The sequence below is a fragment of the Caballeronia concitans genome (assembly GCF_001544615.1).
Lineage (GTDB): Bacteria > Pseudomonadota > Gammaproteobacteria > Burkholderiales > Burkholderiaceae > Caballeronia > Caballeronia concitans.
In genome coordinates this window covers 563,047-608,427 of the sequence record NZ_FCNV02000003.1, presented here as the reverse complement: position 1 = coordinate 608,427, position 45,381 = coordinate 563,047, and the positions used below count along the sequence as shown (strand labels likewise).

Below are 45,381 nucleotides of genomic sequence, written 5' to 3'. Positions count from 1 at the left end.
CATCAACTTACACCACGGCCACCCCTCCTAAGCATTTTCCCGCCAGCAGCTTTTTGCACACTTCTCGGTACATTACCAGAATATAAGGCACGAGAAAAGGTTTGACGTTCTGAAGAGGCTATTCTCGTCATTTGGTTTCTATTCATAGCAGCGCGTAGTTCTTGTATCATTCTTTTGCTATGGTTTTGCTCGGGCGGCGTTTAGGCGCATACCCGAAAAGACGACGTTATCTCGCGACCTAATTGCGGTGCGAGTTTTGATTTATGACGGCCTAGGGGAAAGAGTCTTCGATCATGTGATGCGGCATATGTTATTCCATTTGAAACACAACAATTTGAACTCGAGCTCCGTGGGTCTGTTGGTGACGCTACGCGTGATGCACGCGAACAGAAAGAGCCTGCGCAGTGAACGATTTATGGGGAGGCTAGTGCTACTCGTCATCTTTTTAATTGTTGCGCGCTTGCTCTATGAGCCTGTTTGGGCGAGAACACGGATGCCGAAGATAGCCATCGTCCGTGATGCAGTTAAGATAACTACCCCGACGGGGCGTTTGCAAACCATCAAGCTCAGTAATGATGCCCAGCAGGGCGATATTAAGTTTGAGGATATGAATTTCGACGGGAGAACTGATATAAAGATACTCAGGGAGCGAGGCGCCAATCAGGAGTTCTATAGCATATATCTTTATTCCAAAAGCGGTGATTACTATGAATTCAACAAGGAGATGAGCGACCTTCCCTGTGTTGAGGCTGACGGGCGAACAAAAGAAGTAATCGGCGCATGTTTTCATCAAAGCGCATGTGGAAATTGGGAGGAGCATTACTCAGTAGACGCCAAAAACAAAATTCATCTTGTTGAAAGAGCACGGACCTATTGCAGCCCGACAGGCGAGTCGTACGAATACGTCGACCGCTGCAGAAAAGGTAGAAGAACATCTTCCAAGCTTAAAGAAATCAAAGAGGATGCTAAGTAACGCTCTCGGCATAAATGCCTGCGAAAGTTTCATATAGCGGTGAGGAACGCAACGATCAATGCGCTCTTCGTTTGTGGTCCGCTAACCGAAACATGGCGGCGCAGCCGCGAGCGGCCTGCCGTTTCGATGATATGAGCCGAAGACTCGCCTGCTTGGGTGGCAACTTCATGCAATGCGGGCCTTACTACCGAAAACGGTCAGCGCCTAGCGATGCTTCGCCCACCTGCCCATGTGGCTGCCACTGACTACGCTTTCGCCGAAGGTTAACTTCGCCTGTGCGTGCCGGCCGATCCGTCGAATATGGCGGGAGTTATACCGTTCTCGGTGTCGCATGTTTTGCTGCCGGCAGCATCCGCGCGAACGATACGGCCATCGTCGCGAGTTCCTGCGCTGCGGGCGTGAGCGGCACGCCCGCGCGCCGCAGCAGGCACACGGGCGCGCCCGCCGCGCGCTCGGCGACGGGCGCCACGACGATGTGATCGCGAAAGAACGCGTGATCCGCGAGGCTCGCCGGTTCCAGTGCGAGATAGTCGCTCGCGGCGATGCAATGCAGCGTATCGAAGACGGCTTCAGTCGTCGCGGCGATGCGCGGCGGCGGCAAGCCCGCCTGCTCGAACATCGCGGCCAGCCGGTTGCTTCGCTGAGTTTTATGCCGCGTGCTCACCCATTCGGCGTCACGCAGCTCGGCGAGCGTGCGCGCGCCGGCGAGCGGATGACCGCGCCGCGCCATCACGGCGACGTCGGCATCGAAAAGACGCGTGGTCTCCATGTCGTGCAAGTCCGCGTCCGTGGCGATGCTCGCAAGCGCGAAATCGAGACTGCCTTCCCGCACCCACGACGTCAGCACGCGCGACGTGGCGCTCGTCAGATGCACGTCGATGCGCGGACAGCGCTCCCGAAAGCTCGCGAGCAGCGCGGGAAAGAGGCGCATCGTGGCTTCGGCGGCGAGTCCAAGCGATACGCTCCCGACCAGTTCGCCGCGCAATTGCCGCATTTCCGCTTCCGTCTTCTCGCATTCGCCGATGATCAGATCGGCCCGCACGCGCAGCCTTTCGCCGATCGGCGTGAGCCGCACGCCGCGCACATCGCGTTCGAAAAGCGGCCCGCCGACGTTGGTCTCCAGCTTGCGCAACTGCTGCGTCACGCCGCTCTGCGCGATGGAAAGCCGCCGCGCCGCCGCGCGCAGACTGCCCGCCTCTGCGACCGCGATGAACATGCGTAGCTGCGTGAGAGTCAGTTCCACGATGCCTTCCGAGTGATCGCAAAAGCTGATCATGATAAGCAAACCGGCACTTTTTAGGCGCATTTCGAGGCTTTAGTATCGGCGTGCCGACATTCTCTCGATACCGTCATGCGCCCATCTACCTCGTCTCTCATCGCCTGCGTGCTTGCCGGCCTGCTCGCGTCCACCACCGTCATCGCGAAGGAAGCGAACGCGTTGCGGCTCGGCATCGATCCCGGTTATCCGCCGATGGACGTCAAGACGCCGGACGGTCACGTCGCGGGCTTCGACGTCGATCTCGGCGATGAAATCTGCCGCCGCATCGCGATGCATTGCGAATGGGTCGAACTCGAATTCTCCGGAATGATCCCCGCGCTGCAGGCGCGCAAGATCGACGGGATCATGTCGTCGATGGCGATCACCGACAAGCGCATGAAGCAGATCGCGTTCTCGACGAAGCTCTTCCAGTTCCGCTCGCGCCTGATCGCGAAGAGCGGCGCGCCGCTGACCGCGAGCGCGGACGGCTTGCGCGGCAAGCGCGTCGGCGTGCAAAGCGGCAGTCAGTTCGAAACCTACGCGCTCAAGAACTGGCAGCCTGGCGGCGTGGAAGTCGTCGCGTATCAAAGCCAGGAGGGCGTGTTCAACGATCTGATCGCGGGACGCATCGACGCCGCGCTGCTCGGCTCCGTCGAAGCGGAACACGGCTTTCTGAAGACGCCGCGCGGCGCGGGCTTCGCGTTCGTCGGCGCGCCGCTTTCGATGGGCGATCACGGCGTCGGCATGGGCATGCGGCTCGACGATACGGCGCTGAAAGCGAAGGTCGATAAAGCCGTCGCCGACATGCGCGCCGATGGCACGTATCAAAAGATCGCGCGCAAGTATTTCGATTTCGACGTCTACGGGGACTGACATGCACGTTCAACGCACGCCGCTCGTATCCACGACGCTCGGCACCACGCGCGATCTCGTCAGCTTTCATTTCGGCGCGGGACGTGCCGGGCAAAAAATATATATTCAGGCATCCTTACATGCCGACGAAACGCCCGCGATGCTCACCGCGTGGCGCCTGAAACAACGCCTGATCGAACTCGATGCAGCCGGGCGTATGCGCGGCGAAGTGGTGCTGGTGCCGGTCGCGAATCCGATCGGCTTGTCGCAGCATGTACTGGGGCAGTTCATCGGCCGGTTCGAGGCGAACAGCGGCCAGAACTTCAACCGTCAGTTTCCGATGCCGGCGGCGAAGGCGCTCGTGGAGCGCGTGGGCTCGCGCTGGTGTCGCGATGACGCCGCGTATAACACGCGCCTTTTGCGCGCCGCGGTGTGCGAGATGCTCGGCGAAACGACGCCGCGCAACGAGTTCGAATCGCTGCGGCTCGCGTTGCTGAAACATGCATCCGATGCCGATGTCGTGCTCGATCTGCACTGCTCGCTCGAAGCGACGATGCATCTCTACACGAGCCCGGCGAGCTGGCCGGCCATCGAGCCGCTCGCGCGCTATCTCGGCGCGAACGGCGTGCTGCTCGCGACCGATTCGGGCGGTCAGTCGTTCGATGAAATTCACGCGCTGCTCTGGAACGAGGTCCGCGCGCTGCTTCCCGACGACGTGCCGCTCGGTGCGCCGAATATCGCGGCGACGCTGGAGCATCGCGGGCAGCGAGATGTGGATTACGAACACGCCGATGGCGACGCGGAGGCGATCGTGTCGTTTCTCATCGCACGTGGCGTGATAGAAGGCGAGGCGCCCGAGATGCCGGCGCTCGATCGATCCGCGACGCCGCTTGCGGGCAGCGAGCAGCTGATCGCGCCGGTGAGCGGTATCGTGATTTATCGCGCGGAGGTGGGCGCTGTGCTGAAGGCGGGCGATGCCGTGTTCGATATCGTCGATCCGCTGACGGACGCGGTCACGACCATCGCCACGAAGAACGACGGCGTGTTCTACATGCGACGCGCGACGCGCTTCGTTTATGCGGGCGCACCGATGGGGCGCGTGACCGGCGCGAAGGCGTTCAGGACCGGCGTGCTGATCGGAGCATGAGAAAGCGGGGCTCGTCTGCACCGTGAAGAGCGAGCCCCGCCATTGACTTACCGCGCGTCGGTGACCGTCTGATTCATCGTCTGCCCGGCGACCAACGTATTGACGAGCTTGATGTCATGCACGTTGTACGCGTAGATCGGTCCCGGCGATGTCGCCGTCGCCGGTCCCGCCGCAACGGGCGTGCCGAAGTCGCAATTGGTGATCGTGACGCCGCTGATCGCCGGAATCGCGGGCGTCGGCGCGGGGCCGTTGTAGTCGAACGCGACCGGACCTTGCGCGACGATCGCCTGAAAGCACGATCCCGTCGCGCCGTTCAGGCTCACGTTGCTCGCCTTCACGTTCGATATGTTCACGTTCTGCACGAGCGCGGGCCGCGTGCGGATGGCGTCCTTCGAAGGCTGATAGTCGCAGTCGAACGTGATGATGCCGCCCTGCGCCGCCGACGGATTCGCCGCCGCCGCCGTGACGACGCCGAGCGGCACCGTCGCGTTGATCGGACTGCCCGCGAGCAGGCTGCTGCCATAGCCGGAAGGCGTGAGGCTCACACCGTTCGGCAGCGTCACGTTATCGACATAAAAGTCCTTCACGAAGCCGCCGCGATTCATGTTGGTCTTCACGCGAATGGCGATATTCAGCGAGTTCGTCGCCCAGAACTGATTCAGCATCTGAAGGTTGCGCGCGTAGATCTTCTGCACGCCGCCGCCCATTTCGCTGCCGAGCGTGATGCCGCCGTGACCGCTGTTCATGGTGCAATTCTGGATGACGTGGTTCTGCGCGGGACCGTATTGCGTATCGAGATCCTTGCCCGATTTGATCGCGATGCAATCGTCGCCCGTGTTGAACGTCACGTTCTCGCAGAGGACCATGTCGCAGGCATCGGGATCGAAGCCGTCGTTGTTTGGACCGATGCTGTCCACCGTCACGTTGCGGATCACGACGTTCCTGCAATCCGTCGGATGATGCTGCCAGAACGGCGTGTTGATCGTGCGATACCCCTGCATCAGAACATTAGTACACCCGATGAATTCCACCATGCAGGGCCGCAGATAATGGCCGAGGCCGAAGATGCGCTTCTCGATGGCCACGCCCGCTTCCGAGAGCGCCGGAAGGTAGTTCTGGTCCTGCTGCCACGGCGTCGCGGGGTCGGTGAGCTTCGCGTAGAGCGCGTCCGATATGCCGGGCGCGGCCGATTTCAGATCGACATTCTTCGGATTCGCGTACGCCTGCGACGGCGTCGACGACCCCGCGTATCCGTACGCGCCGCTCGTGCCTTTGTACGTCCACCAGCACGTCGCGGTGTTGCCGCTGCCGGCGAACGGCGTCATCGCCTGGCCGTTGAGCACGGAAGTATCGCCTTCGCCGGTGATCGCGATGTTCGTCTGGTTGCGCGCGTAGACCGGCGGGCCATAGTTCAGACAATCGTTTGCCTGCCAGCGGCTGTAATAGAGCTTGCCGTTCGCGCCGCAATCCACCGGACCGTCCTTCGCGAAGTCGGCCGGGTTTTGGCTGAAGAAGATCTCGCAGTTCGCGCTCAGGTGAAAGTCGACGTTCGACTGTAGGACGATCGGTCCCGCGCAATACCAGTTGCCCGTCGGCACGACGACGCGTCCGCCGCCCGCCGCGCTGCACGCCGCGATGGCCGCGAGGAACGCGGGGCGCGAATCGAAGGAGCCGGGCGCGTGCGTCTTGTCCGCGCCGGTGCTGAGCGGCGACTTGGCCGGATCGGTGTACGGATTCGTCGCGGCGACCACCGCGCAGGGCTGCGCGCCGTAGTCGGTGACAAGGAACTGGCGGCTCGGCACCATCGAGGACGAAACGCTCTGCAATGCATTGACGATCTGCGTCGCCGAGCCGGTCGGTCCCCAGATGGGATCGGTGGCGGCGGTCGGTGTCGCGGGGTTCGAATCGTCGTGGCCGCCGCAACCGGCGAGCATGCCGAGGCTGCCGAGCCCGCCGATGAGCGGTGCGCCCGCGGAAACGCCGGCGAACTTGAGGATGCTGCGGCGTCGCGGCGAGGTGACGGTCTGACTGCGATCCTTCATGCGTGTCTCCATTCCGGTCTGGCCGGATATGTTGTGGGAATCTTGAGCGACGTCGTACGACTGTTTTCGCGTCGGTCGCCTTGTTTAGGCGACGAAACGGGAAACCGTTTACCTCGATGAACGATACCGGGCCTCTAGATCAAGCGTCAAGGCTTGGCTTGTCGGCGAATGGTCGGTACTTTCCCGTAGGCTTTCTGGTACGACGTCAGCCGTCTTTACTCATTCGCGAAGGAAAACGTGTAACGCACCGCCGCCCTAGAATGAAGCTTCCGTGCCCTCAGGAAGGAGCCGTCATGCTGGATTTCGATCGCCACGCCGAAACGCCGACGCTGAACATCGCTTACGCCGACACCGGTCCCGCCGATGGCCCCGCCGTCCTTCTCCTGCACGGCTGGCCCGACGCCGCCCGCGCGTGGACGGCAGTCGCGGCGCGGCTGAACGACGCCGGCTTTCGCACCGTCGTGCCGGAGCTGCGCGGCGCAGGCGGCACGCGTTTTCTGCGCGATGACACCGTGCGAGACGGTTCGGGCGTGGCGCTCGCGCGCGATGCCGTCGATCTCGCCGATGCGCTGGGGATCGCGCAATTCGACGTGGTCGGCCACGACTGGGGCGCGCGCGCCGCATACACCATCGCCGCGCTGTTCCCGGAGCGCGTGCGCCGCATGGCCGCGATCGCGCTGGCGTTCCAGCCGCGCGGCGAGTTCGCGCTGCCGCCGGATTTCGCGCAGGCGCGGCGCTTCTGGTACCAGTGGTTCATGTCGCTCGATGCCGGCCCGGCCGCCGTCGCCGCCGACCCTAAAGGCTTCGCGCGCATCCAGTGGGACACGTGGTCGCCGCCGGGCTGGTTCGACGAGGCCGAGTTCGACGCCACCGCGCGCGCCTTCGAGAACCCCGACTGGGTGCCGGTCACGCTGAACGCGTATCGGCGCCGCTGGCGCAGCGATCAACCGTCCGATCCGGCGCTTTCGCCGCTTCACGAACGTCTTCGCGGCATCGAGCGAATCGGCGTTCCCGCGCTGATGATCCAGGGCGGCGCGGATAGCTGCGACGACCCCGCGATGTCCGAAGGACAGGACGCGTGCTTCACGGCGGGCTACCGGCGCGTGGTGATCGACGGCGCGGGGCATTTTCCGCCGCGCGAGGCGCCCGATGCGGTCGCGGAGGCGCTCATCGCCCATCTGCGCTGAAGGCCGCGAAAGCACGACCGGGCGAGCTACTTGCAAGGACACTGCCGCACACTTCCCGCGCGTTTGGCGACACATACTGTATAGGTGTACAGTACTGTTCGCTGCGGCAGGCGCGCGCCACCGAACACTCGTGCGTGCCGCCCACGGCTGTCGACAGACGCGCGAGAGCCGTCCATCACATTGAACCGGTTGAAAAATTGGCATCGAACAACGCAATCCGCATTCGCGGCGCTCGGCAACATAACCTCAAGAATCTCGATCTCGACCTGCACACCGGCCAGATGACGGTCGTGACCGGCCCGTCCGGCTCCGGCAAGTCGAGCCTCGTCTTCGATACGCTCTACGCCGAAGGCCAGCGCCGCTACGTCGAAACGTTCAGCGCCTACGCGCGCCAGTTTCTCGACCGCATGGACCGCCCGCAGGTGGATCGCGTGGACGGCGTGCCGCCCGCCATCGCCATCGACCAGACGAACCCGGTGCGCAGCTCGCGCTCGACCGTCGGCACGATGACCGAACTCAACGATCACCTGAAGCTGTTCTACGCGCGCGCTGCCGAACTGTTCGACAGGAAGACCGCGCATCGCGTACGGCACGACACGCCCGAAACCATTTACGCCGAGCTGCTCGAACGCACGCGCGCCGACGATCCGCGTCTCGCGATCACGTTTCCCGTCGAATTGCCCGACGCCACCAGCGACGACGAAGTCGCGCAATGGCTGTCCGCGAGCGGCTACACGCGCGTGCAGGCGAAGCGCCACGTTCAGACGGATGCGGGCGCGCGGCAAGTGCTCGATGTCGTCGCGGACCGTTTCCGCTTGCAGAACACGGAGCGGTCGCGTGCGCTGGAAGCCATCGAAGGCGCATTACTGCGCGGCACCGGGCGCGTGAACGTCTACGTGCTGAAGGAAGACGGCGAGCCGGACATCTGGCGCTTCTCGACCGGCCTGCACAGCCCCGAAAGCGACCTGCGCTACGCCGATCCGCAACCCGCGCTGTTCTCGTTCAACTCGGCGTATGGCGCGTGCGAAACGTGCCGCGGCTTCGGTCGCGTGATCGGCGTGGACTACGGTCTCGTCATTCCGGACGAAAAGAAAACGCTGCGCGAAGGCGCGGTCAAGACGCTGCAAACGCCCGCGTGGAAAGAGAATCAGGACGACCTCGTGCGATACGGCGCGAAGGCGGGCATCCGGCTCGGCGTGCCCTGGAACGAACTCACGCAGAAAGAACGCGACTGGGTCATCAAGGGATCGCCCGACTGGAGCGGCAAGTGGAATAGCCAGTGGTACGGCGTGCAGCGCTTCTTCGACTATCTCGAGTCGAAGGCGTACAAGATGCATATCCGCGTGCTGCTTTCGAAATACCGCAGCTATACGACGTGTCCCGCGTGCGCGGGCGCGCGCCTCAAGACCGAATCGCTGCTGTGGCGTCTCGGCACGAAGGAACAGGCCGATGCCGTGCTCGCGCCCGCCGACCGCTTCATGCCGAACGGCGTCGACTGGACGCGCGATCAGCTCGAAGCGCTGCCGGGCCTGACCGTGCACGATCTGATGCTGATGCCGATCGACCGCATCCGCCGCTTCTTCGATTCGCTGACGCTGCCTTCCACCTTGCTCGACGAAGCGCTCAAGCTGCTGCACGCCGAAGTGCGCACGCGCCTCAAGTATCTCTGCGACGTGGGCCTCGGTTATCTGACGCTCGATCGCCAGAGCCGCACGCTCTCGGGCGGCGAAGTGCAGCGCATCAACCTGACGACGGCGCTCGGCACGTCGCTCGTGAACACGCTGTTCGTGCTCGACGAACCGAGCATCGGGCTGCATCCGCGCGACCTGAACCGCATTGTCGAAGCGATGCATCGTCTGCGCGATGCGGGCAATACGCTCGTCGTCGTGGAGCACGATCCATCGGTGATGCTGGCGGCGGATCGTCTCATCGACATGGGACCGGGGCCGGGCGAACGCGGCGGGCAGATCGTCTATGACGGCACGCCTGGCGACATCCAATCGAGCGACACGCTCACCGGCGCGTACCTCGGCGGCAGGCGGCACGTCGCGCATTCGGCGAACTGGACGCGCCGCGTCGTCGATGCGAACACGCCGCGTCTCGTGCTCGAAGGCGCAAGCGATCACAACCTGCAGGACGTGACGGTCGATATTCCGTTGCAGCGTCTCGTCTGCGTGACGGGCGTTTCAGGTTCAGGCAAATCGACGCTCATTCAGGATGTGCTCGCGCCCGCGCTGATGCGTCACTTCGGCAAGGCGACCGAAGCGCCCGGCGCGTTTCGTGCGTTGAAGGGCGCGGAGCAACTCGGCGACGTGGTGTTCGTCGATCAATCGCCGATCGGCCGCACGGCACGCTCGAATCCGGCGAGCTATGTCGGCGCGTTCGATGAAATCCGCAAGCTCTTCGCGAAGGCGCCGCTCGCCGCGCAACGCGGTTATGGCGCGAGCATGTTCAGCTTCAATTCGGGCGACGGACGGTGCCCGACATGCGGCGGCTCGGGCTTCGAGCACGTCGAAATGCAGTTCCTGAGCGACGTGTACTTGCGCTGTCCCGATTGCGACGGACGGCGTTATCGCGCGGAAATTCTCGAAGTGAAGATCGAGCGCGATGGCCGCGAACTGAGCATCGCGGACGTGCTCGAACTGACGGTCAGCGAAGCGGTGTCGCTATTTGATTCGGATGCCGAAGTATTGCGCGTGCTGCAGCCTATCGTCGATGTGGGCCTCGAATATGTGAAGCTCGGCCAGCCCGTGCCGACGCTTTCGGGCGGCGAAGCGCAGCGTTTGAAGCTCGCGGGCTTCCTGGCGGAGACGGCATCGCCGAATCAGAAGGACCGGCTTTTCATGTTCGACGAGCCGACCACGGGTCTGCATTTCGACGACATCGCCAAGTTGATGCAGGCGTTGCGCCGTCTGCTGGAGCGCGGCCATTCGCTGATCGTGATCGAGCACAATCTCGATGTGATTCGCGCGGCGGACTGGATCATCGATCTCGGTCCCGAAGGCGGCGATGGCGGCGGGCAAGTGGTGTGCGTCGGCACGCCCGACGATGTGGCCGCGTGCGATCACTCGCATACGGGCCGCGCGCTCGTCGATTACGAAGAAGCCATGCAGCCCGGCGCGGCGGAAAAGCGCGCGGGCGTGCCGTTGCAGCTTGCGGCGGAAGTGGCGAGCGCACGGCGCGCGCTGCAGGGCGAGGACGTCGTGCGGATCGTGAATGCGCGGGAGCACAACCTGAAGTCGCTCGACGTCGATATTCCGCACAACAAGTTCAACGTCGTGACGGGCGTCTCGGGCTCGGGCAAGTCCACGCTCGCGTTCGATATCCTCTTCCACGAAGGCCAGCGCCGCTATCTGGAATCGCTGAACGCGTATGCGCGATCCATCGTGCAGCCGGCGGGCCGGCCCGAAGTCGATGCCGTCTACGGCATTCCGCCGACCGTCGCGATCGAGCAGCGTCTTTCGCGCGGCGGACGCAAGAGCACGGTCGCGACGACATCGGAAGTCTGGCACTTCCTGCGCCTGCTTTACGTGAAGCTCGGCATTCAGCATTGCATCCACGACGGCACGCCGGTGCAGGCGCAAAGCTCCGAGTCCATCGCCGCGCAAATACTGCGCGATTTCAAGGGGCAGCATGTCGGCTTGCTGGCGCCGCTCGTCGTGAATCGCAAGGGCGTTTATACGGATCTCGCGAAGTGGGCGAAGGCGCGCGGCAACACGCATCTGCGCGTGGACGGCGAGTTTCATTCCGTCGATCCGTGGCCGAAGCTCGACCGCTTCCGCGAACATACGATCGAACTGCCGGTGGCGGACCTCGTCGTATCGGCGGATAACGAAGCGGAACTGCGCCGCGTGCTCGACGACACGCTCGAAATCGGCAAAGGCGTGATGCATCTGTGCGCGCCGCTCGATGAACTGCACGGCGCGCTGTCGAACGGCAAGCGGCGCGGCCGCGAAGAGACCATCGTGTTCTCGACGAAGCGCGCGTGTCCGACATGCGGCACGAGCTATCCGGAACTCGATCCGCGCATGTTCTCGTACAACAGCAAGCATGGCTGGTGCAACACGTGCGTCGGCACCGGCGTGAAGCTCACGCGCGAGCAGCGCGCCGCTTTCGACGATACCGTCTTCGCGCAGGACGATCGCGGCCGCGAGCAGAGCATCGGTTCGGTGGATCAGGAACCGGACGATATCGTCGATCAGCCGTGTCCCGAATGCGAAGGCACGCGTCTCAACGATGTCGCGCGCGCCGTCACGTTCGGCAACTATCCGATCACCGAAGTCGGCCGCTGGACCGTGACCGATACGCGCGAGTGGATCGCGTCGCTGAAACTCACGGGACGCGACGCGGACATTGCGCGCGACGTCATCAGCGAAATCGAAGGGCGCTTGCAGTTCCTCGAAGAAGTCGGGCTCGGTTATCTGAGCCTGGATCGCGCCGCGCCGACGCTCTCGGGCGGCGAAGCGCAGCGCATTCGTCTCGCGGCGCAACTCGGCAGCAACCTGCAAGGCGTGTGCTATGTGCTCGATGAACCGACCATCGGCCTGCATCCGCGCGACAACCTGATCCTGCTGTCCGCGCTCAAGAAGCTCAACGACAAGGGCAATACGCTCGTCGTCGTCGAGCATGACGAGGACACGATTCGCCGCGCGGATCACATCATCGATATCGGGCCGGGCGCGGGCAAGCGCGGCGGCACGGTGGTCGCGCAGGGCAGCGTGACGGATCTCGCGGCGCACAAGGCGTCGCTGACTGGGCGGATGCTCGCGAATCCGATCGTGCATCCGCTGCAACCGCGCCGCGAAGTGCGCGCCGCGACGGGCAAGCGCCCCGCCGTGCCCGAGCAATGGCTCACGGTCGAAAACGCGACGCTGCACAACCTGCGCAACGTGACGGCGAGCATGCCGCTCAACCGGCTCGTCGCGATCACGGGCGTGTCGGGCTCGGGCAAATCGACGCTCGCCCGCGACGTGCTCATGACGAATCTGCTCGATGCCGTCGGCCGCTCGGTGCTCTCGTCGCCGGCGGTCCGACGCGCGCGCAAGACGGCGCAGGCGGCGGAAGGCAAGCCCGCGGCGAAGTCGCGTGCGAGCGTGCTCGCGCGCGAAGCGCCGCGCCCGAAGTTCGATGTCGTCCACGCGTGGCAAGGCTGTTCGGGCGTCACCGGCTTCGAGGCCATCGACCGCGTGCTGGAAGTCGATCAGACGCCGATCGGCAAGACGCCGCGTTCGTGCCCGGCGACGTACATCGGCATGTGGGACACCATCCGCAAGCTGTTCGCGGACACGCTCGAAGCCCGCGCGCGCGGCTACACGCCGTCGCGTTTCTCGTTCAATACGGGCGATGGCCGCTGTCCCGCGTGCGAAGGCCAGGGCGTGCGCACCATCGCGATGAACTTCCTGCCGGACGTGAAGGTGCCGTGCGACGTGTGCCACGGCCAGCGCTTCAATCCCGAAACGCTCGCGGTGACGTGGCGCGGCAAGAACATCGGCGAAGTGCTGACGATGGAGATCGACGAAGCCGTCGAGTTCTTCTCGTCGATGCCAAGCATCGCGCATCCGTTGCAGTTGATGAAGGACGTGGGGCTCGGTTATCTGACGCTCGGCCAGCCGTCGCCGACGCTCTCGGGCGGCGAGGCGCAGCGCATCAAGCTGGTGACGGAGCTGTCGAAAGTGCGCGACGACATCACGCGGCGCGGCCAGAAGCCGCCGCATACGCTGTATGTGCTCGACGAGCCGACGGTCGGCCTGCACATGGCGGACGTGGCGAAGCTGATTCGCGTGCTGCATCGGCTGGTGGATGGTGGGCATAGCGTGATCGTCATCGAGCACGATCTGGACGTGATCGCTGAAGCGGACTGGGTGCTCGACCTCGGGCCGGAAGGCGGCGTGAACGGCGGGACGATCGTGGCGGCGGCGGACCCTGAAACGCTCGCGAGCCATCCGCGCAGCCACACGGGAACGGCGCTGCGGCCGGTGCTCGGCCGCACGCAGCGCGCGGAAGACGCGGCATGAAAGATCTCGATGCGCTCATCGCGTCGATGCGGCCCGAACTGCAGCCGGGCGTCTACGTGTTCGCGTCGCTGCCGCACGATGCGCCGCTGACCGGCGCGGGCATCGTCGCGACGTTCCGGGAGCGCGAGGGCTTGACCGTCGTGATGGAAGAGGAAGCGGCGAAGGCGGCGGGCATCGCGCCGCTGTTTCGTGCGGCGTGGATCACGCTGACGGTGCAATCGGACCTGGACGCGGTCGGGCTGACCGCCGCGTTCGCCCGCGCGCTGGGCGAAGCGGGCATCAGTTGCAACGTGATGGCGGCGGCGTATCACGATCACATCTTCGTTCCCGCCGATGACGCCACTCGCGCAATGAACGCGCTCTTGGCGTTGCAACACCGGCATTGATATGCTGGCGCACTTTCCACCACCCCGATGACGACTCGATGGACACGCAGGATAAAGCCCTAGCCCTCAAGAGAATGAAGTGGTTCGCCGCCGGCTTGCTGGTCGCGGCGGGCGCGCTGTTCGCGCTCGCCAGAAGTCAGCACGACGTGGGCCTGTGGGCGTGGGTATCGGCGTTCGCGGAAGCGGCGATGGTCGGCGCGCTCGCGGACTGGTTCGCCGTCGTCGCGCTGTTTCGCCATCCGCTCGGCGTGCCGATTCCCCACACGGCCATCCTGCCCGCGAACAAGGCGCGCGTCGCCGACAACCTCGCCGTGTTCGTGCGCGACCGCTTTCTCGGCACGGATGCGCTCGTCGCACGCGTGAACGCGTTCGATCCGGCCAGCCGCCTTTCCGTGTGGCTCGCGGAGCCGAAGAACGCCGAACTGCTCGGCAAGAAGGCGGTGACGGCGGTCGGCCAGCTGCTTTCTTTCGTCGACGACGACCGCGTCAAAACGACGCTGTACGAAGCCATCCGCCGTCGCGCCGATGCCTTCGATCTGTCGGCCGCTGCCGGCAATCTGCTGTCCACACTGACCGCTGACCGGCGTCATCAATTGCTGCTCGATGAAGGCCTGAAGCAGATGGCCGCGTGGCTCGACAAGCCCGAAGTGCAGGACATGCTGGCGGCGCGCATCGTCGCGGTGGCGGGCGAAGAATATCCGAAGCTCGTCGGCATGCTCGGCTTCGTCGGGCTCGATGCCGCCGACCTCGGCAACAAGTTCGCGGCGGGCCTCGTGCGCGGCGCGAATCAATGGCTGCACGACGTGACGAGCAACCCGGAACACGAACGCCGCCAGGCCTTCGATGCCGCCGTGGAGCGCTTCGTCGAACGCCTGAAGTCGGACCCGGCGTTCAAGGCGCGCATCGATCTGCACAAGCGCGAATGGCTCGAGCGCCCGGAGTTGCGCGGGTATGTCGACGGTCTATGGGACGAATTCACGACGTGGCTCGGCGCGGACCTGCAGCGCCCGGATTCCGCGCTGCATGCGAAGGTGGTGCAGGTCGCGTCGGGCTTCGCGCAATCGCTCGGCAGCGATCCGGCGTTGCGCGAGTCCATCAACGAGCACATGCGCGACGCGTTGAAGGCGCTCGCGCCCGAACTGCGCGAAGGCATCGCGAAGCACATTGCCGCGACCGTCAAGCAATGGGACGACGCGACGCTCGTGCGCGATGTCGAGTTGAACATCGGACGCGATCTGCAATTCATCCGCGTGAACGGCACGCTAGTGGGCGGCGCGGTCGGCCTGCTCATTCACGCGGTGACGCTGTTCACGGCGTGATCATTTGCGCTCGGCCATCACGCTGCCGGGGCCGTGCGGCTTGTCTTCCGCGCTGCTGCCGTTCACCGTCACAGTGAGTCCGGCAATCAGCGCGGTGTTGAGCAGCTCGCTGCGCGCCGGTTCCGCATACGTGAGCGGCGGCACGCACCATTCGCTGCCGTCGGCCGTCTGAAGCACATAGACGATGCCCGTGCCCAGCAGATCCGAGTCGATCATCCTGACGATGCGGCCGGTCTCGGTGCTCGCGAAGCGCGTCGTGCCGCAATGGAAGGTCGGACTCCCCGCGTGCGGCAGGCCGACCGCGACGCCCGTGACGACCGAATTACCGTCCGCGGAAAGCGTGACGAGAAGGCTTCGCGCCAGCGCCGACATCAGTATGCGATGCCGGGCAATGTGATGCGCCGTGTTCATCTGCGCGCAGTAGAGCGTTCCGTCGGCTGTGCGCAGCACGTAGCAGATGGTGTCGAGCCGGTCGGAGTCGATGATGCGCACGAGAATCCCGCTGCGCGTCTCCGTCAGCCTGAGTCCGAAGAGCACGAGCGACGGCGGGGCCGGCGCGGACAACGCACCCACCGATATCGCGGTGACGTAGTGATCCTCGTTGCCGCCGAGCGTGACCGGCAGCCCCGCTCTGAGCGCGATCATCAGGAGATGATTGCGGTTGGCCTGCTCCTGCCGGTCGACTTGCGCGTGATAGCGCGTGCCGTCGGGCGACCGGACGATCACGATGAGCGTATCGGAGACTTCCTTGTCGACGATTTCCTCGATGACGCCGGAGCGCGGCGTGCTCGAAATATAAGCCGGCGCGGCGTTCAGATGCGGACCGAACGCCCGCGATCCCACCGATAGCGCCGAGAGGTAATAATCCGCGTCGCCCGCGACGGTGGCCGGCAGCTTCCCTCGGAAAGCGGCCATCAGCAAGGCGTTGCGCAACCGGTGCTCGTGCGGGCGGATTTGCGCGCAGTGATGCGAGCCATCCGGGCTGCGGACGATATACGCGATACTCGCAAGCGTATCCGCATCTTCGATCTGAACAATGGCGCCCGTTCTGACGTCTTCCAGCAAACGCCAGGTTTCACCGAGCGACGGAAGCGGCGGCGTGCCGGGCAATGCCACGGAAATATCGGTGATATTGTGGCTTTCGTTCCCCGTCATCGTCACGGAGAGACCCAATTCGAACGCCATCAGCAAAATCGAATTGCGATCCGGGTGTTGTCGATAATCGAGTTGCGCGCAATAGAGTGAACCACCTTTCGTTCTAAGTACATAAATAACGTTATCCGGCGATACGGACTGGATCGCGCGAATAAGGTTCCCGGTGCGGACATCCGTGAGAAAATAATCCGCGGACGCCATTGACGGCGTGCTGAGTCTGGGCTTGATTCTGGTCATGCTCTGTGTTTCTTGCCTGAGCGGGTTGTGCTGCGAGTCCGTGTGGGAGTGATGCCGCTCCCGGCTAATTCGATACCCACTCGCCAGGCGCGGCCACCCGATTATATTTAACCGGATATGGTTTAGTATATTTCACCAAAAATAAATCAAGGACGCCGGCCGCTTTTTTTATGATTAAGATCAATCTTAGTTAATTAGGATATTTCTTATTCGCTGCGATAAACGCGAATATTGTTGAGTGCGCGCGTTTCAGATTTAATCGCATTAATGTTTTTCATTCGGAACGGTTGAAACAACGCGGGCGGCGGTCGTGTGCGCGGCGGGCATGCAGAGAGTGCGCACCCGCGCGAGAATGCGAACTTCCTCATCCGACGCGGCAGCGCGACCCGCCATGCCAGATTCGAATCCGAACATCGCATTGATCGAGCGCTTCTACCGCGCTTTTCAAAGTCTCGACGCGGACGCGATGGCCGCGTGCTACGCGCCCGACGTCCGCTTCGAGGACCCCGCGTTCGGCGTGCTGTTCGGGCGCGAGGCGGGCGACATGTGGCGGATGCTGCTGCATCGCGCGAGCGACTTCGCGCTGACTTTCGACGGCATCGAATCGCTCGGACAGACCGCGAGCGCGAACGCCGTCGCGCGTTATACGTATTCGGCGACGGGCCGGCCGGTCGTCAACGAAATACGCACGCGCTTCGCTATCCGCGACGGCCTCATCTTCGAACAGACCGATACCTTCGATCTCTGGCGCTGGAGCCGCCAGGCGCTCGGGCCGGCCGGATGGTGCTTCGGCTGGACGCCCCGGATGCAGCAGGCCATCCGCAAGAAGGCGCGCCGCGCGCTCGCCGATTTCCGCAAGCAGGCGGCGGCATGACGATCGATCCCGCGCGCTTCGACGACGAATGGCTCGAAGCCGATGCGCATGGCGGCTTCGCGTCGGGCACCGTGGGCACGATGCGCACGCGCCGCTATCACGCGCTCGTGCTCGCGGCGACGCAGCCGCCCGCGGGCCGCGTCGTGCTGGTGAACGGCGTGGAGGCGTGGCTCGAGATCGACGGCACGCGCGTTCCTCTCACGATGCAACGCTATGCGCCCGACGTGCTCTATCCGGATGCATCGGCGCATCTGGTTGCGTTCGACTTGTCGCCGTGGCCGACGTGGCGTTATCGAATCGGCGAAAACGCGGCGGTCGTCGCGGAAGTGTTCGTCGCGAAGGAGAGCGGGCAGACGGTGCTGCGCTGGCGTATCGAAGGCGCGGCCACGCAAGCGACGCTGCACGTGCGCCCGCTCTTGTCGGGGCGCGACTATCACGCGCTGCATCGCGAGAACGCGGACTTCCGCTTCGATGCGAGCGTCGATGGCGAGCGCGTGTACTGGCAGCCTTACGGCGGCTTGCCGGTCATCAACGCGATGTCGAACGGCGCATACGAACACGCGCCCGACTGGTATCGCAACTTCAGCTATGCGCGCGAACGTGAGCGCGGGCTGGATTACATCGAAGACCTCGCGACGCCGGGCGTCTTTCACTTCGATCTCGCGCGCGGCGAAGCGCTGCTGATCCTGCACGCCGACACAGGCGACGGGCCGCCGCTTCATGGCGATGCCCCCGCGCTCGCAACGGAACTCGACGCGCGGGAACGTGAACGCCGCGCCGCATTCGGCTCGCGGCTCGCGCGATCGGCCGATGCGTATGTCGTGAAGCGCAAGCACGGGCTGACGATCATCGCGGGCTTTCCGTGGTTCACCGACTGGGGCCGCGATACGTTCATCTCGATGCGCGGCCTCTTGCTCGCGCCGGGACGTCATCAGGACGCCGAATCAATTCTGCTCGAATGGACCGATGTGCTCTCGGAAGGCATGCTGCCGAACCGCTTTCCCGACAGCGGCGGCTTGCCCGAGTACAACTCCGTCGATGCGTCGCTGTGGTTCGTGATCGCCGTGCACGACTATCTCGCGACCGGTCACGCGCTCGCCGCGACGACGACCCGCCTGCAACGCGCCGTCGATGCGATCCTCGAAGGCTATGCGCACGGCACGCGCTTCGGCATCGCGGCCGACGGCGACGGCCTTCTGCGCGCAGGCGTGCCCGGCGTGCAGCTCACGTGGATGGACGCGAAGGCGGGCGACTGGGTCGTGACGCCGCGCATCGGCAAGCCGGTCGAAGTCGAGGCGTTGTGGATCAACGCGCTCGCGATCGCATCGGCGTGGAACGCGCGCTGGCAGCCGATGCACGATCGCGCGCGGCAGGCATTCCAGGCGCGCTTCGTCGATCCGTACACGCACGCGCTCGTGGATGTCGTCGATGCCGATCACGAGCCGGGCAAGCTCGACCGCGCGATCCGCCCGAATCAGATCTTCGCGGTCGGCGGGCTGCCGCATGTGATCGTCGATGACGAGACTGCGCGCGCGATCGTCGCGCAGGTCGAGGCGCACTTGCTGACGCCGCTCGGCCTGCGCACGCTCGCGCCTTCGGACCCGGCGTATCGCTCCCGTTATTCGGGCGGCTTGCTGGATCGCGATGGCGCCTATCACCAGGGCACGGTGTGGCCGTGGCTCATGGGTCCCTTCGTCGAGGCGTGGCTGCGCGTGCATGGCGCGGCGGGCGTGCGTGAACGCTTTCTCGCGCCGCTGCATGCGCATCTGAACCGATACGGCATCGGCCATATCAGCGAAGTCGCGGACGGCGACGCGCCGTATACGCCCGGCGGCGCGCCGTTTCAGGCGTGGTCGCTCGCGGAGCTGATGCGCGTCGAGAAGTTGATCGGCGAAACATGAGCGTCGTTTGGGCAAATAGCGGCGGAATCGCGGTAAATTGGGCATTTTCGAAAGTCGCGACGAGGAGACGCCCATGAACAGGACGCGCACCGTCAATCAGATCGATACCGTTGAAGGCTCGCGGCTGCATTCCGGCGAATGCCCGCGCTGGCAGCGCTGGGGGCCATATCTCAGCGAGCGCCAGTGGGGCACCGTGCGCGAAGATTACAGCGAGTTCGGCACCGCGTGGGAGTACTTTCCGCACGATCATGCGCGCAGCAGGGCGTATCGCTGGGGCGAGGACGGCATCGCCGGCTTCGGCGACGACAAGCTCAACTGGTGCATCTCGCTTGCGCTGTGGAACGGGCGCGATCCGATCCTGAAGGAACGGCTCTTCGGCCTCACGAATCAGGAAGGCAATCACGGCGAGGACGTGAAGGAGCTGTACTTTTACGTCGACGGCACGCCCACGCATTCCTATATGCGCATGCTGTACAAGTACCCGCATGTGGCGTTTCCTTACGCCGATCTCGTCGATGAAAACGCGCGGCGCGGCGCGGACATGCCCGAGTACGAAGTGCTCGACACCGGCGCTTTCGACGACGAGCGCTACTTCGACGTGCAGGTGGAATACGCGAAGCACACGCAGGACGATATCGTGATGCGCGCGACGATCGAGAATCGTTCGGACCGCGCCGCCGCCATCGACGCGCTGCCGCAGATCTGGGCGCGCAACACGTGGTCGTGGAAGCCGACGCCGATCAAGCCGTCGCTCAGGCGCGAAACGGTGCAGGGCGCGACGTATGTCGCCGCCGAACACATGGGCCACGAGCCGATGGTCGTCACCGCATGGTCGCCGAATCTTCAGGATGCCGAATGGATATTCTGCGAGAACGAGACCAACGTGAAGCGCCTTTACCACATGGAAGGCGCGGGCACGTTCAAGGACGGCTTCAACGACTACATCGTTCACGGCGATGAAAGCGCGATTCGCCGCGATGCCGGCACGCGCGCGGCAGCTCGCTTTCATCTCGAACTCGCGGCGCATGCGAAGGCGACGGTCTATCTGCGCTGGCGTCCCGAATCCGAGCCCGACGCTGCTCCGTTAGACGCCGACGCCTTGTTCGCGCGGCGCATCGCGGAAGCGGACGAGTTCTACGGCGCGCTTCAGCACGACATCGCCGATGCGGATCAGCGGCTCGTGCAGCGGCAGGCGCTCGCGGGCATGCTGTGGTCGAAGCAGTACTACCAGTTCGACGTGACGCGCTGGCTCGACGGCGATCCGCTCCAGCCCAAGCCGCCGAAACAGCGCCGCTTCGGACGCAACTACGACTGGCGGCATCTGTGCAACGCGGACATCGTATCGATGCCGGACAAGTGGGAGTATCCGTGGTACGCGTCGTGGGATCTCGCGTTCCATGCGGCGGCGTTCGCGCTGATCGATCCCGAGTTCGCCAAGCGCCAGTTGTTGTTGCTCGTGAAGGACCGCTATCAGCATCCGAACGGCCAGTTGCCCGCGTACGAATGGGCTTTCGGCGATGCGAACCCGCCCGTTCATGCATGGGCGACGTGGCGCGTGTACGAGATTGATCGCGCGATCACGGGCGTCGGCGACCGCGACTTTCTGGAGCTCGTGTTCCACAAGCTGCTGCTCAACTTTTCGTGGTGGGTCAACCGCAAGGACGCCGATGGGCGCAACATCTTTCAGGGCGGTTTTCTCGGGCTCGATAACGTCGGCATCTTCGATCGCTCGTCGCCGTTGCCGACGGGCGGTCACATCGATCAGGCCGACGGCACCGCGTGGATGGCCGCGTATGCGCTCGACCTCATGCGCATCGCGCTCGAACTGGCGTATGCGAACAAGGTGTTCATCGATATCGCGGTGAAGTTCTTCGAGCACTTCCTGTATATCGCGGAAGCCGTGAGTTGCGAGGACGGCTGCGACACGGGCCTCTGGGACAGCGAGGACGAGTTCTTCTACGACAAGCTGCGCCTGCCCGACGGCTCCAGCGTGCCCATGCGCGTACGCTCCATCGTCGGCCTCATTCCGTTCTTCGCCGTTCACGTGCTGGAGCCGGGCGTGCATGGCTCGCTGCCCGGCCTGCGCGACCGGCTGCACTGGTTTCTCGATCATCGGCCGGATTTGTCGCGGCTCGTGTCGCGATGGAACGTCGCGGGGAAGGGCAATAGCGTGCTGCTCTCGCTGTTGCGCGGGCATCGCATGAAAGCGCTGCTCAAGCGCATGCTCGACGAGACCGAGTTTCTCTCCGACCACGGCGTGCGTGCGCTCTCGCGCGTTCATCTCGACCAGCCGTTCGTCTTCTATCACAACAGCGAGAGCTTTTGCGTGCGGTATCAGCCGGGCGAATCCACGTCGCGCGTGTTCGGCGGCAACTCCAACTGGCGCGGGCCGGTGTGGATGCCGGTGAACTATCTGCTGATCGAATCGATCCTCGAATTCCACCGCTATTACGGCGACGAGTTTCGCGTCGAGTATCCGACCGGATCGGGGCAGAAGTTTTCGCTTGCGCAGATCGCCGATGAACTCACGCGCCGCGTGACCACGCTTTTTTTGCTCGACAAGAACGGCGAGCGGCCTGTGATGGCGGCGTATCCGCTGTTACAGGCCGATCCGCGTTCGCGCGATCTCGTGCTCTTCCACGAATATTTTCACGGCGACAACGGACGCGGCGTGGGGGCGTCGCATCAGACCGGATGGAGCGGGCTGGTCGCGCTGTTGTTGCAGCCCCGCGCGATGGGGCCCTCGGGCGTCGTGCCGCTCGCGGGGGAAGCCGATGCCGAGATTCAGGAGTTCGCCGGCGTGAAGTAAGCGTCGAACGAAACGTTCGGACAGATCTGATACCACTGTGCTCTTCATCTTCGTAACTTTGCGAACCACGCACTTTTAGCGGCTTGGAGAGAACAAAGTGGACGCAATGGCAGGAATCTACGGGTCGGAACGATGCAACGCAGCGGGCGCGCGCCGCGCCGGTCGCCGCACGGAGCACGAAGACACGCCGCCGTTCGGGCTCGTCATGCTGGTGTTTCTCGCGGCAACGGCGGGCGGCGTGTGGGTATCTTCCACTTTCGACAACATGGCGTTCGGATGGATGGCGTGCGTCGGCATTCTTGCGGCGCTCGGCGCGGCCATCGATCGTTTCTTCTGCGGCGCCGCCGCGCTCGAACGCCGCCTGAATGCGCGCTCACGGGCGCGTCATCAGGCGCTTCACAAATCCGCGCTGAAGCACGGCCTCAGGCCGCAATGGCTCGGCTGGCAGAACGCAACAACACGGGAATGGACTTCGATGTCGGCGTACCGGCGCCATCCGCGATAGACGAAAGCGGCACGAGCGGATTCGTCTCCGGATAGTACGCGCCGAGACAACCGCGCGGAATGTCGTACTCCACCAGCGTGAACCCTTCCACGCGGCGCTCCACGCCGTCATCCCATACGCTCGTGATATCGACGCGTTCGCCCGGCTCGAAACCGAGCATGTCGATGTCCTCGGCATTCGCGAACAGCACGTGGCGCTGGCCATACACGCCGCGATAGCGGTCGTCGAGACCGTAGATCGTCGTGTTGTACTGATCGTGCGAGCGCGTGGTCATCAGCGTCAGCAGGCGCTCGCCGTGCAGCGCGCGGGCGCGATGAATCGGCGTGTCCACGGCGATGGCGTGCACGATGAACTGCGCCTTGCCGCTCGGCGTCATCCACACGCGATCCCGCGACGCCACGCCGAGATGAAAGCCGCCCGGCGTCTTCAGGCGCTCGTTGTAGTTCTCGAAGCCGTCGATGACTTTCTCGATGCCGTCGCGGATCAGCGCGTAGTCGTTCGCATGCGCGAGCCAGTCGACCTTCGCGCTGCCGAGCGTCGCGTGCGCCATGCGCGCGACGATCGCCACTTCGCTCAGCAGATTCGGCGACGCCGGCTTGTTCATGCCGTACGAGATGTGCACCATGCTCATCGAATCTTCAACGCTCACGCCTTGCGCCACGCCGTTCTGCATGTCGATTTCGGTGCGGCCGAGCGTCGGGAGGATCAGCGCGTCGCGGCCATGCACGAGGTGGCTGCGGTTCAGCTTCGTCGTGATGTGGACCGTGAGATCGCATGAACGCATCGCTTCCCAGGTGCGTGGGGTGTCGGGCGTGGCGATCGAGAAATTTCCCCCCAGGCCGATGAACACCTTCACGCGGCCTTCGAGCATCGCGTGAATGGTCTCGACGACGTCGTAGCCGTGCTCGCGCGGCGGCTCGAAGTCGTAGGCTGCGGCGAGGCGGTCGAGAAACGCCTGCGTCGGCTTCTCTTCGATGCCGACCGTGCGGTCGCCCTGCACGTTCGAATGTCCGCGCACCGGGCAGAGGCCCGCGCCGCGCCGCCCGATGTTCCCGCGCATCATCATCAGGTTGGAGAGCAGCTGCACCGTCGGCACGGAGTTCTTGTGCTGCGTGAGGCCCATGCCCCACGTCGCGATGACGGCGCGGCCCTTCGCGTAGATGTCGGCGAGCTGGAGGATGTCGTCCATCGGCGAGCCTGATTCCGCGACGATCGCGTCCCAGCTTTCCGCGCGCAGATCGGCGGCGAACGCGTCGAAGCCGACCGTATGTTGCGCGATGAAATCGACATCGATCACGCGCTCGCCGCCCGCGATAAGCGCGGCGTCGTCGAGTTCGATCACGCGCTTCGCGACGCCCTTGATGAGCGCGAAGTCGCCGCCGACTTTCGGCCGGATGAACACGGAGCTGATCTTCACGCCCTTCGGCGACAACATGTCGAGCGTGTGCTGCGGGCTGGCGAAGCGCTCCAGACCGCGTTCCTTGAGCGGATTGATCGAGACGATCGTCGCGCCGCGCTTCGCGCAATCGCGCAATTCGCCGAGCATGCGAGGATGGTTCGTCGCCGGATTCTGGCCGAAGAGCAGAAGCGTGTCGGCATGCTCGAAGTCGTCGAGCGTGACCGTGCCCTTGCCGATGCCGACCGTATGCGGCAAGCCGCGGCTCGTCGCTTCATGGCACATGTTCGAGCAATCGGGGAAGTTGTTCGTGCCGTACATGCGCACGAACAACTGGTAGAGAAACGCGGCTTCGTTGCTCGCGCGGCCCGACGTATAGAACGCGGCGCGATCCGGATCGTCGAGCTTCTTGAGATGCGACGCGATCAGCTCGAACGCGGCATCCCATTCGATCGGCACGTAGCGGTCGCGCTTCGCGTCGTAGACGAGCGGATCGGTGAGACGGCCGTGCTGCTCCAGTTCGTAATCCGACTGCGCCATCAGCGCCGACACCGTGTGCTTCTCGAAAAACGCAGGCGTCACGCGCTTGGCCGTGGCTTCGGCGGCGACCGCTTTCACGCCGTTTTCGCAGAATTCGAACGTCGACGCATGTTGCCGGTCCGGCCACGCGCAGCCGGGGCAATCGAAGCCGTCCGGCTGATTCTGCTTGAAAAGCGTGCGGTAGTTACCGCCCGACACCTTTTCCTTCACGAGGTTGATGGCGACCTGTTTCAGCGCCCCCCATCCGGCGGCGGGGTGATGGTACGGTTCGATGCGCGGTTCGGGCTTCTTCATGATGGATGCGGCCAGCGTGGTCATTCGATGGCTCACAGCGTACTGTGTCCCGAATCGCGCGCGGCGCACAGAAAACGCGAAATGCGAGGGATACAGTTGCGTCGATTTGCCCTAGACTGCGGTTTGTCGAACGTCAAACGTCAAAGCCCGTGAAGCTCTACGAACAACTTGCCGATGAAATCGAAGCCGCCGTGCGACGCGGCGTGTTCACGGCGGGCGAGCGGATCGCGTCGGTGCGGCAGGCGAGCCAGCAGCACGGCGTGAGCATCAAGACGGTGCTGCATGCGTACGCGCTGCTGGAGAGCCGCGGCATTCTGGAGACGCGTCCGCAATCCGGCTATTTCGTGCGCGCGAAACCACGTTCCGGCGAGGCGCGCGGCGAGCGGGGCGGCGTGGCGGGCGCGATGGCGGTGGCGTCGGAAGTGGACGTGAGCCGCCTCGTGCTTTCCACGTTGCGCAGCATTCGCGCGCACGGCGCCGTGCCGTTCGGATCGCCGTATCCGGATACCGAGCCGTTCCCGTGGCGGCGCATCAACCAGTACGCGAACGCCATCGCGCGGCGGCATGCGAGCTGGAATCTGATCGACGACCTGCCGCCCGGCAATCCCGAACTCATTCGCCAGATCGCGCGGCGATATGCGGAAAACGGCGTGCCGGTCGATCCCGGCGAGATCGTCATCACGGTCGGCGCGACGGAGGCGATCAACCTGAGCCTGCAAGCCGTCGCGAAGCCGGGCGATACGGTCGCCGTCGAATCGCCGACGTTCTACGCGATGCTTCACGCCATCGAGCGTCTCGGCATGCGCGCGATCGAAGTGCCGACGCATCCCGCCGATGGCATCGACATCGACGCGCTCGCGCAGATCATCGGCGAGGGAAAGATTGCGGCGTGCATGGTGATGCCGAATTTTCAGAACCCGCTCGGCTTTCAGATGCCGGATGAGCGCAAGCGCCGGCTCGTGGACCTGCTTTCGATGCACGACATTCCCGTCATCGAAAACGATGTCTATCACGAGCTTCATTTCGGCGACGCGCGGCCCTCGACGCTCAAGAACTTCGATACGAAAGGCCTCGTGCTGCATTGCGCGTCGTTTTCGAAGAGCCTGACGGCGTCGTATCGCATCGGCTGGGCGATGCCGGGGCGTTATCGCGCGCAAGTCGAAAAGCTGAAGTTCCTCAACACGCTGACGACGCCATCGGTGCCGCAAGTCGCCGTCGCCGATTATCTGCGTCAGGACGGCTACGACCGGCATCTGCGGCGCGTGCGCAAGCTGTATAAGCAGCAGTCGCGCATCATGATGGCGATGGTCGAACGGTTCTTTCCCGCCGGCACGCGCACGTCCGCGCCGCAGGGCGGCTATGTGCTGTGGGTGGAACTGCCGGAGCGTGTGGATTCCATGCTGCTGTATCGTGCGGCGCTGGCGGAAGGCATCACGGTCGGGCCGGGCTATATGTTCTCGACGCGCAATGCATTCAGCCATTTCATCCGCCTCAATTACAGCTATCCGTGGACGCCGCAGAGCGAGGCGGCGCTGCAACGGCTCGGGCAGCTCGTCGGCGAACTCGACGCCCGCGCAAGGGAGACTTGAATATGAACGATGACATCGATCCGGCGCTCGTCGCCATTCTCGAGCAGCTTTGGCGCGCGAAGCAGGAGACGCCGGGGCGCGCGTGGTCGCTTGCGAAGCTGGCGAAGCAGTCCGGTTTGCCGATGAGCGGGCTGCGCCGGCACCTGACCGCGCTGGCGGACGCGGGGCTCGTGGACGTGCAATTGAGCGAAGAGGGCGCCGGATCGGCTGCGCTGACGGCCGGCGGGGTGACGCTGTGCGAGGCGGTGTTTGGAGGGGAACAATGACGTCGCCTTCACCTAACGCCCCCGACGCACAGCCCGATGAACCGCGCGACGTCTTCGGTCCCTGGCGCGAAACGCTGCGCGAGGAATGGCCACCGTTTTCCTAACCACATCGCCACCACGTTGGACATCCACATCACCCTGCACGGCCGACGCGACCTGACCGGCCAGATCTACGGCCAGCTTCGCGCCGGCATCATCGAAGGACGGCTCGCCGCGAACCTGCGCCTGCCGTCCACGCGCGAACTCGCCGCGCAGCTCGGCGTCTCCCGCAAAACGACGCTCGAAGTATTCGACCGTCTCATTGCGGAAGGCTTTCTGCGCACGCGCGCGGGCGACGGCACCTTCGTCGCCGATGGCCTCGCGCGGCTGCCCGGCGCGCGGCCCGAGCCGGCGTCGGCGCGCGCACGGGCCGCCGGCATCTGGCGCAAGATGCCCGAGCGCATGGTCATGCCGATGCCGCCCGCGGGCATCACGCTCGACTGCGATTTCAAGGGCGGCGTCACCGATAAAACGCTCTTTCCCTTCGACGCCTGGCGCCGATGCGTCAATCAGGCGCTGCGCACGCAGGCGCGCGCGGGCGGCGGCGTGGCGTCGTATCGCGATCCGGCGGGCGAGCAGGAACTGCGGCTCGGCATCGCGCGTTATCTCGGCTTCAGCCGCGCGGTGGCGTGCAACTGGCAGGACGTCGTCGTGACGCAAGGCGCGCAGCAGGCGCTCGATCTGCTCGCGCGCGTGGTCATCCAGCCGGGCGATATCGTCGCGGTCGAAGAGCCGGGTTATCCGCCCGCGCGGGCGCTGTTCTCGGCACTGGGCGCGCGCATCGCGCATGTGCCGGTGGATGGCGAGGGCATGGTGGTCGGCAAGCTGCCGCGCAATGCGCGGCTCGTCTACGTGACGCCGTCGCATCAGTTTCCGCTCGGCATGCCGATGAGTCTCGACCGGCGCGTCGAATTGCTCGAATGGGCGGGCAAGCGCGGCGCGGTGATCGTCGAGGACGATTACGACGGCGAATTCCGCTTCGAAGGGCGGCCGGTCGAATCGCTGAAAAGTCTGGATCGCGCGGGGCTGGTCGCGTATGTCGGCACGTTCTCGAAGACGCTGTTTCCCGATCTGCGCATAGGCTATGTCGTGCCGCCCGCGACGCTTCGCGAGCCGCTCTGGAACGCGAAGCGCATCGCGGATTGCCATAGCTGCATGCTGACGCAGACCGCGCTCGGCGCGTTCATGCTCGACGGCGAATACGCGAAGCATCTGCGCCGCATGCACAAGACGTATGCCGAGCGGCGCGCGACCTTGCTCGACCGGCTGACGGGCGATCTCGCGCCCTGGTTCGAGCCGCTTCCCGCGATGGCCGGCATCCATCTGGTCGCGCGGCTGCGCAAAAGATGGCGCGAGGAGCGCGTCGTGGCGGCGGCGCGCGAGGCGTCGGTCGGGCTGTACGGCATCCGCCCCTTTTATGCGGGCGATGCCGTCGAGCAAGGCATGCTGTTCGGATACGGCGGCACGAGCGCGCAGACGATCGAGCGCGGCATGACGCGCCTCGCTGCGCTCATGCCGCAGCTATCGCGGTGACGATGCGCGTTACTGGTCGCCGCACAGGAGCAGCAGCTTTTCCTGGCTCGTGCACGTCGATTTCTTCTTCGGCGCGGCAGCGTCCGTGCCATGCGCGGAAACGGTCTGCGCCGAGCCTTGCGATTTCGCTTCCGCCGTGCGCCGCGCGATGCACTGGCGCAAGCGCTTTTCCATCGGCGGATAGTATTTCCAGCCGCGCGTGAGCGGCGGCAGGTCGAGACGCACCTGCTTCCACTTCGGATGCCCGCTCGCCTGCAGCGTGTCGAAGTTCGCGCAGAGCGAATCCGCGAATTTCGACAGCGCGCCGACCGTGCCGCGCAAGCCGTAGTCGTACGTGACGAGGAACGCCTTCACCGTGAGCGTCGGCGTGTCTTCCTGAATCCAGTTCGGATAGCTCGTCGTGCGGATGGTCGCCGGGAAGTACGTCTGCTTCGCCTTGGCGGTTTCGGGCGCGGACGGATCGAGGCGCAGCAGCTTGATCTGCTGCAGCAGTTCCGGATTCATGTCCTGAAAGAGCTTGGCCGGCTGGCCCGCGACGATCACCGCGACATCGATCTTGCGCACGATCAGCTTGGCGAGCGCGTCTTCGTTGCTCAGGTGCTGCTCGTTGGCATCGGCAATCGGCTCGCCGAACATCAGCCGATACAGCGTCTCAGCCGATTGCGCCGTGCCGCTGCCAATCGGTCCGACGCTGATGTTCTTGCCCTTGATCTCGTTGATGGTCTTGAGCGGCGAATCCGAGCGCACGACGAAGTAAATCTCCTCGTCATAGAGCGGCATGATGAGGCGCAGCGGCTGGATGATCCGGCCCGCTTCGGCGTTGCCGGAGCTCGCCATGTCGAGATATGCCTGATACACGTCCGACTGCACCAGCGCGAACTTCACGCCGGGTTCGTAGCGCATGCGCTGCACGTTTTCCGCCGATCCCTTCGAGGGCAGCACTTCAAGATCGATCCCGGCCGGCTCCGCGACGTACTTCGACAAGTCCTGGCCGATCTGGATATACGTGCCGCGTTCCTGGCCCGTGGTGATCTTGTACGGCACGGGATCGGCATAACTGGAAGTCGCCGCGCCGGCGAGCCCGATGACGGCGCACAGGGCGAGCGCGCCCCGCGCGGCATTGCGCATGAAACTGGTCGAGACCATGATTGACCCTTTAGTCGAGTTTGGGCGGGTTCTTCGAAACGCGCGCGATGCGGCTGCACCGCGCGTAATGCGACATGCGTGATGCGTGGGAATCGGGCGGGGCGGTCAGCGCGATGGCTTTGGCGTCGTGTCTCCACTGCTCCAGCCGTATTGCTTGATCGCGCGTTCGACGTCGTCGGACTTGTCCGCGTCGAAGCGCGCCGTCATGTTCGATCCACCCACGCTCGCCGGACGTGTCGCCGGTCGTGTCGCCGGACTGGCGGCGGCAGCGACGGGCGTGGTCGGCGCGAGCGTGGCGGCGACGGCGCTGGACGGCGCGGCGGTCACGGGGCGGACCGCCGGCGCATGCGAGACCACCGGTTGCACGACGGCGGGCTGCGCCGTTTGCATGGCGACGGGCGGCGCGGACGATTGTGCGCCGGCGGGCGCCGCGCGCTGAGCGGGCGCCGGGGCCGGCGACGGCGCGGGCGCTGCGCGCGGCGTCGGCGCGACGTACATGCCGTTGCTCGTCGGCGCGGCGGGCGCGACGTACATGTCGGTCGGGGCGCTCGGCGCAACGTACATGTCGCTCTGACCGCTTTGCGCGCTCGGCGCGACGTACATGCCGTTGCTCGGCGCTGCAGCGGTGGCGGCGGGCGCGGGCTTCGGTGCGGGTGCGGGTGCGGGTGCGGGCGCAGGCGCGGGCGATTCGACGGCCGTTGCGGGCTTCGCCGGCACGCTCGATGTCACGGCGGGCATCGAAGCGAACGAGGGCGTCGGCTGGAGGATCGTCGCGGCCACGACGGCGTTCGTCGCGGCCTGAGCACGCGCGATCTTCTCCGCGCGCGACAGATAGCCGGTTTCCGCACGCGCGTCGTCGAGCGCGGCCTGGCGCGCGGCCGCTGCGGCGGCGGTGGCGTTCTGGGCGCGTTGCGTCGCGTGCTTGTCCAAAGTGGGCTTCGCTGCGGCGGCGGCCGCTTGAGCTGCCTGCGCCTGAGCCTGTGCCACCGGAGCAGCAGGCGCCGTCGATGCAACGTTTGCCTGCGCGGGAGCCGGGGACGGTACGGGAACCGGAGCCGGCGCTACCGCGACAGCGCCCGTCGCGGCAGCCGGATTCGCCGAGTTGTCCGCGGGCGCCGCGCCCTTCTTCGCGCCTTGCGCATTCGCGGCGAGCCAGCCGGCGTGCGTGATGACGCGTTCGAGCATTGCCTGCGATTCGCCGTTGCTGCCGTCGAGCGCGAGCGCTTCGGCCGCGTTTTGCTGCACGCACGCCCAGGCGGACGTCCGTTCGCACGCGCGCGCGAGCTGGAGCGCGGCGTCGCGTTGAAGCTCGCGGTTGGAGAGTTCGTCCTTCAGCGCATCGAATTCGGGGCGCGTCTGCTGCTGCGCGGGCAGCGCCTTCATGCGCGCTCGCGCTGTTGTCAGATCGCGCCGATCCAGCGCCGCCCGGATGTCTTGCAGCGGATCGCCGGGCGCAAGCGAACGGGTGCTGTCCTGCTGCGCGTTCTGGGTTTGCGCGCTGGGCGCGGCGGGCGTGATGGAAGGTGAAAGCACGACGGACTCGGCGGGCGCATCGGTTGCGCCGCGGCCGATCGCGCCGAGTTTCGGATCGATCGCGCCGGACGCGCTGATATCGGCGGCAGGCGTGGGTTGGTCGTCCGAGCCGCGATGCAGATAGATGGCCGCGCCCGCCACGATCGCCACCGCGCATGCGCCTGCGGCGATCGTCTTCTTACGGTCCCAATTGGCGGAACCGGGCAGGGCGTCGGAATCGTTGCTCGGATCGGCGTAGGCGTTGCGCGCGGATTCCTCGACCCGTTTCGCGCGATGCTCGGCCGCCCGCTGCGCAATGCGCTCGCTCGCGCGTTTCGGGTCCCAGCGTCCGGCCCAGGCCGCGCCGGTGTCTTCGTCGTCGCCGGTTTCGATCGGACCGGAAGCCGCCGCGGATGCCGAGGCGAGCGGCGTCGACGACTGTTGCTCGAACATGCTCCCGCGCAGCCGGGGTTCCACCGCGCCGCGTCGATGGCCGAAAGCCGCGCTGCGGTCGGCGCCGCAGTTGGGGCAACTGTCGGCGCTCTTGCGCATCGTGCTGCCGCACCGCTGGCAGACGACGGAAAACATGGAAGCGGGAAACGTCAAACGCGTGGTCATGCTAAAAGCCCTCGAAGGACGTAGGCGATAACGTGGCGGCGGGCCTCGCGCGTCGAACGTGTCGGACGCAGGACGGGCCGCGGCAGCAATCCTTCGTATTGTTTTCCCGCGCGAAAGCTCGCTCGCGGGAAGCGAAATCCGAATATGGTTCAACCATTTCCGGACGTCAATTGCGTTTCGCACCTAGTGCCCGGCGCCTGGATGCTAACGATGGCGCGTTTTGTGCGGTGCTCGCATCGCGCCGTGGAAGCGCGCGGCAAGCGGCCAAAATGGTGCGAAAGCGCCGGATGATTGCGGTCGCAGCCCATTTCGGGCAATGCGCATGCCACCAGCCTCACTCTCACTGTTTGCGACATTTTGCGCGGGGCGGCGGTTTTGAGACGCCATTCTTTAGCCGATAAACGACAAGGCCGGATGGCCGCTCGATAACCCACTGATGCAAAAGCGCTTACGGCGCGAAACGAGTGTGGTTTTTCCGTCCGGCGGCGCGGTGCGCTTGATGGCAGATAGTTAGGGTGCCGAAACAAATATCGGCGGGCGAGCGGCAAAAAAAGACGCCCCGCGAAGGGGCGTCCTCGTGCAACGAGACAATAACGCGATCAGCTCGCCAGTTGCAGCTTGCCGTCGATACGGCGGTTCAGCGAAAGCGGATTGTCGTTCTTGATCGCGTCGGGCAGCAGCGCTTCCGGCAGATCCTGATAGCTCACCGGACGCAGGAAGCGGTCGATCGCGAGGCTGCCGACGGACGTCGAACGGCCATCCGCCGTCGACGGATACGGGCCGCCGTGAACCATCGCATGACCCACTTCCACGCCGGTGCCGAAGCCGTTCACCAGAATGCGGCCGGTGCGGCGCTCGAGCGCGGGCAGGAAGCTGCGCGCTTCGGCGTAATCGGCTTCGTCGATATGCAGCGCCGCCGTCAACTGGCCTTCGAGCGATTCGATCAGCTCACGCATCGACGCGAGATCCGGGCAGCGCACGATCAGCGACGACGCGCCGAAAATCTCCTCTTGCAGCTCGTGATTCTTGCGGAACGCATCGGCGGTCGTCACGAAGAGCGCAGACTGGCCCTGATGGCCGCTCTTCGCTTCGAGGCCGCGCGCGGCGGTCGTCACGTCGGCGTGCGAAGCGGCTTTTTCGACCGCGCCTTCGTACGTCTTGTGGATGCCCGGCGTGAGCATGGTCTGCGCGCCGGTTTCCTTCAGCGCCGCCGATGCCGCCGCGATGAACGCATCGAGATCGGGACCGTCGACGGCCAGCACGAGGCCGGGGTTCGTGCAGAACTGGCCCGCGCCGAGCACGAGCGATTGCACGAATGCCTTGCCGATGGCCTCGCCACGATTCTTCAGCGCATTCGGGAACAGCAGGACCGGGTTGATGCTGCTCATTTCCGCATAGACCGGAATCGGTTCGGTGCGCGCCGCCGCGAGCTTCATCAGCGCCGTGCCGCCGCCGCGCGAACCCGTGAAACCAGCCGCCTTGATGCGGTTGTCCTTGACGAGACCCTGGCCGATATCGCGGCCGCTATCGAACAGCAGCGAGAACGTGCCTTCGGGCATGCCGCAATCCTTCACGGCCTTCTGCACCGCGCGGCCGACGAGTTCCGCCGTGCCGGGATGCGCCGAGTGCGCTTTCACGATGACCGGGCAGCCCGCCGCCAGCGCCGACGCCGTATCGCCGCCCGCGACGGAGAACGCCAGCGGGAAATTGCTCGCGCCGAACACCGCGACCGGACCGAGGCCGATATAACGCAGACGCAGATCCACGCGCGGCATCGGCTTGCGCTCGGGCTGCGCCGGGTCGATGCGCACGCCGAGGTAATCGCCGTTGCGCACCACATCGGCGAACATGCGAAGCTGGCCGACCGTGCGGCCGCGCTCGCCTTCGAGACGCGGACGCGGCAAACCGCTTTCCTGCATGCAGCGCTCGATCAGGTCGTCGCCGATATCGAGAATGTTCTGCGCGATCGCCTCCAGGAACTTCGCGCGCGCTTCCGGCGCGGTTTCGCGGTACACGTCGAATGCGGACCAGGCGAGCGCGCACGCGCGGTCGAGGTCGGCGAGCGTCGCGCCGCCGAAAGCCGGTTCGATGGCCGCGCCCGTCGAGGCGTTGACTGCCTTGATGGAGCCGTTCGAGCCGTGCACGGATTGCTGGCCGATGAGCAGATTGCCTGTGAGTTGCATGGTGTCTCGTCCTTCTTGTGAAATGGATCGCGACGCCCGGGTGACGAGCGTGGCGCTGCGCCGACTATACGGCTCGCCGCGCGCCGCTGTATAGTGAAAGGTTTCCATCGCATGATCGCTTTTTGGAATCACCTGGCGGCTTCGCATGATCAAGAATTCACTCGATGTCCTGATGTCGCGGCTGCGCATGAAGCAGCTTCAATTGTTGATCGCGCTCGATGAGCACAAGTCGCTGCACAAGGCGTCGAGCGCGATGGCCATGACGCAATCCGCCGCGAGCAAGGCGCTCGCCGAACTTGAATCGATGCTGGAAGCGCCGCTTTTCGAGCGCGCGAAAAGCGGGCTGATTCCGAATCCGTTCGGACGCTGCGTGATTCGCTACGCGCGCGTGCTCGCCGCCGATCTCAACGCGTTGTGCCAGGAATTCGCGCAGATTCGCGCGGGCACGGGCGGGCGGCTCTCGGTCGGCACGATCATGGGCGCGGTGCCGGGCGTCGTCGCGCCGATCGTCAACGAGATGCACGCGCGGCATCCGGACCTTGCCATCGAGATCATCGAGGACACGAGCGCCAACATGCTCGGCATGCTGGACGACGGCCGCGTCGATCTGGTGATCGGGCGCGCGAGCGTGTCGGATCAGCCGTCGAAATATCAGTATCAGCCGCTGACGGACGAGCCGTTGTGCATCGTGGTCGGGCAAGGGCATGCGGAACCGGCTGCGGGCGAGATCGGCTTCGCGGAACTGGCGAATCATCGCTGGGTGACGTATCCGAGCTATCTGCCGATGAGCGCGCTGCTCGAACGCGAACTCGATCTCGCCGGCCTGCCGATGCCCGCGAATCCCATTTCGACGGCGTCGCCGTTCGTCACCGTGACGCTGCTGCAGGAAAGCCCCGAGCTGGTCTCGATCCTTCCCGCGAGCGTCGCGCGCGTGTTCGAGCGGCACGGCATGTTGCGCGTGCTGCCGGTGCGGATGAACTCGAAATCGCAGACGTACGGCATCGTCACGCGAAAGGGCGGCGCACTCTCGCCGGCGGCGCGGCAGTTCGTGCAGATGCTGCGCGAAACCGGCCGGCCGCAGTGAACGGACGTCAGCGCGTCGCGACGATGAACAGGCGCGGGAACGGCAGCAGCACGGAGCCGTCGTCGAGAACGGTGTATGCGGAGGCCAGCGCGGAACGGTAGCGGTCGAGAAACGCGCGCTGTTCGGAATCGTCGAGCTTCGCGAGGAACGGCCGCAGCGCGCTGCCCTTGAACCATTCGACGACGGCATCGATGCCGCCTTCGAGCGCATGGTGATACGTGGTCCGCCACACATCGACGCGCGCGCAATGCGGCTTCAGCAGCGCGTAGTACCACGCGGCCGGATGCCGCCCCGTGCGTTCCGTGCCTGCGAGCCGGTCGCGCCACGGGTCCTGCGCCGCGACTTCGCGCAGCAACGTGTGGGCGGGTTCGTCCAGGTTGTCGGGCATCTGGATGGCGAGCCGTCCGCCGGGCGCGAGTTTGCCGGCGAGGCGCGGCAGCAGCGTGTCGTGACCCGTCACCCATTGCAGCGACGCGTTGGCGAGAATCAGATCGTAAGGACCGGCTGCGTCCCACGCGGCGATATCCGCGAGTTCGAAATCGACCTGCGGCAGCCGCCTTCGCGCGGCATCGATCATGTCCTGCGAATTGTCGATACCCACGATGCGCGCACTCGGCGCACACGCCGCGAGCAACTCGGTGGAATTGCCGGGACCGCAGCCGAGATCGACCGCCGCGCGGATCTCGCCGCCTTGCGCGCCGTTGAGCAGATCGCGCACGGGGCGCGTGCGTTCCGCTTCGAAGAGACTGTATTGCTTCGCGTTCCAGCTGGCAGATGTGGTCATGTTTGCTCTTGCTCCGACGATTGCCGTAAAGAAGCATGATTGTGCCGCACGCGCGAGTCGCGACGCACTTCGCTCGAGACGCGCGATAGCAAAACTTACCGGAATCGCCGGGAATGCAAAACAATGTCCGAAAGGGATGGTCGGATTAGCGCTTTGTGACAACGCATCGGCCTATACTGCCGTGGTGTCCGGAGCGGCGAGCGGTCGAATCGACCGGCAATGCTCGACACAGGCCGCACGTCCAACAGCTTCTTGCGTGCTTTCGAGAGCGCGCAGCAATCGGAAAATCGCACATGAGCGACACCCCTGCAGGCGGCCTGTACGGTCTCGTGGCCACGCTGCGCGCCCAGCAGACAGAACTGACCGAACGATGGATGAACCTCGTGTTCGGCGATGCCGAAGTTCAGCATTCCGACCAGCTCACGTACCGGCAGCTTGCGGATCATCTGCCGAATGTCCTGGAGGAAATCTGCGCCGTGCTGGAAACGCGCAATCCGGGCGAAAGCGAACGCGCGCTCGAATCCGACGCGCGGCGCCACGGACAATGGCGCTGGCAGCAGGGTTATCGCATCGACGAACTGGTGCGCGAGCTGGACGTGTTCCGGCAAGTGCTGACCTCGGCCATCAGCGACTATGCCGCGACGCACGGGGACCTCTCGCGCGCCGACGAGGACTACGCGCGGCTCACGATCGACGAAGTGGTGAGCTTCGTCACGCTGACGTCCATCCGCGAAGCCGTGACAGAGCGCGATCGCAAGATCGACGACTACACCGGCATGCTGGAGCACGCGAATTACGAACTGACGCTGCGTCAGAAGCTCATCAGCGAGCTTTACGAAACACGCATGCAGATCACGCGCCGCGTGGCGCACGACCTGCGCAACTTCCTGAACGTCTTCTCGACGGCGCTGCAACTCGCGACGCGTTCGCCCGCCAAGCGCGACACGGCGCTCGCGCTCGCGAACCGTCAGATCAGCGACATGGCGACGCTCGTCGATGAAATGGTCGAATACTCGAAGATTCTCGGTGACGATTCGATTCTGACCGTCGAATCCTTCGATCTCGTCGGTCTCTTCGACGAGCTGATGCAGTCGTCGCGCATCGCGGCGGAAGCGAAGGGCCTCAAGCTCGTCGGGCATCTGGACGCGGACCTCGGCGCGGTGGTGTCGAACCGGCTGAAGGTGAAGCAGGTCGCGCTGAATCTGCTGTCGAACGCGATCAAGTACACGGCGTCGGGCGAGATCGTGCTCGCCATCGCCGCCGCGCCGGATGACCGCTGGCGTCTGCGCGTCGCGGATACGGGCATGGGCATCGGCGAGGCGGATCAGGAGCGCGTGTTCGAGGAATTCGAGCGCGCCGCCGCCGACGACATCCCCGGCGCGGGCCTGGGCCTCGCGATCGTCAAGGAACTCACGCGCACGCTAGACGGCGAATTGCGCTTCGAATCGACGAAAGGGCACGGCAGCGTGTTCGAAGTCACGTTTCCGCTCGTGCTGGAGCCGAAGGCGCCGAACGCGGCCTGATTCAGCATCGGAAATGGAAAAAGGCGAACGGATCGCTCCGTTCGCCTTCCTTTTGACGCTCTACGACCACGCTTACGCGGCCACGGCTTCTTCCTCTTCCACCGACGCGCGGATCAGGTGATCGAACGCACCGAGCGATGCCTTCGCGCCTTCGCCCACCGCGATCACGATCTGCTTGAACGGCACGGTGGTCACGTCGCCGGCCGCGAACACGCCCGGCACCGACGTCGCGCCCTTCGCATCGACGACGATCTCGCCGTGCTTCGACAACTCCACCGTGCCCTTCAGCCATTCGGTGTTCGGCACGAGGCCGATCTGCACGAACACGCCTTCCAGTTCCACGCGATGGCTTTCACCGTTCACGCGGTCGGTGTAGCTCAGGCCGTCGACCTTCTTGCCGTCGCCGGTGATTTCCGTCGTCTGCGCGCTCGTCACGATGGTCACGTTCGGCAGGCTGCGCAACTTCTTCTGCAGGACGGCATCGGCACGCAGTTCCGCGCCGAATTCGATCAGCGTCACCGCCGCAACGACGCCCGCGAGATCGATCGCCGCTTCGACGCCCGAATTGCCGCCGCCGATGACCGCGACGCGCTTGCCCTTGAAGAGCGGGCCGTCGCAGTGCGGGCAATACGCCACGCCGCGCCCGCGATATTCGCGCTCGCCCGGCACGTTGATTTCACGCCAGCGCGCGCCGGTCGCGAGAATGATGGTCTTCGCCTTCAGCACCGCGCCGCTCGCCAGATGCACTTCGTTCACGCGGCCCGGGATCAGCTTGTCGGCGCGCTGCACGTCCATCACGTCGACTTCGTAGCTCTTCACGTGCTGTTCGAGCGCGGTCGCGAACTTCGGTCCTTCGGTTTCCTGCACGGAGATGAAGTTTTCGATCGCCATCGTGTCGAGCACCTGGCCGCCGAAGCGTTCCGCGACGACGCCCGTGGCAATGCCCTTGCGCGCCGAGTAGATCGCCGCCGCCGCGCCGGCAGGCCCGCCGCCGACGATCAGCACGTCGAACACCGGCTTCTTCTCCAGTTCCTTGGCGGCGCGAGCGGCCGAACCGGTGTCCAGCTTCGCGAGAATTTCCTTCACGCCGCTGCGGCCCTGGCCGAAGCTTTCACCGTTCAGGAACATCGTCGGCACGGCCATGACCTGGCGTTCTTCGACTTCGCCCTGGAACAGCGCGCCGTCGATCGCGACGTGCTTGATGCGCGGATTGATGATCGCCATCACGTTCAGCGCCTGCACGACTTCCGGGCAGTTCTGGCACGAGAGCGAGAAATAGGTTTCGAACTGATAGTCGCCGTCGAGATTGCGAATCTGCTCGATGGTCGCGTCGTCGAGCTTGATCGGATGACCGCCGGTTTGCAGCAGCGCCAGCACGAGCGACGTGAATTCGTGGCCCATCGGGATGCCCGCGAACTGGATGTTCGCCGCCTTGCCCGGCTCGCCGATGGTGAACGACGGACGGCGCGCGCCGGCATCTCCTTTCTCGACGACGCTGATCCGCGGGGACAGCGAAGCGATTTCGTCGAGCAGGCTCTTGAGCTCACGCGACTTGTCGCTGTCGTCGAGGAAGGCGACGAGCTCGATCGGCCGGGTGACCTTTTCCAGATAGGCTTTCAACTGATTCTTGAGGTTGGCGTCCAGCATGGCGTTGTCCGTTCCGTGACGTTGTTCTTTGCGTGTGTCCCGACGTGCTCCGGCGCGGCGCAAAAAGCGCCGGACCGAAGCCGTAGGGAGTGAACCCGCCGCGAGAGTTGCGGCGAGTTTGATGCGCTCGTTGTGAAAACCGAGGCTTAGATCTTGCCGATGAGGTCGAGCGACGGGGTCAGCGTTTCAGCGCCCGGCGTCCACTTGGCGGGGCAGACTTCGCCCGGGTGCGACGCGACGTATTGCGCAGCCTGCACCTTGCGCAGAAGTTCGCCCGCGTCACGGCCGATGCCGTTGTCGTGGATTTCGCACAGCTTGATCTCGCCTTCCGGGTTGATCACGAACGTGCCGCGCAGGGCCAGACCTTCTTCCTCGATCAGCACGTCGAAGTTGCGCGAGATCGCGAGCGTCGGATCGCCGATCATCGGATACTTGATCTTGCTGATGGTGTCCGACGTGTCGTGCCATGCCTTGTGCGTGAAGTGCGTATCGGTCGACACGCCGTAGATCTCGACGCCAAGCTTCTTGAATTCGTCGTAACGGTCAGCCAGATCGCCCAGTTCGGTCGGGCAAACGAACGTGAAGTCGGCCGGGTAGAACACGAACACGGACCACTTGCCCTTCAGGGTTTCGTCGGTGACGGTCACGAAGTCGCCGTTGTGATAGGCGGTTGCTTTGAACGGCTTGACTTGGCTGTTGATGATCGGCATTACCAGATTCCTCTTGGAGTGGTGTTGAAGAAGTGAATGAAGTATGAACTAAAACTATCAAACCATCAAAATGGATTGATTTTATCATTGTAATTGATCTGGACTATGACGTCGATTTCGTCGGGTTGTCCCTCGCATTCCTTCGACGAGGCACCCGCCTTGCGACGTCACGCGGAAGCACATTTCCTGGAGGCTTTCATGAAGATCGGCATCGTTGGAGCGGGCAACATCGGACAGGTTCTCGCGGAACGCTTCACGCAGTGCGGGCACGACGTCAGCATCGCGAACTCGCGCGGACCTGATTCGCTGCGCGACATCGAGCGCACGACGGGCGCGAAAGCGGTCGAGGCGCGCGAGGCGGTCAAGGGCGCGGAAGTCGTCGTCGTGACGATTCCCGAGGCCAAGGTTCCCGGCTTGCCGAAGGATCTGTTCGCGGGCGTGCCGGCGAATGTCGTTGTCGTCGATACCGGCAACTACTATCCGCAGCAGCGCGACGGGCGCATCGAGGCAATCGAGAAGGGCATGCCGGAGAGCCGCTGGGTGGAGCAGCAGATCGGCCGTCCGGTGGTCAAGGCGTTCAACAATATCTACGCGGCGCATCTGCGCAAGAACGGCAAGCCCAAGGGCACGGCGGGGCGCATCGCGCTGCCGGTCGCGGGCGACGATCATCGCGCGAAGAGCGTGGTGATGAAGCTGATCGATGAAATCGGCTTCGATGCGGTCGATGCCGGCGAGATCGACGATTCCTGGCGTCAGCAGCCGGCCACGCCGGTCTATACCGCCGATCTGGACGCCGACGGACTGCGCGCGGCGCTCCAGAAGGCCGATCCGGTGCGCAAGCCTGCATGGCGCGCAACCGACAGCAGCCCCGGCACGTTCGAGAATCCGGCGTGATCCGGAGTATTAGCCGAGCATCAGCGAGTCAACGGGTAAAGCAGACGCGTGCCGTGCGACAATCTGCAAACTTTCCCGATGGGCTTTACCATGAAGTGCCAGGCCTAACCCGGCGCAATGGACTCGCTGATTGATCTATGAAAACCGTTTCTCCCACGCTTGACGAGCAGCACACTGATCACCGCTTCGGCGAATGCGCCGCACTCGCGGATGTCGAACTGGTCGCGACCGCCACCATTCCGACGCGCTACGGCACCTTCGGCTCGTATGTGTATCGCGTGAAGGAAACGGATGTGGAGCACATCGCGTTCGTGATGGGCGACGTGAGCAACGGCGAATCCGTGCTCACGCGTCTGCATTCCGAATGCGTGACCGGCGACGTATTCGGCTCGTATCGCTGCGATTGCGGCGAACAGCTCGACCTGGCGCTGCGCTATATCGCGGCTGAAAATCGCGGAATTCTGCTGTATTTGCGCGGGCACGAGGGGCGCGGCATCGGACTCGCGAACAAGATCCGCGCTTACGCGCTGCAGGAGCAGGGACTCGATACTGTCGATGCGAACCTGCACCTCGGCCTCCCCGACGACGCCCGCGAATACGATTCAGCCGCCGCCATCCTGCGTGCGATGAACGTGAAATCGGTGCGGCTGATGAGCAATAACCCGTCGAAGTTCGACACGCTGCTTCGTCACGACATTCCGGTGAGCGAGCGCGTGGCGCTTGCCATTCCGATGCGCGAGGAGAACGAGCGTTACATCAAGACGAAGCAGGCGCGGTTCGGACATTACTTCGAAGAGAACGAGTAAGCGAACGAGCGAACGAGCGGCGCTCAGCGTGCATCGTGAAAGATCACGCCGAGCATATGGCGTTTTCCGGAACGCAGCCGGCTCACGCCATGCCGCATGTTCACCCGATACACCCCGCGCGTGCCGTTCACCGGCCGCTGATGCACGGCGAAAAACACCGCATCGCCCTGGGAAAGCGGCACCACTTCCACGCGCGACTGCATGCGCGGCCGCTGTTCCGTCATCGCGAATTCGCCGCCCGTGAAGTCGCGGCCCGGCGCGGAAAGCAGAATCGCCATCTGGATGGGAAAGACGTGTTCGCCGTATAAATCCTGATGCAGGCAGTTGAAATCGCCGGGGACGTAGCGCAGAAGCAAGGGTGTCGGGCGCGTCTGCCCCGCGCGATGGCATCGCTCGATGAACGCCGCGTGATCGCGCGGAAAGCGCGTGTCGATGCCCATCGCCTCGTTCCATCGATTGGCGATCGGCGCGAGATGCGGATAAGCCGCGCCGCGCACGCCGTCGAGCAGCGCGGGCAGCGGATACGCGAAATACTTGTACTCGCCGCGGCCGAAGCTATACCGCTCCATCACCACGCGGCTGCGAAACAGCGCGTCGTCGTCGTACGAAGCGGCGAGCGCCGCGCATTCGTCGCGCGACAGCAGGCCCGGCGCCGTCGCCGATCCCTGCGCGCCCAGTTGCGTTTCGATATCCGCCCAGTCGAGCGCGTCGATGCGTTCGACGATATCCGCGCCCGCATCGTGAGCGAGCGCGTGTTCAATCGCTTTCATGAATTCTCCGGATGAGCGTGAGCCTTGCCCTCACTGTGCGCGGGAAGCGCGGCTCACGCACTCCGGGTCTTGCGTTGCAATTCAGTGCACCGCCGCCTTGTTCGTCGTCGACTTCTGCCCGGTCGCGGTCTGGGTGATGCGGTTCTGGAGTTCCGTCTTGCGCGCTTCGATCTTTTCGCCGAGCTTGGCGAGATCGATGCCCGTCTTGCGGATTTCCTTGAACAGCTCCGATTCTTCTTCTTCGACGTGATGCGTGACGTTTTCCTTCAGCACGCGGAAGGTCGCATCGAAGCCTTCGTCGCCCGCGCGCAATTGCGTGAATTTCTCGATCAGCGTCTTCACGAGAAAGTGTTCGACATAGGCTTCTTCTACATCGATTTTCTCGTCGTCCTTGCCGAACGCCTCGCGCGCGGCCGGATAAAGCAGCTCTTCCTCGATGATCGCGTGGATCGTCAGCAGTTCGCATGCACGTTGCACGAGCGTGGACTTGCGTTCGAGATCGTCTTTCGGCGCGCGATCGAAGGCGTCGAAAAGCTGCTCGACCGCGCGATGATCGGCCATGAGGATTTCGAGCGCGTCGCCGGTTTGCGGCTGTTGCGAAGCTTGCGCGGTGGTGGACATGTGGCTTCTCCTTATGTGTGGCCGGGCTTCAGTCGCCGCAGCTTTTTGGGGGTGCCCTCACTGAGCAAGCACAGTGCCCGCCGCTTCCTTCTCGCGCACGACCTTGACTTGCCACCACGCCGGCAATAGCCGCCGCACTTCGCCGCGTGCGAAGCGGTCGTCGATCAGATACAGCACGCCGCGATCTTGCGGCCCGCGAATCACGCGCCCGGCCGCCTGCACGACCTTCTGCAAGCCGGGAAACAGATACGTGTACGCATAGCCTTCGCCGAACGCGTCGTGCATGCGCGTTTTCATCTGCTCGTTGACGGGGTTCAGTTGCGGCAGCCCGAGCGTGGCGACGAACGCGCCGATGAGCCGCGTGCCCGGCAAGTCGATTGCCTCGCCGAACGCGCCGCCCAGCACCGCGAAGCCGATGCCGCGTCCGTCCGGCTCGAAGCGCGCGAGGAACGCCTGCTGCGCGGACTCGCTCATCGCGCGGGATTGCTGCCAGCATGGAATCGACGGATGCCGTTCGGCCAGCGCCTGCGCCACTTGCGCGAGATAGTCGAAGCTGCTGAAGAAGCTCAGATAGTTGCCCTCCGAGCGCCGATATTGCGCCGCGATCATGTCGGCGATGCGATCCACCGAACGCTCGCGATCGCGAAAGCGCGTCGATACATCGGCGATGGCGCGCACGTCGAGCTGATCCGCGCTGAACGGCGATTCGACGTCGATGCGCACGGTCGTCGCCGGAAGGCCGAGCGTGTCGGCGTAGAAGTGCGCGGGCGTGAGCGTCGCGGAGAAGAGCGCGACGCTATGCGCGCGGGCGAGGCGCGGCGCGAGATGCGGCGCGGGAATCACGTTGCGCAGGCAGAACGCGGCGTTGCCCTTCGCGGAGAGCGTGATGTCGAAAATGGAGTGCGGGCCGAAGCGCTCCGCGATGCGCGTGAAATGCACGGCATCGAAATAGAAGCGCAGGACGTCGGGCGTGAAGACATCCGGCTGTTCCGCGAGCGTTTCCGTCATCTCCGACACCGCCTGGCCCAGCGCGCTCAGCAGTTTCGCGGGCAGTTCTTCGTGCGCGGCGTACTCGATGCCCGCCGCCTTCTGATCGCGGCTCGTTTCGCCGAACGCACGCGCGAGGCGCGCGAGCGTGCGCTTGAACGCCGCGGGCGCGCTGCGGCGCATGATGTTGAACGCGGTTTGATCGAGCGTCGCGGAGTACATGCCGCGCGCGCGTTCGACGAGGTTGTGCGCCTCGTCGACGAGCACGGCCACGCGCCAGCGATTCGCCTCCGCGAGCGCGAACAGCATGGCGCTCGTATCGAAGTAGTAGTTGTAGTCGCCGACGATCACGTCGCCCCAGCGCGAAAGCTCCTGGCTCAGATAGTACGGACAGACGGCGTGCTCGCGCGCGACCTCCGCGATCGACGCCCGATGCAACTGCGCCCGTTCCAGCGCGGCGGCGCGCGCGGCGGGCAGGCGGTCGTAGAAGCCGCGTGCGAGCGGGCAGGAGTCGCCATGACACGAGCGGTCCGGGTATTCGCACGCCTTGTCGCGCGCCACCAGTTCGACGACGCGCAGCGGCCGTTGCGCGGACGCGCCGAGCGTCGTCAGCGCATCGAGCGCGAGTTGCCGGCCCGCGCTTTTCGCGGTCAGAAAGAAGATCTTGTCGAGCTGCTGCGCGGGCCACGCCTTCAGCAGCGGAAAGAGCGTGCCGACCGTCTTGCCGATGCCCGTGGGCGCTTCGGCGACGAGGCATCGCCCGGACATGGCCGCGCGGTACACGCCCTCCGCGAGCGCGCGCTGGCCGGGGCGGAATGTCGCGTGCGGGAAGGCGAGCGCGGTGAGGGACGCATCGCGGGCCGCGCGGTGCTGCAGCTCCTGCTCGGCCCACGCGATGAACCGCTGGCATTGCGCATCGAAATGTTCTTTCAGCGCTTCGGCCGACTGCGTTTCGACAAGCACGCTTTCCGTTTGCTCGGCGATATCGAAATAAACGAGCGCGATCTCGATTTGCGCGAGCCCTAGCTTGCGGCACATCAGATGACCGTAGACGCGCGCCTGCGCCCAATGCAGATGCCGATGATTCTGCGGCATCGATTCCAGCTTCCCCCGATGCGTCTTGATTTCCTCGAGCCGGTTCGATGCCGGATCGTAGCCGTCGGCGCGTCCGCGCACGCGCAAGGGACCGTAGTCTTCCGACAGCGCGATTTCCTTCAGATACCCGGCAGGACGCCGGCCGGTCACCGTGACGTGGCCGGCCATGCCTTCCTGCGCGGTCGGCGTGGGGGTGAAGCGGAGGTCGAGATCGCCTTGCTTCGCGGTGAACTCGCACAGCGCGCGCACGGCGACAGTGTAGGCGGGCTCGGGGACTGTACGCATGTACAGTAGTCTAGCATGCGGAATATCGCGGCCCGGCGGCGCGTTTAGTGAGTACGGCGCCGCGCTTGGCCGTCGTCATCAACCGGAGAAATGCCATGAAGCTCGCAAGATTCGTCGCGGTGATGGTCGCGTTGCTCGCGGGACTATCCACTGTGTCGCTCGCCGGGTGTCAGACCGATGGCGGCGGGGCGTCGTCGAGCCGGTCGTCGAGTGGAAGTGGAAGCGGCGGCGGGTCGTATTAGGCGCGTTTCGCTAGAATGGGCGGTGTCTCAACGCCGCTCATGGATGGAACGATGCAAACGTCCCACACGCCCCCGATCTCGAGCTGGCACGCGCATGTTTATTTCGACGCCGCGAGCCGCGACGCGGCTTGGCAGTTCAGGCAGGTCATCGAGGAACG

At 64.8% G+C, this 45,381-nt stretch carries 33 protein-coding genes (1 of these 33 only partly in view); 20 read left to right on the top strand and 13 right to left on the bottom strand.

Annotated elements, in window-relative coordinates; translation table 11 throughout:
- Positions 1 to 427: 427 nt before the first annotated feature.
- Positions 428 to 973 carry an XAC2610-related protein gene (locus tag AWB72_RS12365; RefSeq protein WP_159459363.1) on the top strand — a complete coding sequence of 182 codons (546 nt, stop codon included), beginning with the start codon at positions 428 to 430 and terminating at the stop codon, positions 971 to 973.
- Positions 974 to 1,283: 310 nt separating this feature from the next.
- Here AWB72_RS12365 and AWB72_RS12360 read toward each other — a convergent pair whose 3' ends face one another.
- Positions 1,284 to 2,216, bottom strand: a complete 933-nt coding sequence (locus tag AWB72_RS12360) for a LysR family transcriptional regulator (RefSeq protein ID WP_040049575.1) — start codon at positions 2,214 to 2,216, stop codon at positions 1,284 to 1,286.
- A gap of 108 nt (positions 2,217 to 2,324) precedes the next feature.
- Between AWB72_RS12360 and AWB72_RS12355 the strand changes: the two genes are divergently transcribed.
- Together AWB72_RS12355 and AWB72_RS12350 are read left to right on the top strand one after the other, a co-directional pair.
- Positions 2,325 to 3,104 (top strand): transporter substrate-binding domain-containing protein, encoded by a 780-nt coding sequence (locus AWB72_RS12355; RefSeq protein WP_040049560.1) that lies wholly within the window; start codon positions 2,325 to 2,327, stop codon positions 3,102 to 3,104.
- A 1-nt stretch (position 3,105) separates the two neighbouring features.
- Positions 3,106 to 4,230 (top strand): succinylglutamate desuccinylase/aspartoacylase family protein, encoded by a 1,125-nt coding sequence (locus AWB72_RS12350; protein WP_040049561.1) that lies wholly within the window; start codon positions 3,106 to 3,108, stop codon positions 4,228 to 4,230.
- 47 nt (positions 4,231 to 4,277) lie between these two features.
- Here AWB72_RS12350 and AWB72_RS12345 read toward each other — a convergent pair whose 3' ends face one another.
- A complete protein-coding gene (locus AWB72_RS12345) occupies positions 4,278 to 6,272 on the bottom strand; it encodes a glycoside hydrolase family 28 protein (RefSeq protein WP_040049576.1) in 1,995 nt (664 codons plus the stop codon).
- 293 nt (positions 6,273 to 6,565) lie between these two features.
- Between AWB72_RS12345 and AWB72_RS12340 the strand changes: the two genes are divergently transcribed.
- From AWB72_RS12340 to AWB72_RS12325, 4 genes are all read left to right on the top strand, one after another.
- Positions 6,566 to 7,459, top strand: coding sequence for an alpha/beta fold hydrolase (locus AWB72_RS12340; protein WP_040049577.1), 894 nt, complete (start codon positions 6,566 to 6,568; stop codon positions 7,457 to 7,459).
- Between the two features lie 197 nt (positions 7,460 to 7,656).
- Positions 7,657 to 13,473 carry an excinuclease ABC subunit UvrA gene (gene uvrA, locus AWB72_RS12335; RefSeq protein WP_040049562.1) on the top strand — a complete coding sequence of 1,939 codons (5,817 nt, stop codon included), beginning with the start codon at positions 7,657 to 7,659 and terminating at the stop codon, positions 13,471 to 13,473.
- Positions 13,470 to 13,859 (top strand): ACT domain-containing protein, encoded by a 390-nt coding sequence (locus AWB72_RS12330; protein WP_040049563.1) that lies wholly within the window; start codon positions 13,470 to 13,472, stop codon positions 13,857 to 13,859. Before uvrA ends, AWB72_RS12330 begins: the two co-directional genes overlap by 4 nt.
- A 38-nt stretch (positions 13,860 to 13,897) precedes the next feature.
- Positions 13,898 to 15,178 (top strand): DUF445 domain-containing protein, encoded by a 1,281-nt coding sequence (locus tag AWB72_RS12325; RefSeq protein WP_040049564.1) that lies wholly within the window; start codon positions 13,898 to 13,900, stop codon positions 15,176 to 15,178.
- On the opposite strand, the gene AWB72_RS12320 is transcribed toward AWB72_RS12325, so the two are convergent.
- Positions 15,179 to 16,363 carry a hypothetical protein gene (locus AWB72_RS12320; RefSeq protein ID WP_040049565.1) on the bottom strand — a complete coding sequence of 395 codons (1,185 nt, stop codon included), beginning with the start codon at positions 16,361 to 16,363 and terminating at the stop codon, positions 15,179 to 15,181.
- A 598-nt stretch (positions 16,364 to 16,961) separates the two neighbouring features.
- On the opposite strand from AWB72_RS12320, the gene AWB72_RS12315 reads away from it, so the two are divergent.
- The 4 genes from AWB72_RS12315 to AWB72_RS12300 all read left to right on the top strand — a co-directional run bounded on the left by AWB72_RS12315 (position 16,962) and on the right by AWB72_RS12300 (position 22,659).
- Positions 16,962 to 17,444 carry a nuclear transport factor 2 family protein gene (locus AWB72_RS12315; RefSeq protein WP_040049566.1) on the top strand — a complete coding sequence of 161 codons (483 nt, stop codon included), beginning with the start codon at positions 16,962 to 16,964 and terminating at the stop codon, positions 17,442 to 17,444.
- Complete coding sequence (locus tag AWB72_RS12310; protein WP_040049567.1) at positions 17,441 to 19,345, top strand: amylo-alpha-1,6-glucosidase; 1,905 nt, start codon at positions 17,441 to 17,443, stop codon at positions 19,343 to 19,345. Before AWB72_RS12315 ends, AWB72_RS12310 begins: the two co-directional genes overlap by 4 nt.
- 73 nt (positions 19,346 to 19,418) lie before the next feature.
- Positions 19,419 to 22,154 carry an MGH1-like glycoside hydrolase domain-containing protein gene (locus tag AWB72_RS12305; protein ID WP_040049578.1) on the top strand — a complete coding sequence of 912 codons (2,736 nt, stop codon included), beginning with the start codon at positions 19,419 to 19,421 and terminating at the stop codon, positions 22,152 to 22,154.
- Between the two features lie 97 nt (positions 22,155 to 22,251).
- Positions 22,252 to 22,659, top strand: a complete 408-nt coding sequence (locus AWB72_RS12300; RefSeq protein WP_159459362.1) for a hypothetical protein — start codon at positions 22,252 to 22,254, stop codon at positions 22,657 to 22,659.
- On the opposite strand, the gene AWB72_RS12295 is transcribed toward AWB72_RS12300, so the two are convergent.
- On the bottom strand, positions 22,577 to 24,889 hold the full coding sequence (locus AWB72_RS12295) for an FdhF/YdeP family oxidoreductase (protein WP_040049579.1): 2,313 nt from the start codon (positions 24,887 to 24,889) through the stop codon (positions 22,577 to 22,579). The two genes, AWB72_RS12300 and AWB72_RS12295, sit on opposite strands and share 83 nt — an antisense overlap.
- A 149-nt stretch (positions 24,890 to 25,038) precedes the next feature.
- Between AWB72_RS12295 and AWB72_RS12290 the strand changes: the two genes are divergently transcribed.
- From AWB72_RS12290 to pdxR, 3 genes are all read left to right on the top strand, one after another.
- Positions 25,039 to 26,478, top strand: coding sequence for an aminotransferase-like domain-containing protein (locus AWB72_RS12290; protein WP_040049569.1), 1,440 nt, complete (start codon positions 25,039 to 25,041; stop codon positions 26,476 to 26,478).
- A gap of 2 nt (positions 26,479 to 26,480) precedes the next feature.
- A complete protein-coding gene (locus AWB72_RS12285) occupies positions 26,481 to 26,744 on the top strand; it encodes a winged helix-turn-helix domain-containing protein (protein WP_040049570.1) in 264 nt (87 codons plus the stop codon).
- Between the two features lie 120 nt (positions 26,745 to 26,864).
- Positions 26,865 to 28,316 (top strand): MocR-like pyridoxine biosynthesis transcription factor PdxR, encoded by a 1,452-nt coding sequence (pdxR, locus tag AWB72_RS12280; protein ID WP_040049571.1) that lies wholly within the window; start codon positions 26,865 to 26,867, stop codon positions 28,314 to 28,316.
- A gap of 9 nt (positions 28,317 to 28,325) precedes the next feature.
- Here the strand turns inward: pdxR and AWB72_RS12275 are convergent, their stop codons facing one another.
- The 3 genes from AWB72_RS12275 to AWB72_RS12265 all read right to left on the bottom strand — a co-directional run bounded on the left by AWB72_RS12275 (position 28,326) and on the right by AWB72_RS12265 (position 33,775).
- Positions 28,326 to 29,462, bottom strand: coding sequence for a TAXI family TRAP transporter solute-binding subunit (locus AWB72_RS12275; RefSeq protein ID WP_040049572.1), 1,137 nt, complete (start codon positions 29,460 to 29,462; stop codon positions 28,326 to 28,328).
- A 105-nt stretch (positions 29,463 to 29,567) separates the two neighbouring features.
- Positions 29,568 to 31,592 (bottom strand): hypothetical protein, encoded by a 2,025-nt coding sequence (locus AWB72_RS28895; RefSeq protein ID WP_087128076.1) that lies wholly within the window; start codon positions 31,590 to 31,592, stop codon positions 29,568 to 29,570.
- Between the two features lie 599 nt (positions 31,593 to 32,191).
- Positions 32,192 to 33,775 carry an aldehyde dehydrogenase (NADP(+)) gene (locus AWB72_RS12265; RefSeq protein WP_040051070.1) on the bottom strand — a complete coding sequence of 528 codons (1,584 nt, stop codon included), beginning with the start codon at positions 33,773 to 33,775 and terminating at the stop codon, positions 32,192 to 32,194.
- A 148-nt stretch (positions 33,776 to 33,923) separates the two neighbouring features.
- On the opposite strand from AWB72_RS12265, the gene AWB72_RS12260 reads away from it, so the two are divergent.
- A complete protein-coding gene (locus tag AWB72_RS12260; RefSeq protein WP_040051069.1) occupies positions 33,924 to 34,859 on the top strand; it encodes a LysR family transcriptional regulator in 936 nt (311 codons plus the stop codon).
- Between the two features lie 7 nt (positions 34,860 to 34,866).
- Here AWB72_RS12260 and tam read toward each other — a convergent pair whose 3' ends face one another.
- Positions 34,867 to 35,643 carry a trans-aconitate 2-methyltransferase gene (gene tam / locus AWB72_RS12255; RefSeq protein ID WP_040051045.1) on the bottom strand — a complete coding sequence of 259 codons (777 nt, stop codon included), beginning with the start codon at positions 35,641 to 35,643 and terminating at the stop codon, positions 34,867 to 34,869.
- 293 nt (positions 35,644 to 35,936) lie between these two features.
- Here tam and AWB72_RS12250 point away from each other — a divergent pair, with 293 nt between their 5' ends.
- Entirely contained in the window at positions 35,937 to 37,166 is a 1,230-nt protein-coding gene (locus AWB72_RS12250) for a sensor histidine kinase (RefSeq protein WP_040051044.1), read from the top strand.
- A 72-nt stretch (positions 37,167 to 37,238) separates the two neighbouring features.
- On the opposite strand, the gene ahpF is transcribed toward AWB72_RS12250, so the two are convergent.
- Together ahpF and ahpC are read right to left on the bottom strand one after the other, a co-directional pair.
- Positions 37,239 to 38,813 (bottom strand): alkyl hydroperoxide reductase subunit F, encoded by a 1,575-nt coding sequence (gene ahpF, locus AWB72_RS12245; RefSeq protein WP_040051043.1) that lies wholly within the window; start codon positions 38,811 to 38,813, stop codon positions 37,239 to 37,241.
- Positions 38,814 to 38,959: 146 nt separating this feature from the next.
- Positions 38,960 to 39,523, bottom strand: a complete 564-nt coding sequence (gene ahpC, locus AWB72_RS12240; RefSeq protein WP_040051042.1) for an alkyl hydroperoxide reductase subunit C — start codon at positions 39,521 to 39,523, stop codon at positions 38,960 to 38,962.
- Positions 39,524 to 39,721: 198 nt separating this feature from the next.
- On the opposite strand from ahpC, the gene AWB72_RS12235 reads away from it, so the two are divergent.
- A complete protein-coding gene (locus AWB72_RS12235) occupies positions 39,722 to 40,417 on the top strand; it encodes an NADPH-dependent F420 reductase (RefSeq protein ID WP_040051068.1) in 696 nt (231 codons plus the stop codon).
- 137 nt (positions 40,418 to 40,554) lie between these two features.
- The gene (gene ribA / locus AWB72_RS12230; RefSeq protein WP_040051041.1) at positions 40,555 to 41,223 is read left to right on the top strand and encodes a GTP cyclohydrolase II; all 669 of its coding nucleotides are present in this window, start codon (positions 40,555 to 40,557) and stop codon (positions 41,221 to 41,223) included.
- 23 nt (positions 41,224 to 41,246) lie between these two features.
- Here the strand turns inward: ribA and AWB72_RS12225 are convergent, their stop codons facing one another.
- From AWB72_RS12225 to AWB72_RS12215, 3 genes are all read right to left on the bottom strand, one after another.
- Positions 41,247 to 41,993 (bottom strand): 2OG-Fe(II) oxygenase, encoded by a 747-nt coding sequence (locus AWB72_RS12225; RefSeq protein WP_052449941.1) that lies wholly within the window; start codon positions 41,991 to 41,993, stop codon positions 41,247 to 41,249.
- A gap of 81 nt (positions 41,994 to 42,074) precedes the next feature.
- Positions 42,075 to 42,614: a hemerythrin domain-containing protein gene (locus AWB72_RS12220; protein WP_040051040.1), complete on the bottom strand. Its 540-nt coding sequence runs from the start codon at positions 42,612 to 42,614 to the stop codon at positions 42,075 to 42,077.
- Positions 42,615 to 42,671: 57 nt separating this feature from the next.
- Positions 42,672 to 44,981 carry an ATP-dependent DNA helicase gene (locus AWB72_RS12215; protein WP_040051039.1) on the bottom strand — a complete coding sequence of 770 codons (2,310 nt, stop codon included), beginning with the start codon at positions 44,979 to 44,981 and terminating at the stop codon, positions 42,672 to 42,674.
- A gap of 95 nt (positions 44,982 to 45,076) precedes the next feature.
- Here AWB72_RS12215 and AWB72_RS28890 point away from each other — a divergent pair, with 95 nt between their 5' ends.
- The gene (locus tag AWB72_RS28890; RefSeq protein ID WP_159459361.1) at positions 45,077 to 45,223 is read left to right on the top strand and encodes a hypothetical protein; all 147 of its coding nucleotides are present in this window, start codon (positions 45,077 to 45,079) and stop codon (positions 45,221 to 45,223) included.
- Between the two features lie 51 nt (positions 45,224 to 45,274).
- A protein-coding gene (locus AWB72_RS12210) for a DOPA 4,5-dioxygenase family protein (protein ID WP_040051066.1) crosses the window boundary here: on the top strand, positions 45,275 to 45,381 show its 5' portion. The gene runs 262 nt beyond the window's last position; only the first 107 of its 369 coding nucleotides appear in the window; its start codon is at positions 45,275 to 45,277; the stop codon falls past the right edge of the window.

What these genes read in the sequence shown, in the direction of transcription:
- AWB72_RS12355 (WP_040049560.1), top strand. Translation starts at nt 2,325, where the DNA reads ATGCGCCCATCTACCTCGTCTCTCATCGCCTGCGTGCTTGCCGGCCTG.
- AWB72_RS12350 (WP_040049561.1), top strand. Translation starts at nt 3,106, where the DNA reads ATGCACGTTCAACGCACGCCGCTCGTATCCACGACGCTCGGCACCACG.
- AWB72_RS12345 (WP_040049576.1), bottom strand. Translation starts at nt 6,272, where the DNA reads ATGAAGGATCGCAGTCAGACCGTCACCTCGCCGCGACGCCGCAGCATC.
- AWB72_RS12340 (WP_040049577.1), top strand. Translation starts at nt 6,566, where the DNA reads ATGCTGGATTTCGATCGCCACGCCGAAACGCCGACGCTGAACATCGCT.
- AWB72_RS12330 (WP_040049563.1), top strand. Translation starts at nt 13,470, where the DNA reads ATGAAAGATCTCGATGCGCTCATCGCGTCGATGCGGCCCGAACTGCAG.
- AWB72_RS12325 (WP_040049564.1), top strand. Translation starts at nt 13,898, where the DNA reads ATGGACACGCAGGATAAAGCCCTAGCCCTCAAGAGAATGAAGTGGTTC.
- AWB72_RS12320 (WP_040049565.1), bottom strand. Translation starts at nt 16,363, where the DNA reads ATGGCGTTCGAATTGGGTCTCTCCGTGACGATGACGGGGAACGAAAGC.
- AWB72_RS12315 (WP_040049566.1), top strand. Translation starts at nt 16,962, where the DNA reads ATGCCAGATTCGAATCCGAACATCGCATTGATCGAGCGCTTCTACCGC.
- AWB72_RS12310 (WP_040049567.1), top strand. Translation starts at nt 17,441, where the DNA reads ATGACGATCGATCCCGCGCGCTTCGACGACGAATGGCTCGAAGCCGAT.
- AWB72_RS12305 (WP_040049578.1), top strand. Translation starts at nt 19,419, where the DNA reads ATGAACAGGACGCGCACCGTCAATCAGATCGATACCGTTGAAGGCTCG.
- AWB72_RS12295 (WP_040049579.1), bottom strand. Translation starts at nt 24,889, where the DNA reads ATGAAGAAGCCCGAACCGCGCATCGAACCGTACCATCACCCCGCCGCC.
- AWB72_RS12285 (WP_040049570.1), top strand. Translation starts at nt 26,481, where the DNA reads ATGAACGATGACATCGATCCGGCGCTCGTCGCCATTCTCGAGCAGCTT.
- AWB72_RS12275 (WP_040049572.1), bottom strand. Translation starts at nt 29,462, where the DNA reads ATGGTCTCGACCAGTTTCATGCGCAATGCCGCGCGGGGCGCGCTCGCC.
- AWB72_RS28895 (WP_087128076.1), bottom strand. Translation starts at nt 31,592, where the DNA reads ATGACCACGCGTTTGACGTTTCCCGCTTCCATGTTTTCCGTCGTCTGC.
- AWB72_RS12265 (WP_040051070.1), bottom strand. Translation starts at nt 33,775, where the DNA reads ATGCAACTCACAGGCAATCTGCTCATCGGCCAGCAATCCGTGCACGGC.
- tam (WP_040051045.1), bottom strand. Translation starts at nt 35,643, where the DNA reads ATGACCACATCTGCCAGCTGGAACGCGAAGCAATACAGTCTCTTCGAA.
- AWB72_RS12250 (WP_040051044.1), top strand. Translation starts at nt 35,937, where the DNA reads ATGAGCGACACCCCTGCAGGCGGCCTGTACGGTCTCGTGGCCACGCTG.
- ahpF (WP_040051043.1), bottom strand. Translation starts at nt 38,813, where the DNA reads ATGCTGGACGCCAACCTCAAGAATCAGTTGAAAGCCTATCTGGAAAAG.
- ahpC (WP_040051042.1), bottom strand. Translation starts at nt 39,523, where the DNA reads ATGCCGATCATCAACAGCCAAGTCAAGCCGTTCAAAGCAACCGCCTAT.
- AWB72_RS12235 (WP_040051068.1), top strand. Translation starts at nt 39,722, where the DNA reads ATGAAGATCGGCATCGTTGGAGCGGGCAACATCGGACAGGTTCTCGCG.
- ribA (WP_040051041.1), top strand. Translation starts at nt 40,555, where the DNA reads ATGAAAACCGTTTCTCCCACGCTTGACGAGCAGCACACTGATCACCGC.
- AWB72_RS12225 (WP_052449941.1), bottom strand. Translation starts at nt 41,993, where the DNA reads ATGAAAGCGATTGAACACGCGCTCGCTCACGATGCGGGCGCGGATATC.
- AWB72_RS12220 (WP_040051040.1), bottom strand. Translation starts at nt 42,614, where the DNA reads ATGTCCACCACCGCGCAAGCTTCGCAACAGCCGCAAACCGGCGACGCG.
- AWB72_RS12215 (WP_040051039.1), bottom strand. Translation starts at nt 44,981, where the DNA reads ATGCGTACAGTCCCCGAGCCCGCCTACACTGTCGCCGTGCGCGCGCTG.
- AWB72_RS28890 (WP_159459361.1), top strand. Translation starts at nt 45,077, where the DNA reads ATGAAGCTCGCAAGATTCGTCGCGGTGATGGTCGCGTTGCTCGCGGGA.